The sequence below is a fragment of the Mesorhizobium sp. P2_C5_2 genome, from assembly GCF_056404535.1.
The window spans coordinates 114276-165462 of record NZ_JBFUDV010000008.1 but is presented as its reverse complement, the minus strand read 5'-3'; the positions used below and the strand labels follow the sequence as shown (position 1 = coordinate 165462).

The 51187-nt window shown below is 63.2% G+C and carries 69 protein-coding genes and 1 pseudogene (2 of these 70 only partly in view); 33 read left to right on the top strand and 37 right to left on the bottom strand.

Features of this window, described 5'->3' with window-relative positions:
* Positions 1-170, top strand: partial view of a LysR family transcriptional regulator gene (locus tag AC1D1B_RS27290; protein WP_477336055.1) — the end only. 739 nt of this gene lie to the left of the window's left edge; 170 of the gene's 909 nt are visible here — the last part of the coding sequence; its start codon lies off the left edge, out of view; its stop codon occupies positions 168-170.
* On the opposite strand, the gene AC1D1B_RS27285 is transcribed toward AC1D1B_RS27290, so the two are convergent.
* From AC1D1B_RS27285 to AC1D1B_RS27275, 3 genes are all read right to left on the bottom strand, one after another.
* Positions 134-1309 (bottom strand): MFS transporter, encoded by a 1176-nt coding sequence (locus AC1D1B_RS27285; RefSeq protein WP_477336053.1) that lies wholly within the window; start codon positions 1307-1309, stop codon positions 134-136. The two genes, AC1D1B_RS27290 and AC1D1B_RS27285, sit on opposite strands and share 37 nt — an antisense overlap.
* A 322-nt stretch (positions 1310-1631) precedes the next feature.
* Complete coding sequence (locus AC1D1B_RS27280; protein WP_477336051.1) at positions 1632-1940, bottom strand: DUF1244 domain-containing protein; 309 nt, start codon at positions 1938-1940, stop codon at positions 1632-1634.
* Positions 1941-1952: 12 nt separating this feature from the next.
* Positions 1953-2750, bottom strand: coding sequence for an N-formylglutamate amidohydrolase (locus AC1D1B_RS27275; protein ID WP_477336049.1), 798 nt, complete (start codon positions 2748-2750; stop codon positions 1953-1955).
* A gap of 245 nt (positions 2751-2995) precedes the next feature.
* On the opposite strand from AC1D1B_RS27275, the gene AC1D1B_RS27270 reads away from it, so the two are divergent.
* Together AC1D1B_RS27270 and pyk are read left to right on the top strand one after the other, a co-directional pair.
* On the top strand, positions 2996-3484 hold the full coding sequence (locus tag AC1D1B_RS27270) for a DUF1036 domain-containing protein (RefSeq protein WP_477264980.1): 489 nt from the start codon (positions 2996-2998) through the stop codon (positions 3482-3484).
* The gene (pyk, locus tag AC1D1B_RS27265) at positions 3481-4926 is read left to right on the top strand and encodes a pyruvate kinase (protein WP_477336047.1); all 1446 of its coding nucleotides are present in this window, start codon (positions 3481-3483) and stop codon (positions 4924-4926) included. Before AC1D1B_RS27270 ends, pyk begins: the two co-directional genes overlap by 4 nt.
* Positions 4927-4934: 8 nt before the next feature.
* Here the strand turns inward: pyk and AC1D1B_RS27260 are convergent, their stop codons facing one another.
* The 4 genes from AC1D1B_RS27260 to ykgO all read right to left on the bottom strand — a co-directional run bounded on the left by AC1D1B_RS27260 (position 4935) and on the right by ykgO (position 7399).
* The gene (locus AC1D1B_RS27260) at positions 4935-5399 is read right to left on the bottom strand and encodes a hypothetical protein (protein WP_477336045.1); all 465 of its coding nucleotides are present in this window, start codon (positions 5397-5399) and stop codon (positions 4935-4937) included.
* Positions 5400-5405: 6 nt separating this feature from the next.
* Positions 5406-6473, bottom strand: a complete 1068-nt coding sequence (locus AC1D1B_RS27255; RefSeq protein WP_477336043.1) for an alpha/beta fold hydrolase — start codon at positions 6471-6473, stop codon at positions 5406-5408.
* Between the two features lie 105 nt (positions 6474-6578).
* Complete coding sequence (locus AC1D1B_RS27250; protein WP_477336041.1) at positions 6579-7160, bottom strand: tetratricopeptide repeat protein; 582 nt, start codon at positions 7158-7160, stop codon at positions 6579-6581.
* A gap of 113 nt (positions 7161-7273) precedes the next feature.
* Entirely contained in the window at positions 7274-7399 is a 126-nt protein-coding gene (gene ykgO / locus AC1D1B_RS27245) for a type B 50S ribosomal protein L36 (protein WP_006327841.1), read from the bottom strand.
* A 242-nt stretch (positions 7400-7641) separates the two neighbouring features.
* Between ykgO and AC1D1B_RS27240 the strand changes: the two genes are divergently transcribed.
* Entirely contained in the window at positions 7642-8073 is a 432-nt protein-coding gene (locus AC1D1B_RS27240; protein WP_477336128.1) for a lysozyme inhibitor LprI family protein, read from the top strand.
* A gap of 6 nt (positions 8074-8079) precedes the next feature.
* On the opposite strand, the gene AC1D1B_RS27235 is transcribed toward AC1D1B_RS27240, so the two are convergent.
* The 13 genes and pseudogenes from AC1D1B_RS27235 to AC1D1B_RS27175 form a co-directional block, all read right to left on the bottom strand.
* Positions 8080-9156, bottom strand: a complete 1077-nt coding sequence (locus tag AC1D1B_RS27235; RefSeq protein WP_477336039.1) for a 5-(carboxyamino)imidazole ribonucleotide synthase — start codon at positions 9154-9156, stop codon at positions 8080-8082.
* On the bottom strand, positions 9153-9650 hold the full coding sequence (purE, locus tag AC1D1B_RS27230) for a 5-(carboxyamino)imidazole ribonucleotide mutase (RefSeq protein ID WP_477336037.1): 498 nt from the start codon (positions 9648-9650) through the stop codon (positions 9153-9155). Before purE ends, AC1D1B_RS27235 begins: the two co-directional genes overlap by 4 nt.
* A gap of 78 nt (positions 9651-9728) precedes the next feature.
* Positions 9729-10049, bottom strand: a complete 321-nt coding sequence (locus AC1D1B_RS27225) for a putative quinol monooxygenase (protein ID WP_477336035.1) — start codon at positions 10047-10049, stop codon at positions 9729-9731.
* Positions 10049-10284, bottom strand: a pseudogene (locus AC1D1B_RS27220) (IS1 family transposase); the annotation flags it as partial. The pseudogene AC1D1B_RS27220 and the gene AC1D1B_RS27225, both read right to left, overlap by 1 nt.
* A gap of 44 nt (positions 10285-10328) precedes the next feature.
* Complete coding sequence (locus AC1D1B_RS27215; protein ID WP_477336033.1) at positions 10329-11231, bottom strand: anti-sigma factor family protein; 903 nt, start codon at positions 11229-11231, stop codon at positions 10329-10331.
* Positions 11228-11863, bottom strand: a complete 636-nt coding sequence (locus tag AC1D1B_RS27210; protein WP_477336126.1) for a sigma-70 family RNA polymerase sigma factor — start codon at positions 11861-11863, stop codon at positions 11228-11230. Before AC1D1B_RS27210 ends, AC1D1B_RS27215 begins: the two co-directional genes overlap by 4 nt.
* Positions 11808-12008, bottom strand: coding sequence for a hypothetical protein (locus tag AC1D1B_RS27205; protein ID WP_477336142.1), 201 nt, complete (start codon positions 12006-12008; stop codon positions 11808-11810). The genes AC1D1B_RS27210 and AC1D1B_RS27205 overlap by 56 nt, the downstream gene beginning before the upstream one ends.
* 141 nt (positions 12009-12149) lie before the next feature.
* The gene (locus AC1D1B_RS27200) at positions 12150-13355 is read right to left on the bottom strand and encodes an aminotransferase class V-fold PLP-dependent enzyme (RefSeq protein ID WP_477336031.1); all 1206 of its coding nucleotides are present in this window, start codon (positions 13353-13355) and stop codon (positions 12150-12152) included.
* A 21-nt stretch (positions 13356-13376) separates the two neighbouring features.
* On the bottom strand, positions 13377-13838 hold the full coding sequence (locus tag AC1D1B_RS27195; protein WP_352556624.1) for a RidA family protein: 462 nt from the start codon (positions 13836-13838) through the stop codon (positions 13377-13379).
* Between the two features lie 37 nt (positions 13839-13875).
* Positions 13876-14670: an amino acid ABC transporter ATP-binding protein gene (locus AC1D1B_RS27190; RefSeq protein WP_477336029.1), complete on the bottom strand. Its 795-nt coding sequence runs from the start codon at positions 14668-14670 to the stop codon at positions 13876-13878.
* Positions 14671-14674: 4 nt separating this feature from the next.
* On the bottom strand, positions 14675-15325 hold the full coding sequence (locus AC1D1B_RS27185) for an amino acid ABC transporter permease (protein ID WP_477336027.1): 651 nt from the start codon (positions 15323-15325) through the stop codon (positions 14675-14677).
* 1 nt (position 15326) lies between these two features.
* On the bottom strand, positions 15327-15992 hold the full coding sequence (locus AC1D1B_RS27180; protein ID WP_477336025.1) for an amino acid ABC transporter permease: 666 nt from the start codon (positions 15990-15992) through the stop codon (positions 15327-15329).
* Positions 15993-16081: 89 nt separating this feature from the next.
* The gene (locus tag AC1D1B_RS27175) at positions 16082-16951 is read right to left on the bottom strand and encodes a transporter substrate-binding domain-containing protein (RefSeq protein ID WP_477336023.1); all 870 of its coding nucleotides are present in this window, start codon (positions 16949-16951) and stop codon (positions 16082-16084) included.
* 120 nt (positions 16952-17071) lie between these two features.
* Here AC1D1B_RS27175 and AC1D1B_RS27170 point away from each other — a divergent pair, with 120 nt between their 5' ends.
* Positions 17072-17875, top strand: a complete 804-nt coding sequence (locus AC1D1B_RS27170; RefSeq protein ID WP_477336021.1) for an IclR family transcriptional regulator — start codon at positions 17072-17074, stop codon at positions 17873-17875.
* Positions 17876-17898: 23 nt separating this feature from the next.
* Here AC1D1B_RS27170 and AC1D1B_RS27165 read toward each other — a convergent pair whose 3' ends face one another.
* Positions 17899-18102: a YdcH family protein gene (locus tag AC1D1B_RS27165; protein ID WP_023673103.1), complete on the bottom strand. Its 204-nt coding sequence runs from the start codon at positions 18100-18102 to the stop codon at positions 17899-17901.
* 238 nt (positions 18103-18340) lie between these two features.
* Here AC1D1B_RS27165 and AC1D1B_RS27160 point away from each other — a divergent pair, with 238 nt between their 5' ends.
* The 5 genes from AC1D1B_RS27160 (at position 18341) to AC1D1B_RS27140 (ending at position 22293) form a co-directional block, all read left to right on the top strand.
* Positions 18341-18520: a YdcH family protein gene (locus AC1D1B_RS27160; protein ID WP_095487303.1), complete on the top strand. Its 180-nt coding sequence runs from the start codon at positions 18341-18343 to the stop codon at positions 18518-18520.
* A gap of 255 nt (positions 18521-18775) precedes the next feature.
* Positions 18776-20029 (top strand): flavodoxin-dependent (E)-4-hydroxy-3-methylbut-2-enyl-diphosphate synthase, encoded by a 1254-nt coding sequence (ispG, locus tag AC1D1B_RS27155; protein ID WP_477336019.1) that lies wholly within the window; start codon positions 18776-18778, stop codon positions 20027-20029.
* A gap of 3 nt (positions 20030-20032) precedes the next feature.
* Complete coding sequence (locus AC1D1B_RS27150) at positions 20033-20893, top strand: transglycosylase SLT domain-containing protein (RefSeq protein WP_477336017.1); 861 nt, start codon at positions 20033-20035, stop codon at positions 20891-20893.
* A 40-nt stretch (positions 20894-20933) separates the two neighbouring features.
* Complete coding sequence (locus AC1D1B_RS27145; RefSeq protein WP_477336016.1) at positions 20934-21404, top strand: chloramphenicol phosphotransferase CPT family protein; 471 nt, start codon at positions 20934-20936, stop codon at positions 21402-21404.
* 136 nt (positions 21405-21540) lie between these two features.
* On the top strand, positions 21541-22293 hold the full coding sequence (locus AC1D1B_RS27140; RefSeq protein WP_477336014.1) for a Stf0 family sulfotransferase: 753 nt from the start codon (positions 21541-21543) through the stop codon (positions 22291-22293).
* Positions 22294-22376: 83 nt separating this feature from the next.
* Here the strand turns inward: AC1D1B_RS27140 and AC1D1B_RS27135 are convergent, their stop codons facing one another.
* A complete protein-coding gene (locus AC1D1B_RS27135; RefSeq protein ID WP_477336013.1) occupies positions 22377-24719 on the bottom strand; it encodes a response regulator in 2343 nt (780 codons plus the stop codon).
* A gap of 189 nt (positions 24720-24908) precedes the next feature.
* On the opposite strand from AC1D1B_RS27135, the gene AC1D1B_RS27130 reads away from it, so the two are divergent.
* Both AC1D1B_RS27130 and AC1D1B_RS27125 read left to right on the top strand, forming a co-directional pair.
* Positions 24909-25388 (top strand): carboxymuconolactone decarboxylase family protein, encoded by a 480-nt coding sequence (locus AC1D1B_RS27130; protein WP_477336011.1) that lies wholly within the window; start codon positions 24909-24911, stop codon positions 25386-25388.
* Positions 25388-26245 carry a sigma-70 family RNA polymerase sigma factor gene (locus AC1D1B_RS27125; RefSeq protein WP_477336009.1) on the top strand — a complete coding sequence of 286 codons (858 nt, stop codon included), beginning with the start codon at positions 25388-25390 and terminating at the stop codon, positions 26243-26245. The genes AC1D1B_RS27130 and AC1D1B_RS27125 overlap by 1 nt, the downstream gene beginning before the upstream one ends.
* Before the next feature lie 117 nt (positions 26246-26362).
* Here AC1D1B_RS27125 and AC1D1B_RS27120 read toward each other — a convergent pair whose 3' ends face one another.
* On the bottom strand, positions 26363-26947 hold the full coding sequence (locus AC1D1B_RS27120) for a TetR/AcrR family transcriptional regulator (protein WP_477336007.1): 585 nt from the start codon (positions 26945-26947) through the stop codon (positions 26363-26365).
* A 103-nt stretch (positions 26948-27050) separates the two neighbouring features.
* Here AC1D1B_RS27120 and AC1D1B_RS27115 point away from each other — a divergent pair, with 103 nt between their 5' ends.
* The 3 genes from AC1D1B_RS27115 (at position 27051) to AC1D1B_RS27105 (ending at position 29847) form a co-directional block, all read left to right on the top strand.
* A complete protein-coding gene (locus tag AC1D1B_RS27115) occupies positions 27051-27866 on the top strand; it encodes an oxidoreductase (protein WP_477336124.1) in 816 nt (271 codons plus the stop codon).
* A gap of 86 nt (positions 27867-27952) precedes the next feature.
* Complete coding sequence (locus tag AC1D1B_RS27110) at positions 27953-28813, top strand: alpha/beta fold hydrolase (protein ID WP_477336005.1); 861 nt, start codon at positions 27953-27955, stop codon at positions 28811-28813.
* A gap of 32 nt (positions 28814-28845) precedes the next feature.
* Complete coding sequence (locus tag AC1D1B_RS27105) at positions 28846-29847, top strand: NADP-dependent oxidoreductase (RefSeq protein ID WP_477336004.1); 1002 nt, start codon at positions 28846-28848, stop codon at positions 29845-29847.
* 99 nt (positions 29848-29946) lie between these two features.
* Here the strand turns inward: AC1D1B_RS27105 and AC1D1B_RS27100 are convergent, their stop codons facing one another.
* Positions 29947-30864: a polyprenyl synthetase family protein gene (locus AC1D1B_RS27100; RefSeq protein WP_477336002.1), complete on the bottom strand. Its 918-nt coding sequence runs from the start codon at positions 30862-30864 to the stop codon at positions 29947-29949.
* Between the two features lie 131 nt (positions 30865-30995).
* On the opposite strand from AC1D1B_RS27100, the gene AC1D1B_RS27095 reads away from it, so the two are divergent.
* The 4 genes from AC1D1B_RS27095 (at position 30996) to AC1D1B_RS27080 (ending at position 33793) form a co-directional block, all read left to right on the top strand.
* Positions 30996-31703: a biosynthetic peptidoglycan transglycosylase gene (locus AC1D1B_RS27095; protein WP_477265102.1), complete on the top strand. Its 708-nt coding sequence runs from the start codon at positions 30996-30998 to the stop codon at positions 31701-31703.
* Between the two features lie 153 nt (positions 31704-31856).
* On the top strand, positions 31857-32039 hold the full coding sequence (gene rpmF, locus AC1D1B_RS27090; protein WP_008834724.1) for a 50S ribosomal protein L32: 183 nt from the start codon (positions 31857-31859) through the stop codon (positions 32037-32039).
* A gap of 202 nt (positions 32040-32241) precedes the next feature.
* Positions 32242-33189 (top strand): agmatinase, encoded by a 948-nt coding sequence (locus tag AC1D1B_RS27085; protein WP_477336000.1) that lies wholly within the window; start codon positions 32242-32244, stop codon positions 33187-33189.
* Between the two features lie 202 nt (positions 33190-33391).
* On the top strand, positions 33392-33793 hold the full coding sequence (locus AC1D1B_RS27080; protein ID WP_477308690.1) for a hypothetical protein: 402 nt from the start codon (positions 33392-33394) through the stop codon (positions 33791-33793).
* 5 nt (positions 33794-33798) lie between these two features.
* On the opposite strand, the gene AC1D1B_RS27075 is transcribed toward AC1D1B_RS27080, so the two are convergent.
* The 3 genes from AC1D1B_RS27075 to AC1D1B_RS27065 all read right to left on the bottom strand — a co-directional run bounded on the left by AC1D1B_RS27075 (position 33799) and on the right by AC1D1B_RS27065 (position 35254).
* Positions 33799-34230, bottom strand: coding sequence for a GlcG/HbpS family heme-binding protein (locus AC1D1B_RS27075; protein WP_192259297.1), 432 nt, complete (start codon positions 34228-34230; stop codon positions 33799-33801).
* Between the two features lie 183 nt (positions 34231-34413).
* Entirely contained in the window at positions 34414-34647 is a 234-nt protein-coding gene (locus AC1D1B_RS27070) for a hypothetical protein (protein ID WP_023670152.1), read from the bottom strand.
* A 94-nt stretch (positions 34648-34741) separates the two neighbouring features.
* On the bottom strand, positions 34742-35254 hold the full coding sequence (locus AC1D1B_RS27065) for a winged helix-turn-helix transcriptional regulator (RefSeq protein ID WP_477335998.1): 513 nt from the start codon (positions 35252-35254) through the stop codon (positions 34742-34744).
* 100 nt (positions 35255-35354) lie between these two features.
* Here AC1D1B_RS27065 and AC1D1B_RS27060 point away from each other — a divergent pair, with 100 nt between their 5' ends.
* The 6 genes from AC1D1B_RS27060 (at position 35355) to AC1D1B_RS27035 (ending at position 38689) form a co-directional block, all read left to right on the top strand.
* Positions 35355-36188 (top strand): alpha/beta fold hydrolase, encoded by an 834-nt coding sequence (locus AC1D1B_RS27060; protein WP_477335996.1) that lies wholly within the window; start codon positions 35355-35357, stop codon positions 36186-36188.
* A 117-nt stretch (positions 36189-36305) separates the two neighbouring features.
* Positions 36306-36962 (top strand): glutathione S-transferase family protein, encoded by a 657-nt coding sequence (locus tag AC1D1B_RS27055; RefSeq protein ID WP_477335994.1) that lies wholly within the window; start codon positions 36306-36308, stop codon positions 36960-36962.
* A gap of 5 nt (positions 36963-36967) precedes the next feature.
* Complete coding sequence (locus tag AC1D1B_RS27050) at positions 36968-37294, top strand: ArsR/SmtB family transcription factor (protein WP_477335992.1); 327 nt, start codon at positions 36968-36970, stop codon at positions 37292-37294.
* A complete protein-coding gene (locus tag AC1D1B_RS27045; protein ID WP_477335990.1) occupies positions 37266-37796 on the top strand; it encodes an SRPBCC family protein in 531 nt (176 codons plus the stop codon). The genes AC1D1B_RS27050 and AC1D1B_RS27045 overlap by 29 nt, the downstream gene beginning before the upstream one ends.
* A 37-nt stretch (positions 37797-37833) precedes the next feature.
* On the top strand, positions 37834-38208 hold the full coding sequence (locus AC1D1B_RS27040; RefSeq protein ID WP_477335988.1) for a nuclear transport factor 2 family protein: 375 nt from the start codon (positions 37834-37836) through the stop codon (positions 38206-38208).
* 16 nt (positions 38209-38224) lie between these two features.
* Positions 38225-38689 (top strand): SRPBCC family protein, encoded by a 465-nt coding sequence (locus tag AC1D1B_RS27035; protein ID WP_477335986.1) that lies wholly within the window; start codon positions 38225-38227, stop codon positions 38687-38689.
* 31 nt (positions 38690-38720) lie between these two features.
* Here AC1D1B_RS27035 and AC1D1B_RS27030 read toward each other — a convergent pair whose 3' ends face one another.
* From AC1D1B_RS27030 to AC1D1B_RS27020, 3 genes are read right to left on the bottom strand one after another with little or no spacing between them, the layout of a single operon-like run.
* On the bottom strand, positions 38721-38984 hold the full coding sequence (locus tag AC1D1B_RS27030; protein WP_477335984.1) for an ArsR/SmtB family transcription factor: 264 nt from the start codon (positions 38982-38984) through the stop codon (positions 38721-38723).
* 32 nt (positions 38985-39016) lie between these two features.
* Entirely contained in the window at positions 39017-40384 is a 1368-nt protein-coding gene (locus tag AC1D1B_RS27025; protein WP_477336122.1) for an MFS transporter, read from the bottom strand.
* Positions 40351-40545, bottom strand: coding sequence for a DUF1192 domain-containing protein (locus AC1D1B_RS27020; protein WP_112559543.1), 195 nt, complete (start codon positions 40543-40545; stop codon positions 40351-40353). The genes AC1D1B_RS27025 and AC1D1B_RS27020 overlap by 34 nt, the downstream gene beginning before the upstream one ends.
* 144 nt (positions 40546-40689) lie before the next feature.
* On the opposite strand from AC1D1B_RS27020, the gene AC1D1B_RS27015 reads away from it, so the two are divergent.
* The 3 genes from AC1D1B_RS27015 to AC1D1B_RS27005 all read left to right on the top strand — a co-directional run bounded on the left by AC1D1B_RS27015 (position 40690) and on the right by AC1D1B_RS27005 (position 43218).
* Complete coding sequence (locus AC1D1B_RS27015) at positions 40690-41700, top strand: NAD(P)H-quinone oxidoreductase (RefSeq protein ID WP_477335982.1); 1011 nt, start codon at positions 40690-40692, stop codon at positions 41698-41700.
* Between the two features lie 358 nt (positions 41701-42058).
* Positions 42059-42199, top strand: a complete 141-nt coding sequence (locus AC1D1B_RS27010; protein WP_112393407.1) for a DUF1127 domain-containing protein — start codon at positions 42059-42061, stop codon at positions 42197-42199.
* A gap of 326 nt (positions 42200-42525) precedes the next feature.
* On the top strand, positions 42526-43218 hold the full coding sequence (locus AC1D1B_RS27005) for a DUF1013 domain-containing protein (RefSeq protein WP_044548374.1): 693 nt from the start codon (positions 42526-42528) through the stop codon (positions 43216-43218).
* A gap of 65 nt (positions 43219-43283) precedes the next feature.
* Here AC1D1B_RS27005 and AC1D1B_RS27000 read toward each other — a convergent pair whose 3' ends face one another.
* The 3 genes from AC1D1B_RS27000 to AC1D1B_RS26990 form a co-directional block, all read right to left on the bottom strand.
* Positions 43284-44003 (bottom strand): helix-turn-helix transcriptional regulator, encoded by a 720-nt coding sequence (locus AC1D1B_RS27000; RefSeq protein ID WP_477265051.1) that lies wholly within the window; start codon positions 44001-44003, stop codon positions 43284-43286.
* 72 nt (positions 44004-44075) lie between these two features.
* Complete coding sequence (locus AC1D1B_RS26995) at positions 44076-44486, bottom strand: hypothetical protein (RefSeq protein ID WP_477335980.1); 411 nt, start codon at positions 44484-44486, stop codon at positions 44076-44078.
* Between the two features lie 184 nt (positions 44487-44670).
* A complete protein-coding gene (locus AC1D1B_RS26990) occupies positions 44671-44841 on the bottom strand; it encodes a hypothetical protein (protein WP_477335979.1) in 171 nt (56 codons plus the stop codon).
* 209 nt (positions 44842-45050) lie between these two features.
* On the opposite strand from AC1D1B_RS26990, the gene AC1D1B_RS26985 reads away from it, so the two are divergent.
* The 5 genes from AC1D1B_RS26985 to AC1D1B_RS26965 all read left to right on the top strand — a co-directional run bounded on the left by AC1D1B_RS26985 (position 45051) and on the right by AC1D1B_RS26965 (position 47364).
* The gene (locus AC1D1B_RS26985; RefSeq protein WP_477335977.1) at positions 45051-45386 is read left to right on the top strand and encodes an ArsR/SmtB family transcription factor; all 336 of its coding nucleotides are present in this window, start codon (positions 45051-45053) and stop codon (positions 45384-45386) included.
* Positions 45383-45853, top strand: coding sequence for an SRPBCC domain-containing protein (locus AC1D1B_RS26980; RefSeq protein WP_477335975.1), 471 nt, complete (start codon positions 45383-45385; stop codon positions 45851-45853). The genes AC1D1B_RS26985 and AC1D1B_RS26980 overlap by 4 nt, the downstream gene beginning before the upstream one ends.
* The gene (locus AC1D1B_RS26975; protein WP_477335973.1) at positions 45846-46301 is read left to right on the top strand and encodes a DUF417 family protein; all 456 of its coding nucleotides are present in this window, start codon (positions 45846-45848) and stop codon (positions 46299-46301) included. The genes AC1D1B_RS26980 and AC1D1B_RS26975 overlap by 8 nt, the downstream gene beginning before the upstream one ends.
* Positions 46302-46331: 30 nt before the next feature.
* Positions 46332-47114, top strand: coding sequence for an SDR family NAD(P)-dependent oxidoreductase (locus tag AC1D1B_RS26970; protein ID WP_477335971.1), 783 nt, complete (start codon positions 46332-46334; stop codon positions 47112-47114).
* Positions 47115-47202: 88 nt separating this feature from the next.
* Entirely contained in the window at positions 47203-47364 is a 162-nt protein-coding gene (locus AC1D1B_RS26965) for a hypothetical protein (protein ID WP_181057993.1), read from the top strand.
* Positions 47365-47406: 42 nt separating this feature from the next.
* Here AC1D1B_RS26965 and AC1D1B_RS26960 read toward each other — a convergent pair whose 3' ends face one another.
* From AC1D1B_RS26960 to AC1D1B_RS26945, 4 genes are all read right to left on the bottom strand, one after another.
* Positions 47407-49041: a Dyp-type peroxidase gene (locus AC1D1B_RS26960; RefSeq protein WP_477335969.1), complete on the bottom strand. Its 1635-nt coding sequence runs from the start codon at positions 49039-49041 to the stop codon at positions 47407-47409.
* Positions 49038-50069 carry a hypothetical protein gene (locus tag AC1D1B_RS26955; protein ID WP_477335967.1) on the bottom strand — a complete coding sequence of 344 codons (1032 nt, stop codon included), beginning with the start codon at positions 50067-50069 and terminating at the stop codon, positions 49038-49040. The genes AC1D1B_RS26960 and AC1D1B_RS26955 overlap by 4 nt, the downstream gene beginning before the upstream one ends.
* Positions 50056-50730 carry a hypothetical protein gene (locus AC1D1B_RS26950; protein ID WP_477335965.1) on the bottom strand — a complete coding sequence of 225 codons (675 nt, stop codon included), beginning with the start codon at positions 50728-50730 and terminating at the stop codon, positions 50056-50058. The genes AC1D1B_RS26955 and AC1D1B_RS26950 overlap by 14 nt, the downstream gene beginning before the upstream one ends.
* A gap of 222 nt (positions 50731-50952) precedes the next feature.
* Positions 50953-51187, bottom strand: the 3' end of a protein-coding gene (locus tag AC1D1B_RS26945) for an SGNH/GDSL hydrolase family protein (RefSeq protein ID WP_477335963.1). It continues 479 nt past the right edge of the window; only the last 235 of its 714 coding nucleotides appear in the window; the start codon falls outside the window, past its right edge; the stop codon is at positions 50953-50955.

The following is a 51187-nucleotide window of genomic DNA, read 5'->3' as shown; positions in this document are numbered from 1 at the left end:
ATCCATTGCTGGAAAAATTGCTGCCCGGCTTGCCATTGCCCAGCCTGCCGGTATGGCTGGCGATGCATCGCGACGTGCGCACCAGCGTGCGCATCCGCCGCGTCGCGGATTTTCTCTATGAGGAACTGAAGCGTTATTCGGCGGGTGCAGGCGCGAATTCGGCGCGGTGAGCGAGCCCGGCCATCAAAAGCACGACGATCAACAGTCCCGACATGGCGACGAAGATCGGCCCGAAGCTCGAATGCTCGGCGACAAAGCCGATCGCCGACGGCGCCACCAATATGCCGGAATAGCCCATGGTGGTGACGACGCTCATGCCGGTGCCTGATGACATGCCTTCCTGGTTGCCGCCGGCCGAGAAGATGATCGGCACCATGTTTGCGATTCCGAAGCCGCAAAGAGCGAAGGCCGCGATGGCGATCCAGGGCGAGGGCGACAGGCCGGCAACCAGCATGCCGGCAGCGGCGACGATGGCCGAGCCGCGCAGGGTCGCCACCGCGCCGAAGCGGTTGCGCACGCCGTCGCCGAAGAAGCGCATGACCGCCATGACACCGGAGAAGGCGGCGTAGGCAAGACCGGCAATGGCGAGATCGGCGCCCAGTTCTTGCCGGAGATAAAGCGCTGCCCAGTCGAGCACGGCGCCTTCGGAAATCATCGTCAGTAGCGCCATCAGCCCGACCAGGTAGACCAGCGGGTTGGCCGGCAGCGTGAATTTGTGATGCCCGGCGGCCTGCGGCTTGTCCTCGGCGATGAGGTAGCCGACCGCTACGGCTATGACGGCAAAGGCGATGACCGTGACGACAGCCGCATGGGCGAGGTGGCCGTAAGTCTGGATGGCGTAACCGCCCAAGCCGCCACCGGCGAAACCGCCGAGGCTCCAAAAACCGTGCGACGACGACATGATGGCGCGGGAGAGCCGGCGCTCGACCACCACCGCATTGGCGTTCATGGCGACATCCATGCCGCCGATCGATCCGCCGAAGATGACCATGGCAATCGCCGCCAGCGGAACGTTGGGCGCCAGTGCCACGACCAGCAGGCCAAGGCTGCCGCACAGACCGAACCAGCGCAGCACGGTGCGCGAGCCATGCCTGGAGATCAAATGGCCGCACCAACTCATGGCCGCGACCGCGCCGACGCCGAACAAAAGGATCAGCAGGCCGAGTGTGAACTTCGAAATGTCGAGCCGGGTCAGGAACACCGGAATCTGCGGCGCCCAGCTGCCAGTCAGGAAGCCGTTGGCGAGGAAGATGGCGGCAACAGCCCATCGCCCGCGAATGACGCTCTGCATCGCGTTTTGCGCGCTCATGGTTCGAATCCGGTCAAAAATGGCTTTGCGCGGCAAATTAGATCGATTCAATTCTCAGTCAAGCGCCTGGCTGTGAAAGCTTGTGGGCCACATCGAAGGGCTACGATTCCGCAGAGATCCTTCGCGCCCCCCTCTGTCCTGCCGGACATCTCCCCCACAAGTGGGGAGATTGGCGGCTTCGGCGCCTCGCTTATTCTTGCACTTTTGGAGATTGGCTAGAGCCTGTGTGACGGCCGATCTCCCCCCAAGTGGGGGAGATGTCCGGCAGGACAGAGGGGGGCGCTGTCCCGCCGACGTCAATCCTGTGAACCGCGCCGCTAATTCAATGATCCCTCGGCCGTCGCGCCTCGAATTCCGCCTTCTTGGCGTCCGAAGCTTCGGACTGGTTGAGCGCCTGCCACTCGGCATAGGACATGCCGTAGACGATTTCGCGCGACTGATCCTTGCCGAGGTCGACGCCCTCAGCCTCAGCGGCTTCGCGGTACCAGTTCGACAGGCAGTTGCGGCAGAAGCCGGCGAGGTTCATCAGGTCGATGTTCTGGACATCGCTGCGTTCGCGCAGATGCTCTATCAGCCGGCGGAAGGCGGCGGCCTCGAAATCGCGTTTCTGTTCGTCGCTGAGTTCGGTCATTTTCTTGGGTCCCTACGTCGGCCCGGTGCGCGAGCCGAACATCTTCACCTGATGTATATCGGCACGACGATCGATGGCGTCAACGATCGGCGCCAGCCGTTCGGCCCAGGCCAGCGCGCCCTTGCTGTCCGCGATCAGGTCCTGGCGGATCTCGATCAGCGCATGGGCAAAACCGTTGACGATGGCGTGCTTGAACATGGTGTCGCCGCGCAGCGCGCCGTCATAGGGTTCGTTGTCGCCGACGACGAGGTCTTTATCTTCGGCCAGCATGTCGATCAGCGGCCGCGCCACCCGGTCGTCGAGGTCCCAAAGGATGCCGACATGCCACGGCCGCGCAACGCCTTGCATGACCGGGGTGAAGGAGTGCACGGAGAAGATGAAAGGCGCTTTGCCCGAGGACTGCGCCACCGAAGCAATCATGGCGCCAACAGCGTCGTGATAGGGGCGGTAGAAGCCGTCCAGCCGCCTTTCGCGCTCTTCCGCCGCCATCGGGTAGTTTCCCGGCACGACGGTGCCGTCATAGAGCTGGCGGATCAGCGTCGGGTCGTCCTCGCCGCGATTGGGGTCGATCAGCAGGCGCGAAAAATTGGCGATCACCGCCGGCGCGTCGAGCAATGCCGCCAATTCGCGCGTCACCGTTTCGACGCCGATGTCGTAGGCGATATGACGTTCGAGTTCCGCCGTCGGCAGGCCGAGGCTGCCATACTCCTCCGGCAGGTCGCGGCGGGCATGGTCGGCGATCAGCACGATGCCGCGCTTGCGGTCGCCTTCGACAAGATCGAAAGGCGCGAAAACTGTGGATCGGGTCATTGGCTGAAAAGGTCTGTTCGCTGGCTTCCGGGGAGGGTGGTATCGTCATTCCACGAAGAGGACGCTGGCGCAATGCCGTTGTTTGGCCACGGTTTCTGCGAAAATCCGGTCACGCGCGGCAGATTGCGTGTCGGGGGCCTTTCTAAATCGATTGGAATTGGACAGAACGGCGCGTTGACATGCGCCCGGACTTTTCCGAAAAGGGGCGTTGAGAGATGCAGATGACGTTGTTGAAGGGTTTCGGGATGGGTTCCGCCGGCAGGCCGCGTGCGCGCACCGCCTTTGCCGTGCCGCTCCTGACCCTGACGGTGGGGCTTACCGCGCTGGTCGCGGCCTCGCCCGCCCGCGCCGATTTCCGCGTCTGCAACGCCACGCAGAACCTGGTCGGCGTCGGCATTGGCTACCGGGCCAAGGCCGGCTGGATCACTGAGGGCTGGTGGCACATAGAAGGATCGAGCTGCAAGACGCTGATCGAAGGGCCGCTGTCATCAAGGTTTTACTATCTTTATGCAGAAGACGCCGAGCGTGGCGGGCGCTGGGATGGCCCGATCAACATGTGCGTGGCCGAAAAAGAGTTCAAGATCGCCGGCGTAACCGATTGCGTCGCCCGGGGCTTCCAGCGCGCCGGATTCCAGGAATATGACACGGGCGAGCAGGCAAGCTGGATGGTCCAGCTGACCGATGAGTCCACAACGGGAGGCGCTCCAGCCGCCCCGGGAACAAACAGTCAATGAGACGTAGCCGCAAGGTCAAGATCCTCGCCACCATCGGTCCAGCCTCTTCGTCCGAGGAGATGCTGCAGAAGCTGTTCGAAGCCGGCGCCGATGTCTTCCGCATCAATATGAGCCACACCGACCATGAGCTGATGCGCACGCTGGTCGCCCGCATCCGCGCCGTCGAGGAAAAGGTTGGCCGTCCGATCGGCATCCTGGCCGATTTGCAAGGACCGAAGTTGCGCGTCGGCAAGTTCGCCAACGGCAAGGAGGCTCTGACGGCTGGCCAGACCTTCACGCTCGACAACAATCCCGAGCCCGGCAATTCGACCAGGGTCTACCTGCCGCATCCCGAAATCCTGAGCTCGGTCGAGGCCGGCCACCGTCTGTTGATCGACGACGGCAAGCTGGAGCTCAAGGCGGTGAAAAGCGACGGCAAGTCGATTACCTGCACGGTCGTCGCCGGCACCATGATTTCCGACAAGAAGGGCGTCAGCCTGCCCGACACCGACCTGCCGGTCGGCGCGCTGACCGAAAAGGACCGCAAGGACCTCGATGCGGTGCTGGCGGCCAACGTCGACTGGGTGGCGCTGTCCTTCGTGCAGCGGCCGGAGGATCTGGCCGAAGCCCGCAAGATCGCGCGCGGCCGCGCGCTGATCATGGCCAAGATCGAAAAGCCGCAGGCCGTCGCCCGGCTGGCCGAGATCATCGAACTCTCCGATGCGCTGATGGTCGCCCGCGGCGATCTCGGTGTCGAAATGCCGCTGGAAGCCGTGCCCGGCATCCAGAAGCAGATCACGCGCGCGGCGCGCCGCGCCGGCAAGCCGGTGGTGGTCGCCACGCAGATGCTGGAATCGATGATCACCGCGCCGGTGCCGACCCGCGCCGAAGTCTCCGACGTGTCGATCGCCGTGTTCGAAGGCGCCGACGCCATCATGCTGTCGGCGGAATCCGCTGCCGGCGCCTATCCGGTCGAGGCGGTGGCGATGATGAACCGCATCGCCACCAAGGTCGAAACCGACCCGACCTATGCCGGCATCATCAACGCGCAGCGTTCCGAACCCGAAGCGACCGGCGCCGACGCCATTTCGCTGGCCGCCCGCGAGATCGCCGAGACGTTGAAACTGGCGGCCATCATCACCTATACGGCGTCGGGCACCACGGGCCTGCGCGCTGCGCGCGAGCGGCCGCAAGTGCCGATCATCGCGCTGTCGCCGATCCTCAACACGGCGCGTCGGCTGTCGCTGTTGTGGGGCACGCATTGCGTCGTCTCGCCCGATGCCAGCGATCTCGACGACATGGTCGACCGCGCCTGCCGTATCGCTTTCGAAGAGGGGTTTGGCCAGCCGGGCGACCGCGTCATCATCACGGCAGGCGTGCCGCTGCGGACGCCGGGTTCGACCAACATGCTGCGCATCGCCTATGTCGGATCGGACGTGCAGGCCAGCCGCAGCGTCGGTTGAGAGAGGCTTCAACCCGTCACAGTTCGCAGCGCTCTTGCCGCGGCTTCGGCGTGATCAATGCGCCGAAGGAACCGGCGAGCCCGAGGAACAGGGTCGTGTAGGTACTGGTCCGGACCCAGTATCTTTCGCCGGTTGAGCTCGACTGTGTCGAGCAGATCGAAATCGACCCTGGTGATCGCGCAGTGCCATCCGGCGCTGCGTGAAGCCCAGCTTCTGCCATGGTGTTCCAACAGCCGCTCGCGGGCGGAATAACCGTGGTAATCGAACGCGACCACGCCATTCGTCACGTAAATATGGTTCCCCGAAAAGCCCTCGCCTGGGATGATCCGTTCGCCGTAAAATCCTTCCAGCGGGGGATGCTCGAGAAAGGTGCCGGCGAGAATGGCGCAGGCGCCGTGACCGAAGAAGATGCGGTCCGGCAGCGCCCATCGTTTCTGCGGGTTTTTCTTGATGCCGTGCTTCAGGACATACATCGGCGATCAGGTCGGGGCGAGTTCCGCGTCGGGCACCGTGATGTCGGGGCATTGCCCCTCATTATAGGCATCGCCGGCGATCCGAGCTTCCACGGTTTTCGCTATTGCCTGCAGGTCGACGTCCTTGCCGGCAACCTTTTCGATGGCGCCGACGACGAGGTCTGGCGCGATCCAGTCCGGCTTGTGGCCAAGATTGTGGACCCAGATCAACTCGGCGCCAGGAATGTCCCTGACCAGCCCGACAGAATGGATCGAGGCATAGACCACCTTGTCGCGATCGCCTGAGATGACGATAGTCGGCGCCGTGATGTCGCGGTAATGCGGCGCGGCCTTGAGCGCATAGTCGTAGAGGCCGGCGACATCGATGGCGTTGGCGCGGAAGGCGCCGGGACGCAGCACCAGCGGGATCGAGGCGTTGCCGACATAGAAGTCCGGCACCTTGTTGGGAGAAAACACGCAGGCCGTGGCGCTGTTCATCTGCAGCGTGCCGGCAGGATAGGCCAATGTCTCCGAAAACAGCCAGCCAATGATTGGGGTGGCGGTCAGCTTGTAATACCAGGCGGTAGCGCCGCCCGGCCAGGGGTGGCTGACCGGCGACAGGAAGACCAGGCCGAGCGTCTTGTCGGGGTGCTCGCGGCCAAAGGCGGCGGTGATCACGCCACCGAAGGAATGGCCCACGATGACCGCCTTGTGAATGCCGAGGCGGTCCATCAGTTTGGCGATGGTGTTGGCCTGCGCCGACGGGCTCTCATTGTTGCCGGGGCCGCGCCCCGACCAGCCGAAGCCCGGCCGGTCGAGGAAGACCATCTCGGCGCGGCCTTCGAGCAAAGGCCTGATCGGCAGCATCTGATCTCTAAGGTTGGCGCTGGCGCCGTGGATGAAGACGATCGCTGGCAGCTCGGCATTTTGCGGCGCCGGCACGTGGACATAGTGGATGCGGGCACCGTCGATGTCAGCAAATTCGCCGGCCGGCGGGTTGCGCCACTCGATCAGCCACGCGCCGGCGCGGGTGACACCGGCAAGGGCAAAGACGAGCGCGAGGAGGAAGGCACAGGCGGCGTAAATGAGGTTCATGGGGAGAGGTACGGGGGTGGAGGGGGAATAGTTCTAGGCAGTAGGCAGTAGGCATGCCTTCAACCACTCACCCTACTGCCTAAGCCCTATTCCCTACTGCCCAGACTAAATTCCTTCGCCGGCAAGCTCTTCCGAAAGGGTCGCGACCTGGTCCTGAGCGCTGCGCATCATCGGATAGATGGCCAGCACCTTCTGCCAGGCTTCGAGCGCCGACTGCTTGTGGCCGGTGGCGGCCATGATCTGGGCCAGGCCGGAAAGCGCGCCGAAATGGCGCGGTTCCAGCTGCAGCGTTTGGTCGATGTCGGACATCGACTTCCCGAAATTCTTCATCATGTAGTGGACGGTGGCGCGCCGGTTCCAGCCTTCGGCATATTTTGGCTGCAGGATCACGACCTGGTCGAGGAAGTCGAGGGCGACGTCGAACTTCTGGTCATCCATCGCCTTTTGCGACCATTGCATCATCAGGTCGATCGAGGCGCTGCCGGACTGGAACCATTCGCCCCAGATGCGCCCGGCGATGCGCTCGGCCGCCTTTTCGTTGCGTTCGCGCTTCAGGTCGGCAAACAGCTGGTCGAGCCGGGCTTCCTTGGTCACGGCAACCGGCGGCTTTGCCGGCGGATCGTCCGCCCACGCCGGAGCGACGCCGAACAGGAAGAGAGTCGCGAAAAATGCAAAAAGAATCCGCATCGCCGGAATCTAACCCCGGACGGCGGATCGTCAAACTGAAATTAGCGTGACAGTGCCTGATCTCAGGCAATTAACATCATATGGACGGAGGCAGCGTGCCTCCGGCCGAAAACTCAGCCCTGGCGCGCCTTGTAGCGCGGAGCGGTCTTGTTGATGATGTAGACGCGGCCCTTGCGGCGAACCAGCTGGTTGTCGCGATGACGCGCCTTCAGCGCCTTGAGCGAATTCTTGATCTTCATGGTCTTGCCCGTCGGTCTGGGCCCTGTTCGGGCCGAATTATTAAGGCGCGCCTGGAAAGCGCGCCTTTGAACTTGCGGTGGCTCATAAACGAGGAGCCTTGCCCGTGTCAACCGCAAGCGTGCTGGATAGAGGCTGAGAACGGCTTTGGCCATCAAATATCCGCCATCTCCGCTCCCCGCCATTGCGCAGCCGAAGGCGGGCTGGAATGGTGCGGCGCCTGCAAGCTGATTTGGAGACGTCCATGCGCCTGTTGTTTCTGTCCGCGTGCCTCGCCGTTCTGGCCGCCGCCTCTACCGCGCAGGCGCAGGAGTGCGACCGCAACGACGACAGCCAGCAGATGATGAATATTTGCGCCGGCGAGGACTACCAGGCGGCCGACGCCAAGCTCAACCAGGCCTACAAGGATCTGGTCGGCCGCAACGACGACAAAGGCAGGAAGCTGTTGTTGCAGGTCGCGCAGCGCGCCTGGATCGTCTTCCGCGACGCCGAATGCGCCTATACGACGACAGGCAGCGAAGGCGGCTCCATCCATCCGATGGAGGTTTCGCAATGCCTGACCGGACTGACGGAACAGCGCATTAAACAGCTCACCTCGGGCGCCAACTGCCAGGAAGGCGATACGAGCTGCGCCAGCCCCGACGAGGACGGGGATCTGAACGACGAGCTGCAATAGAAGAGTTTAGCCGCGACGGCTGATGCGCGTGAAATGGCCCATCTTGCGGCCCGGACGGGCCTCGGCCTTGCCATAGAGATGCAGCATCAGGTCGGGCTCGGCGAGCAAGGCGGGCACGCGCAGGACGTCGTCGCCGATCAAATTTTCCATGACGCAGTTGGAATGCCGCCCCGGGTTGCCCAGCGGCAGGCCGGCAATGGCGCGGATATGCTGCTCGAACTGTGAAACGATGCAGGCGGCTTCCGTCCAGTGACCGGAATTGTGCACGCGCGGCGCCATCTCGTTGGCCAAGAGCGAGCCGTCGGCAAGCACGAAGAACTCCACGCCGATGACGCCGACGTAATCGAGGGCCGACAGGATTTTCGCTGCCGCCGCCTGTGCCGCTGCCGCCGTGTCCAGCCTGATCTGGGCCGGCAAAGTGGAGGTGTGCAGGATACCGTCGCGGTGGATATTCTCGGCCGGATCGTAGGCGGCGACCGCGCCGTCCAGCCCGCGTGCGGCGATCACCGAGATCTCGCGCTCGAAGGCGACGAAGGATTCCAGGATCAGCGGCACATTGCCCATGGCCTCGCAGGTGCCGGCAAAGCCGCCCGTCTCCATGTTGCGGAAGACGCGCTGTCCCTTGCCGTCATAGCCCATGCGGCGGGTTTTCAAGATGCCGCTGCCTGAGAACTCTCTCAGCGCCGCCGTTAGCTCGTCGTCATTGTCGACGGCGCGGAAATCCGCGGTCTTGATGCCGATGCCGTTGAGGAATTGCTTCTCCGCCACCCGGTCCTGGGCGACTTCCAACGCCCTGGGCGGCGGATAGACCGTCACCTTGGCAGCAAGCGCACTGGCGGCGGCCACCGGCACATTCTCGAATTCGTAGGTGACAACGGCGCTGACTGCTGCCAGTTCGGCAAGGGCGGCCGCATCGTCGTAGGCCGCCGTGATCTGGCGGTTGGCCACTTGGGCTGCCGGGCAGTCCGCCTGCGGCTCAAGGATCACGGTGCGGTAGCCGAGGCGCGCTGCCGCCATGGCTAGCATGCGGCCGAGCTGGCCGCCGCCGATGATGCCGATGGTCGATCCCGCGGGCAGGCTCACGGCGCGTCCGTTGGTTCGGCGGCGACCTTGGCTGTCTGGGCGGCACGCCAGGCATCCAGCCGGCCGGCGAGCCTGTCGTCGTTGAGCGCCAGCACAGCAGCGGCGAGAAGGGCTGCGTTGGCCGCGCCGGCCTTGCCGATGGCGAGCGTGCCGACAGGAATGCCGGCCGGCATCTGGACGATGGAGAGCAACGAATCCTGGCCCGACAGCGCCTTCGATTCGACCGGCACGCCGAACACCGGCAGCGGCGTCATCGCTGCCGTCATGCCGGGCAGGTGGGCTGCACCGCCGGCGCCGGCGATGATCACCTTGTAGCCGGCGGCCTTGGCGCCCTTGGCGAAGTCATAGAGCCGGTCGGGGGTGCGGTGGGCGGAGATGATCAGCCGCTTGTGCGGGATGCCCAACGCCTCCAGCGTTTCGGCGGCGTGGCGCATCGTCGCCCAGTCGGACTGGCTGCCCATGATGATGGCGACGTCGGCGCGGTGATCGGTCAAGCGCATGCTCCCGGCGGCAAAGGCGCGCCTTAGCGGAATTCGCGCAAAGCCGCAAGGATAGGCGACCGCCGGTAGTGGTCAGTTTGAAATCGGGCCACTCTTCGCTCTCAGCGCGATAGGATCAGTTTCGATGAGCCGAAGCGACCTGACCATATTCGCCGTTTGCGCCTTGTATTTGAGAAAATGCGGCGTGGTTAGATGGACTTCGTAGGCCGCCTGATTAGCGTAGCATTCGATCACGCGCACCTTTTCTGGCGCGCCTTTTTCCGACACGGCATGAAGGAAAAGCACGCCAGGCTCGATTCGCACAGAAGCCTCAATCTCTTCGGCAAGCAGGGCCTTATAGCTGTCGATCCGATTAGGATCGATTTCCAGTTCTGCCATCCTGACAATCAGCATCAATTGGTCTCTTGCTTTTTGTACGGGTCGCGAACCATCGGCTTACGGCTTCCTTCGCTTCGATCAGCGCCACGATATCGCCGATCTCCCAAAGCTTGCCAGTCACGCCAGCAGCCATCGCCGGGGTCATGTGCAGGGTCGCATGGATACGAACAAAATTGTAGTACATGAAGTGCAGCGCTACGGCGTTGGCGTGAGCCTCCACCTTTTTGGAGAAGCCGTTGGTCAGGCGCGTGACCCACTACCCGGCCGCCGGCAAGGGCAGCGGCGGCAAGCAATTCACACCGCTGCCTTGCGGAAGCGGGCGACGAAATCGTCGAGTTCGGGGCGCTCCATGTCGGAGATCGCCCAGTAGGAGAAGGCGCCGTCGCTCCAGTGCACCATGGAGAAGCCGCCCGAGGAAACGTCTTTCGGCTCGGTGACACGGCCACCTTCCTGCGGCTCGGCGACCAGCGTGATCAGATGCTCGCGGTGGCGATAGACCAGCGCCGGCACGGGACGGCCGGACACCACCTCGACCCGGCCGCCGATCAGTGCGAACCCATCCGCGGTAAGATCGGGCGCCGGCGGCGACACGCCGATGCGGGCATCGAGCCATGGTTTCACCGTGTGGCGGTCGGACGAGACGATGTCGATCGGGCTGGCGGCGAGCAGGCTGCGGCGATGGTCGCCTGCGATTTCGGCAGCGATGCTGTCGGAGGCGCTGTTGAACATCACCCATTGTGTCGCCCCGCTGGCCAACACCGCTGACATCACGATCGACGCCGCCATGGCGCGCCAGTCGAACGAGCCGAAGCGGCCCGCCCTTGGCGCTGGACGTCCCTGGGACGGCCGCGTATCGGCCGCTCGCCGCTGGGTTCCGCCTGTCCCGGCGATCAATCCCGGCAGCGCCGACGGTGCGCCCCGCTGCGGCTCCCCGTCCTGCTCCTTCTCTGCCGATGCGGTGCCAATCGCCGCTATACGGGCCCGAAAGTCATCGCTGACATCGGGGCGCGGCAAGCGGCCGACCGCGCCTTGCAGGGCAAGGATGCGGGCGTGTTCGGCGGCAAGCGCCGGATCGGCGGCGATGCGGCGTTCAACGGCAAGTGCGGCCGCCGCATCGAGTTCGCCATCAACCAGGGCGTGGATCATCAGCATAATGCCTTCGGGATCGTTGGGCAGTCCGTCATCATGGGCGGTCATCGCGCTCTCCCCAGTTCGGACGCAAGCAGGCCGCGAGCCCGCGCCAGCCGTGACATCACCGTGCCGATCGGCACGCTGAGCATGACCGATATGTCGCGGTAGCTGAGGCCGTTAATGTCGCGCAGCACCAGCGTCTCGCGAAAGGGCTGCGGCAGCGCTGCAATCGCGGCTTCCAGCGCCGCCGTATCGGATTTGGCGATCAGGCTCGCTTCCGGGCCGTCCTCATCGGGCAGGCTGGTGCCGTGTGCGGCCGCCATCTCATCGAGATCGCCGAGGTCGCCGACGGCCATCATGCCGCGCGGCCGGTTGCGTGACATCCAGGTGTAGGCGGTATTGCGCACAATGGTCAGCAGCCAGGCGCGCGAATTGCCGCCGGCGTAGCCTGCGATGCCGGCATGCGCCTTGATGCAGGCATCCTGCACGACATCCTCGGCGTCGGCGGCATTGCCGGTCAGCCAGCGGGCCAGCGCAAGCGCGTCGCCGAGATGCGGCAGGACCACTTCGTTGAAGCGTTCGGCCACCTCGCTCAAAGCAGCACCATGATCGGACACTCCAGGACGAACAGGCCGGGCGCTCTCAGCCAGCGCCGGTCTCGCCCTGCTTGTGCGGGCGAACCCCGCAGAAACAGGCAAAGCCGCCTGCAGTAGCGAAAGTGAATTCATCTGCGTCACCAGTGTCAAGCGCCAGGCAGGAGACACGGATGACGATCATACGGTCCAACTCATGACGACGGCTGATGCCGCGGCCCTGTTCGCTGTCCTCAAAATGATACGACATGCCGTTCTCCCCAACGCCTGCAAAGGCGTATGTGGAGGAGACCTGTTGCGGCCGTGGTTTATTCCCGCAGCGTGCGAATCCGGCTGTTCACAGTCGCGTGATCAGCCGGGGTGCATGAGCTTCATTCTTCCGCGTTGGCGCTCAATCCGGCCAGCGCAAGGCGCCGGACGAATCCTTTCGCGGCTGTTTCATCGCATCCGCCGGCCGGTCGGCCGCAGTCAGCACGGCGCGCAGGCGCTCGGCGACGATCTCGGCCTCGCCAGGGTGCAGGTTGCACGGGTCGAGGAAGAAATGGCCGCGCTCGACCTCGTGGTTGCGCACGATGATCGGCGGCGAACCGGCGGCAAGCGCCGAGGCAAGACCAGCGGCGGTGAAGCGGCTTTCGGGCGAGACGAAGATCTGCAGCCGATCGAGCGGGTTGGCGGTGGGGTCGGGAATGATGTGGGCGGCAATGCCCGGTATCCCTTGCAGCGTTCCCTTCCACAGCTTGAGCGCCGCTTCCTCGCGCCGGCGGATGCCCACATGGTCGCGCTTTTCCCAGGCTTCGAGTGCCGCCATGGTGCCAGCGATGCTTTCCTTGCCGACCTTCATGGCGCGGGCGACGCCGCGGTTCTGCAGATAGGCGGCCCGTACCAGATCCTTGCGTCCCGTCACAATACCGCTGGTCGGCCCCGAGAGGAATTTGTGGCCGCTGTAGACGACGATGTCGGCGCCGCGGGCCAGGAAGCTGCGCAAATCATATTCGGAAGCCGCGTCGACGATCACCGGCACGCCCTTGGCGTGGCAAATCTCGCAGAATTCCTCGAGGGAAAGCATGCCGTACTGCACGGTGTGGTGCGCGACGACATAGAGTGCTGCCGCCGTGCGCTCGTTGATCGCTTCGCGCACGTGATAATCCTGGGTGACGCTGACAGTGCCCGCCGGAATGACCTTGGCGCCGGCCACCCGGATCGACTGGTCGATCGGCGCGCCGTAATTGACGATATGGCCAAGCTGGATGACGACTTCGGACTTCAGCCCTTCGGTATTGTCGGGCAGCCGTTCGATCGCCAGCAAATTGGTGCCCGTCATTGCCCCGGCGATCGCCATGGTGATGCCCGAGGCGCAGCAGGCGGTGATGAAGCCGGCCTCGCCGCCGGTAAGGCGGGCGGTGATCACGCTTGCGGCGCGCTGAAGATCGTCCATCTCCACCCATTGCGAGGCGATCTCGGCCATGGCGCTGATCGCCTCTGGAACGATGATCGAGGCGCCGAGCGTCGTCATCGTGCCGGAGACGTTGATGATCGGCCTCAGTCCCAGCCGTTCGCGAATCGTGGTGTTGGAGCCGGTGTCGGAATAGGTTTTCATTTTGAGCAGATCCCTTGACTGTCAGGCGGCGATCTCGACGACCGCTTCGATTTCGACGGTGATGTTTCCAGGCAGCGAGCCGACGCCGATCGCCGAGCGGGCGTGGCCGCCGATCTTGTCAAAGACGTTGGCGAACAGATCCGAGCAGCCATTGACGACTTTCGGGTGGTCGCTGAAGGTCGGCGTCGCGTTGACGAAGCCGAGCAATTTGACGACACGCACGATGCGGCCGAGATCGCCGGCGGCGGCATGCATGACCGCCAGCAGATTGAGCCCGGTGAGCTGGGCATGCTCATAGGCCTGCTCGACGGTAACGTCCTCGCCGACCTTGCCGGTGCACAGCGTGCCGTCGGCGCGCAGCGGCCCCTGGCCCGAGAGAAAGATCAGCCGGCCGCTTTCGGCATGGGTGACGAAATTGGCGATCGGTGTCGGCGGCTCGGGCAGCGTCAGGCCGAGTTCGGCGAGCCGGATGTAGGGCGTCATGGAAGAATTCTCCTTGGGGCGGCTTCAGCCGCCCATGTCAGAAATGCGAGGCGCGGAATCGCGCCAGGAAAGAGCGCAGGCGCTCGTTGGTGGTCTCTTGGGCGAGGATCTCCTTCGGCGGACCGACAGCGCTGACACCGCCATCGGCCATGAAGACGATGCGGCTCGAAGCGTCGCGGGCAAAGGCCATCTCGTGCGTGACCATCACCATGGTCATGCCGTCTTCGGCCAGGCTGCGCACAACGGCCAGCACCTCGCCGACCAGTTCGGGATCGAGCGCCGAGGTGATCTCGTCGAGCAGCAGGATCTTCGGCTCCATGGCAACCGCGCGGGCAATGCCGACGCGCTGCTGCTGACCGCCTGAGAGTTCCGCCGGCAGGCTGTCGGCCTTGTGGGTCAGGCCAACGCGGCCCAGCCAATGCTCGGCGATCTGGCGCGCCTCGGCCTTGCTTTTGCCGCGCACCTTGATGAGGCCTAGCATGATGTTGCCGGCGGCGGTGAGGTGCGGAAACAGGTTGAAGCTCTGGAACACCATGCCGGTCTCGGCGCGCATGCTGGCCAGGTCGCGCTCGCTGCGCCGCTGGCGTGCGCCGGCTTCGCGAAACCCGACCTCCTTGCCGTCGATGCGGATCGAGCCTGAGTCGTAGCTTTCGAGGAAGTTGACGCAGCGCAAAAGGGTCGTCTTGCCGCTGCCCGAAGGGCCGATGACGGTGACCACCTCGCCCTTGTCCACCTTGAGGCTGACCGAGCGCAGCACCTCGACCGAACCGAAGGCTTTCGAGACCCCGGCAATGTCGAGAAGAGCTGTAGTGTCGTTCGAGCTTGTGGCCATCGTGCTAGTCCCGGATGAAGGCGAAGCGCCGTTCCAGCCGTCGGCTGGCGTAGGAAAGCGCATAGTTGACGGCGAAATAGATCAAGGCGCCGAGGAGATAGAGCGGCATCGCCTCATAGGTGCGGCCGATCACCTGGTTGATCGCCTGCATCAGGTCGGTGATGCCGAGCAGCGAGACCAGCGCGCTGCCCTTGACCGCGTCGGTGACGCCGTTGATCCAGGGCGGCAGGAAGCGGCGGACGGCCTGCGGAAAGATGACGGAGGTGAGCCGCTGGCCAAAGGTCAGGCCGATCGCCATCGCTGCCTCGGACTGGCCTTTGGGAATGGAGCCGACGGCGCCGCGCACATATTCGACGACCTGCGCCGTCTTGAACAAGGTCAACGCCAGCACCGCTGCCCAGAAGGACTGCAGGCGCAGCCCGGCGGCGGGCAGGCCGTAATAGACGAAGAACATCAGCACCAGGATCGGGATGCCGCGAATGGTGTCCGAGAAGATGCGCACCGCCCAGCGCAGCGGCGCCGGGCCATAGACCAGGCCGACGCCGAGCGCGACGCCGGCAATCAGCGACAGCACCACGACCAGCAGCGATACCCACAAGGTGATGGCGAAGCCCTGGGCGAGGAATGGCAAGGCGTAGAGGATCTGGCCCAGCATGTCAGCGCGCCGCCCTGAACCGGCGCTCGACCAGCCGCAGCCCGAATAAGAGTGTGTAGCCAGTGACGAGATACATTGCAGTCGTCACCAGATAGACCTCGACGATGCGGAACGTGTTGAAGTTGATCCACTGCGCGCCATAGGTCAGTTCGGGCACGGAGATGACCGAGGCGATGGACGTGTCCTTGAACAGCGAGATGAAGGTGTTGGAGAGCGCCGGCAAGGTGATGCGCAGCATCGTCGGCAGGCGCACGTGAACCAGCCGCTGCCAGGGCGTGAGCCCGATTGCCTTGCCGGCATCGAGTTGCCCGCGCGGCACGGCTTCAAGACCGGAGCGGAACACCTCGACCAGATAGGCGCCGCTATAGACCGACAGCGTCAGCACGAACGAGGTCGGAGCATCGTAGGCGAGATCGACCACCGTCGGCACGCCATAGAAGACGAGATAGACCAGCAGGATCAGCGGCACGTTGCGGATGAACTCGACATAAGCCGCAATGATAGCGCGCACCACGCGACCGGCCGAGACGTACCAGACCGCCAGCACCAGGCCGATCACGACGCCGATGGCAATCGAGATCACGGCAAGCTCGAGGCTGAGCAGCAGGCCGCCCCAGAGCTTGTCGAAATGCCGCCAGATCAGATTGAAATTGAGCGTATAGCCCATGCGTCTCCCGCAATGCCAAGGGCCGCAAACAAGAACGGAGTGGAAGGGCGCCGTGCGCCCTTCCACCGGATGAAGTCAGCTGGATATTATCATATGACCGGGAAACCGGGGTGACGGGCCGGCGGCTCCTGGCCGAAATAATCCTTGAAGGCGGCGTCGTAGAGCGCCGTCTCGTGGCCGAACATGGCGATGGAAAAAGTCTGGTTGACGAAGGTCAGCCAGTCGAGGTCGCCTTGCCTGACCGCCGCGCCGTAAAGCATCGAGTACCAGCTCTTGCCGGCATCGAAATATTTGTCGGGGTTGCGCGAGGCGAGCCAGCGCACGGTGGAAAGATCGACAGCGGCGGCATCGGCGCGTTTCGATTCCAGCGCCTGCAGCACGTTGGCCTGGGTGTCGATCTGCAACACCTGCGCCTCCGGCAGCGCGAAATGGACCGAGTTTTCGGCATCGACGTTCTGCAGGATCGAGATGCGGGTCGCCGAACCGCCGGCGAGCAGTTTGTCGAAGGTCTTGTTTTCCGCTGTCGGCAGCGTCAGCAGGGCGACACCTTCGACATAGTAGGGCCGCGAGAAGTGGATCAACTGCGAGCGCTGCGCGGTCATGGTCATGAACTGGATGGTGATGTCGACCTTGTTGGTGGTGACATTGGGAATGCGCTGCGCCGGGTCCTGCATGACGAACTCGACCTTGCTCGGATCGTCGAACAGGCCCTTGGCCAGGATGCGGCCCATGGTGATGTCCATGCCCACCAGTTCGCCGGCATCGTTCTCGAAATGCCAAGGCGCGTTGGTGCTGCCGGTGCCGACGATCAGCTTGCCGCGGTCGAGCGCGGTGCGCAGCACGCTGTCGGTTGCGGCCTGTGCTGCGGCCTTCTCTGCGCTGACAGCGGTCATCACACCGGCTGTTGCCAGTCCGGCCATGCCCAGTTTCAGAAAATCTCGCTTGGATGCGTCGTTCACTGCGACCTCCTGTTCGTTTTGAGTTCCCCTTACAGGCACATGTGTCGCTTATGCGAATTTGTCTCTTACAAAAGACACATGTATCCTATACAAGACAGATACTAACATTAGGAATCGACAATGCAAGACGGCAATGACGTCACCGATCAGCCAGTTCTTGGCCCAGCCACGGACAGGACATCGGGTTCGCGCGAAAAAGGTCTCAACCGGGTGCTGGAGATCCTGGAGTTCCTGCATGTCACGCAGCGCGCCATCGGCATTGGTGACCTCGCCAAGGGGGTGAATGCGCCGCGCTCCACCACGTACACGCTGGTGCGCTCGCTGGTCGATGCCGGTCTGCTGGAGATGGAAGGCGACGGTAACAGGGTCTATTTCGGCAAGAAGCTCTACCTCTACGGAATGGACTATGTCAGGGGCAACGACCTGCTTCGGCGGGGCCGGCAGGAGGTCGACAATCTGTCACGCGAGACCGGCGAGACCTCCGAATTGTGCATGCTGCAAAGCGGCCGCTACACCATCGTCCATTCGAGCCCCGGCACCAGGCCGTTCCGCATCAGCTCGGCCACCGGCCTGCAGATCCCGCTGCCATGGACGGCATCGGGGCGGCTGCTTCTAGCCGGGTTGGAAAGGGCCGCTATCCAGGACATGGTATCGGAAGATGACCTTTTGCTGCCGGACGGCCGCAGGCTAAAGCTCGACGACTTCATCGCCGATATCGCGACGGCCAGGACGACCGGCTATTGCATCACGTCGGGGCTGGTTGACGCCTATACCAAATGCCTGGCCGCTCCGGTCTTCGCCGCCGCCGGCAAGGTCGAGGCGACGATGTGCCTGGTGGTGCCGATCGACACCACGGCGGACAAGACAGACGAATTGCTGACGCTGTTGCGCCAGCGCGCGGCGCGGCTGTCGATAGCTGGATAACAGTTCAGGCACTGAGGCGTCGGCTAAGCGATAATATCTGGAATGATCTTGTCTTCCAGCGCCATCAAGCGGTCCTTAAGGAACAGTTTCTTCTTCTTCATGCGCTGGATCTGCAAGGGATCACAGCCCATGGCGATCATCGCATTGATGGCCGCATCGAAATCGGCATGTTCCTGCTTCAGGCGGGAAAATTCGAGGCGGACATCAGCCTTTTCCTGGTCGGACATTCTCTACCGTCTGCACGTCTGCGGCGCCCAGCAATGGGCATGATTGGGCGGGGGTGGCATCAATTGCCACCGGCGCGCAGCCAATATCACATTTCACATTGTCGTGGAATGCTACCACGCAGCATTCGACATCGAAGCTGGAAGGTGGCAAAGTGTCATTGTGCCGTCACAGAACGACCTGCGGTGGACGTGCCTTTGACGGCTGCAATCGAGGAAACCATGAAAGGGAGAACCAATCATGTCTCTTGCATCCCATCTTGATGAGTTGCAGCGGAAACACGGTGATATCGAACGCGAAATCGACGATGCGATGAACCATCCATCGGTCGATGACCTCGAAATCGTGAATCTCAAGCGACGCAAGCTGGCACTCAAGGACGAGATTGAAAAACTGAAGGCGAAACCGACGACACACTGACGCCCTTCCTGGATTAGACGCGCCGCCTGGCGCGCGACCATCGTTCCGGTGGCAGCCATGTTGGCGAGCTGATACCGTCTGTGACGGGTCGCCGCGTCTTGGCGATTTGCCGGGCCTGCCCGCCCCGTCGCCATTGACAAGCCATCTTTGCTCCTCCACCTCATGCCCGAACCTCAGCGCAATGCGCTGATAACTGTTTGAGCGTGTGCGTCGACATGGTGGCACGTCGCTCGGGTGATTAAGAGGCGGCCGGCCATGACCGGATATTTTTCCTCCCCCTTTCCGCGCCGCACCTCGGTCGGCGTCGATGTCGGCGGCGTGATCGTCGGCGGCGGCGCGCCGGTCGTCGTGCAGTCGATGACCAACACCGACACGGCCGATGTCGACCAGACCGTGGCGCAGGTTGCGGCACTGCACCGCGCCGGCTCCGAGATCGTGCGCATCACCGTCGACCGTGACGAAAGCGCCGCGGCCGTGCCGCGCATTCGCGAGCGTCTGGAACGCCTCGGCATCAATGTGCCGCTGGTCGGCGATTTCCACTATATCGGCCACAAGCTGCTCGCCGATCATCCGGCCTGCGCCGAGGCGCTGGCCAAATACCGCATCAATCCCGGCAATGTCGGCTTCAAGGACAAGAGGGACCGCCAGTTCGCGGCGATCGTCGAAATGGCGATCAAGCACGACAAGCCGGTGCGCATCGGCGTCAACTGGGGTTCGCTCGACCAGGAGCTTTTGACCCGGCTGATGGACGAAAACCAGGCGCAAGGTTTTCCGCTGACGGCGCAGGAGGTCACCCGCGAGGCGATCGTGCAGTCGGCGATCCTGTCGGCCGAAATGGCCGAAGAGATTGGCCTGGCCCGCGAAAAGATCATCCTGTCGGCCAAGGTCAGCGGCGTGCAGGATTTGATTGCCGTCTACACCGAACTTGCCACGCGCTCCAACCATGCGCTGCATCTCGGCCTGACCGAAGCCGGCATGGGCTCCAAGGGCATCGTCGCCTCGTCGGCCGCCATGGGCATCCTTTTGCAGCAAGGCATTGGCGACACCATCCGCATCTCGCTGACGCCGGAGCCGAATGGCGACCGCACGCGCGAGGTGCAGGTTTCGCAGGAGCTGCTGCAGACCATGGGGTTCCGCCAGTTCGTGCCGATCGTCGCCGCTTGCCCCGGCTGCGGCCGCACGACATCGACCGTGTTCCAGGAACTGGCGCAGAACATCCAGGCCGATCTCAGAAAGAACATGCCTGTGTGGCGCGAGAAATACCCCGGCGTCGAGAACCTCAAGGTCGCGGTGATGGGCTGCATCGTCAACGGACCCGGCGAATCCAAGCATGCCGATATCGGCATTTCGCTGCCCGGCACCGGCGAGACGCCGACGGCGCCGGTCTTCGTGGACGGCAAGAAGGCGGCGACGCTGCGCGGTCCGTCGATCGCCGCCGATTTCGAGAAGATGGTCGCCGACTATATCGAGCAGCGGTTTGGACAGCACGGCAAGGCCGCGGCCGAATAGGCCATGCGGGGGCTGCTCAAAGCCGGTGTGATCCTGCTCTGCGGGCTGGGTTTTACCGGACAGGCCCTCGCCGATCCGCCGCAATCGCGCTCGGCGGCAAAACGATTGATTGGCCGCGTCTGCGATCTGATCGAGGCGCATGCCGAACAAAACGGCCTGCCCAAGGATTACTTCGCCCGGCTGATCTGGAAGGAAAGCCGCTTCGATCCCAATGCGGTGAGCCCGGTCGGCGCTGAAGGCATCGCCCAATTCATGCCGGGCACCGCCAGGATGCGCGGGCTGGCCGACCCGTTCGACATCGACCAGGCGATCCCGGCCTCGGCAAAATATCTTGGCGAGATGAAACTCGCCTACGGCAATCTCGGCCTGGCGGCTGCGGCCTACAATGCCGGCGAGAACCGTGTGTCGCGCTGGCTTGATACCGGCGGCTTCCTGCCGATGGAAACCGAAGCTTACGTCTTCGACGTCATGGGCGAGCCGGTCGACAAATTCTCCGACAGTGCCTACGCCGGAACGGTCGAGCCACTCGATGCGAAGACGAGCTTTGCGGTCGCTTGCCGCAAGCTGCCGGTGATCATGTCGCGAACCGTGGCCATGGCCTCAATCAATGTGAAGCCATGGGGCGTCCAGGTGGCCGGCAATTTCCGCCGTGGCGCCGCGATCAATCAATGGCTGCGAGTGCGGAGCCGGTTTCCGGCGCTGCTGTCCGGGCATGATCCGGTTGTCAGCCGGGTGCGCACGCCGATCGGCCGGCGCGGTATCTATGCCGTCAGGATCGGCGTTGACGACCGCGCTGCGGCCAACGTCATCTGCCAGAAACTGCAAAGCGTCGGCGGCGCCTGTATCGTTGTGCGCAACCGGTAGGCATGCGCGCAACGTGGCTTCTCTTTGGAAGGTTCGCGAGATGACAGCCGGGATTGTCCTGCTCAATGGTGTCGGCAGCGCCGGCAAAAGTTCGATCGCCAGAGCCCTGCAGACAATCACTGCCGTGCCCTTCCTGCATGTCCAGATGGATGCCTTCATCGACATGCTGCCTGCGGCGCTTCAGGATCATGCCGACGGATTTTCCTTTGAGACGGTGCTGGAGAACGGCAAGCCGTCGGTGGTCATCAGAAGCGGGCCGGTCGGCATGCGAACGATGCGCGGCATGCGCCACGGCATCGCCGCCATGGCAGGGCAAGGCAACAATCTCATCGTCGACGACGTGCTCTGCAATGGCGAGATATCGGAGTATCTCCAACTGCTGTCGGGTTTCGATCTGCATCTGGTCGGCGTCATCGCGCCGCTCGAGGTTCTTGAGGCGCGGGAGGCAACGCGCGCCGACAGGCTTCCCGGCCTGGCGCGCTGGCAGTACGAACGTATGCACAAGGCATAGACTACGATCTCGAAGTCGAGACCAGCCGGCTAACGCCGCTCGAATGCGCCCGTCGCATCCAGCAGGAATTTCAGCTATAGGCCGACGCTGAAGTGGCCGGGCTTGCCCTGGCTCTGACGAGCGGCAAGGACAGTGCATGTTAGACGGCTACATAATCTGCGGCACGCCGAGAACTGGAAGCACCTTGCTGTGCGGCCTGCTGGCATCGACGAAGGCGGCCGGCGATCCGCATTCGTTTTACAGGCGGCAGGACATGGCGGAGTGGGCCGAAGAGTGGCATTTGCCGCATCCCGAGACGATGAACGCGCATGAGTTCGATGCCGCCTATCTCCAGGCAGCGATCAGCGCCGGTAAGGGCCAGACGGATGTCTTCGGCCTGCGTCTGATGCGGGAAAATCTGGATGAGCTTTCGGCGATCGTCGACGGAATTTTCCCCGCACTGCCATCGGACAAAGCGCGTTTTGAAAAGGCCTTCGGCCGTATCCTCTACATTCATCTTTCGCGCGAAAACAAGCTGGCGCAGGCGGTCTCGCTGATCAAAGCCGAGCAGACCGGGCTTTGGCATATCGCGCCTGACGGAACCGAGATCGAACGGGTCGCGCCGCCGCAGGAACCCCGCTACGATTTCGAGCGGATACAGCGTGAGCTCGCCGAGCTCGAAGCCTATGACGCGGCCTGGAACACATGGTTTGCGGAGCAGGGGATAATGCCGCTGCGGATTGGCTATGAGCGTCTCTCAAGCGATCCGGCCGCGACATTGGCGTTGATATGCGAGGCCTTGTGCGTGCCGCCACCCGAGGCCGAGGACGTGACGCCGGGCGTTGCGAAGCTCTCGGACGAAATAAGCCTGGACTGGATGCGCCGCTATCGTCTGGACACGGCCGTCTGAGGGCTTTGGCTGACGCAATTCGCAAGGGAAAGCGCTACGCGCTTTTCCCGGGAAAGCCGCGTCACACGTTTCCTGAAATTGCTCTATGCCGTCTTCGCTGCCACCGTCTCGCTGAGCCAGGTGCCGATCTTGCTGCCGAGGCGGTCGGGTGAGACAGGCTTGGGCAGATAGTCGTCCATGCCGGCCTCGATGCATTTGTCGCGGTCGCCCTTCAGCGCGTGCGCGGTGACGCCGATGATCGGTGTGTGGTCGCCTGTCGCGGCCTCCGCCGCCCTGATAGCGCGGGTCGCCTCGTAGCCGTTCATCTCCGGCATGGAGACGTCCATCAGGATCAGCTTCGGCCGCAGCGCCCGGTACATCTCGACGGCGGTGCGGCCATTGCCGGCGATGCGGTAGCTGAGGCCGAGGCCATTGAGGATCTGGCCGAAGACCAGCTGGTTCACGTCATTGTCCTCGGCAATGAGGATATCGATCGGGCCGTTCGGCGTGGTCGTCGATTCGGGCACTGTGGCCGCAGGCATCACCGGGCCGCGAATTACGGTGAAGGCCGGCGGCGCCACGGGCGCTGCCTGCGCAACAACCGGCTCGCGAATGAATTGGGCCTTGCCGATCTGGGCGCGAGCCTTCTGGATGACCGAGATGACGGTGCCGAGCAGGATGGCCGAGCGCGCCGGCTTGGTCAGATGCGCGGCGATGCCGAAATCGATGACCATCTTGCCGAAATCGACCTGGTCGACCGAGGTCAGCAGCACCACCGGAATGGCTGACAGTCGGCTGTCGCCGGCAATCGCCTTGGCGACGTCGGCGCCGTTCATGCCGGGCATTTGGTAGTCGAGAATGATGCAGTCGACCGCGGCACCGAGCTGACTGGCCCGGTCGAGGAAGGCAAGGCCGACCGCCCCGCTTTCGGCGGCCGCGCAGTCGAAGCTCCAGCTTCTGAGCTGTTCCAGCAGGATCTCGCGGTTGACCGGGTTGTCGTCGATGACCAGCACGCGGGCGCCGGTGACGTCGACCGGCACGATCTCGTCGCGCGAGTCTTGTTTGTGTGCCGGCATCGGCACGGCGAACCAGAACACCGAGCCGCGGCCGATTTCGCTTTCGACGCCGATCTTGCCGCCCATCAGGTCGACGAGGCGGGCGGCAATCGCAAGGCCGAGGCCCGTGCCTTCATGGCGGCGCGTCGACGAGCCGTCGACCTGGGCGAATTTCTCGAACACGTTCTCCAGCTTCTCGGCCGGAATGCCGATGCCGGTGTCTTCGACGCGGACCTTGAGCTGGACCAGGCCGTCGACCACCTCACCGCCAACGTCGATCAGCACATGGCCCTTTTCGGTGAACTTCACCGCATTGCCGAGCAGATTGGTGACGATCTGGCGGAAGCGTCCGGCATCGCCGACGACATGGGCCGGCAGGCGCGGGTCGACACGCACGATCAGTTCGAGGTTCTTTTCGGCAACGCGCGCCGACACCAGCGTGGCGACGTCCTCGACCGCTTCGGCAAGCCGGAAGGGCGCGGGGTCGAGCGTCAGCTGGCCGGCATTGATCTTGGAGAAATCGAGGATGTCGTTGATGATGGTGAGCAGCGCGTTGCCGGATTTGACGATGACGTCGGTGAAGGTTTTCTGGCGCGCAGTGAGATCGGTCTTGGCAAGCAGTTCGGCCATGCCCAGCACGCCATTCATCGGCGTGCGGATCTCGTGGCTCATATTGGCCAGGAATTCCGATTTGGCGCGGTCGGCGGCCTCGGCCTTGAACAAGGATGCGGCGGATTCGGCGAAGGCGCGGCGGATCGCCTTTTCCATCGGCCGGAAGATCCACAAGGCGACAATGGCAAGAACCGCAAACAAAAGGCCGCTTGCCCACAGAAGCAGCCTGTCGCTGGAGGCGTCGGCCAGATGGCGTTCGCCGTCCATGGCGGTGCGCACCCGCACCAGCATCGGTTGAACGAACAAATCGTTCTGGTTGCGGATTTCGCGCGAGCTCCATTCGTCGGTCTTTTGCGCCGCAGACATCAGGTTGAAGTTGCGCACCATGTCACGCGACGACCAGAACAGGTCACCGTTGACGGCAGCCGAGGAGAGTTCGCCCAGCGTTTTGGTCGACAGGCTCGGCTTGATCGCGGCAAGCTGGGCAGAGAGCGTTTCGATCTCGCCGGTCAGGCGTTGCGAATGGCCGCGCGCGGCAGCCGCAAGGCCGTCACGGGTTTCGGTGCGCCAGGCGGTGCTGGCGGTTTCGGCAAAACTGGAGGCGTTGCGCAGGTCGCGGGTGAAGACGACGAGATTGCTGCTCAGCGCGTCGACGTCGTGACGAAAGGAATTGACGCGATTGAGCGCAAACATCACTGCGGCTGAGGCCAGCGCGAAGATCAGCAATCCCGAGATATAGCGGATCCGGATCGAACGGATCAAGGAAGAATATTCCGGCATGCGCAACCCCAACACATACGCATCATTTTAACGGTCGGGATTACGCTTGATTTACATTAAAATTTCGTTCGTGCCGGTCGGCTCACATCTCCCGCAGGATGGCGGCGTGCATAAAAAACCTCGCGTGCATGTCACACCAGCCGATCCTGTCTCGTCATGATGTCGTAACCCAACAGAAGGACTGCAATCATGACCGCCAAAATTGACCTCTTCGCCGTTGCCCCAGCGCTGATCAAGCAATGGCAGCGCGCATCGACGGAGCTCTCTATCGCCGCCGGGCTCGAGCACAGCCTCAACGAGCTGGTGAAGCTTCGGGCGTCGCAGATCAATGGCTGCGCCAACTGCATCAATCTGCATGCGACCGAAGCACGCGAAAATGGCGAGACCGAGCAGCGCATCTATCTGCTGCCAGCGTGGCGCGAGGCGCCTTGCTTCAGCGATCGCGAACGCGCCGCGCTCGGCTGGACCGATGCCTTGACGCGGCTTAGCGAAGGACAGGACCGCGAACGCGCCTATGCCGATCTGAAGGCGCATTTCACCGACGAGGAGCAGGTCAAGCTCACCTTGTTGATCAACATCATCAACGGCTGGAACCGCATCGCCGTCGGCTTCGGGCTTTACACCGATGCAGCAGCGATCCGATCCAGCGCCAAGGCGGCAGCGGCCTGATGACGGAGGCTGAAACCGGGGATGCGGCAGCGGGCTTCGGCCCGCTGCGTCCGACGCTGATGCGGGTCGCCTACCGTATGCTGGGCTCGGTGAGCGACGCCGAGGATGTCGTGCAGGAGGCTTTCATCCGCTGGATGGGGACCGACCGATCGCAGGTGCGCGAGCCCGAAGCGTTCCTGCGCCGCACGGTGACGCGGCTTTGCCTCGACCAGCTCAAATCCGCGCGACACAAGCGCGAAACCTATATCGGCCCCTGGCTGCCCGAGCCGATCGTCGAAGAGGACGATTTGGAAGACGTCACCTTGCCGCTAATGCTGGTGCTGGAGCGGCTTTCGCCGCTCGAGCGGGCGGCCTTTCTGCTGCACGATGTGTTCGGGCTGGAATTCGAGGAGGTGGCGACCGCCATCGAGCGTGACTCAGCCGCCTGCCGGCAACTGGCTGCGCGCGCACGTGGCCATGTCCGCCAGGCGCGGCCCCGCTTCAAGGTGGAGAAGCAACGCGGCCTCGACATCGCCGAAGCCTTCTTCGCGGCGTCGCGCAGCGGCGACATGCAGGCCCTTGGCGCGCTGTTGACGGCCGATGTCAGTTCGCATGCCGATGGCGGCGGCAAGCGTCCCGCAGCTTTGGCGCCGGTGCTGGGCTTCGACGCCGTCATGAAGCAGTACGAGCAGGTGGCGGCCTGGCTGCGCGACAATCGCTCGACGCTGTTGCGCGTCGGTTTTATCAACGGATTGCCGGGGTTCGTTACGCGCGAAGCCGATGGCGAATTGCAGACGACCGCCCTTGACATCGAGGACGGCAAGATCGCGGCCGTCTATGTCATGCGCAATCCCGACAAGCTCAGGCATCTGCATTAGAGCGCGGTTGAATCGCGGAGCTAAATAGCGGTTCGACCCGCCTCCAAAGCAGGCCCTTCCTGTGTGCGACCCGCCATGACGATGTCAGGGGTCCTTTGCCGTTCTCGCCACCGACCTCTAGGATGCCTTCTCACCCTCAGGTGTCTGGATCAGCCTCCGCGCCGCATCTGCTCCTGCCGCAAGGATGCGATCCGACAATTCGGTCCCTGCCACCGCTCGGGCCAATTGAAGCGTGCCGATGAGGGTCGCAAAGACACCCAGCGCATCGCCTTCCGGATCCTTGGCCCGCGGAAATGCGGCAGACAACTGGCGCGCCAAAATCAGCAAGCGGTCGGTATAGACTTCGCGCGTTTCGGGTGGCTGACGCGCGAGTTCCGGCAACAGCGCGGCCGACGCGCAGCCCGTTCCCGGATTGTCCCGGTGCTCGGCTGACAGATACGCCGCTATGCCCATCTCCGGACCACCGGCGGCCAATGCTTCCTGCAGTTGCTGCGACTGGGTCTCCATAGCCGCTGCCAGGCTTTCACGTACAAGCTCCGCCTTGGATTGGAAATGCGGATAGAAGGCTCCGTTCGTCAGCCCGGCGTCGCCCATGATGGTTGCCAGTCCGGACGCGGCTATGCCGTCACCGCGAAAACGCTGGGCTGCGACCTCCACGATCCGATCGCGTGATGCATCCTTTCGGCCCTTTTCGTAGCGCATGGCGGCCATTCCTTTCTGCTATTGCATTATGAGCGTAATATGATATTACGACTGTAATTCAACCGATGGCAAAAAGCTAGCCCTCATGTCTCTGGAGTATCAAATGAGTACCCTTTCGGGAAGAACCGCGATCGTGACGGGAGCCTCCTCGGGCATCGGCCACGCCACGGCCGAGGCCTTGGCACGGGCGGGATATACCGTCTTCGGGACAAGTCGCGGCAAGGCCCGCAACGGCCCGACGCAGGTGTCCATGCTGACGTGCGACGTGACCGACGGGGAGTCCGTCAGCGCCCTCGTTTCAACCGTGCTGGCCCAGACCGGCCGCATCGACCTGCTGGTCAACAATGCCGGTGTCGGGCTGCTTGGCGGCGCAGAGGAATCCTCGGTCGCACAGGTGCAGGCGCTGTTCGACGTCAATCTGTTCGGCGTCATGCGCATGACCAATGCGGTGCTGCCGTCAATGCGACGGCGCGGCCAAGGGCGCATCATCAACATCGGCTCGATTCTGGGATTAGTACCCGCGCCATATTCAGCTCACTACTCGGCAGTCAAGCACGCGCTCGAGGGCTATTCGGAATCGCTCGATCATGAGGTTCGTGCCTTCAACATTCGCGTCTCGGTCATCGAGCCGGCATTCGTACGTACCGTCTTCGACCAGAACGGAATCGAGCCGGATTCCCTGTTGGAGGAATATGATCGGGCGCGAGCCGGGTTAAAGGCGCTGCTTGCCGATGTGATGCCCAAAGCCGATCGACCGGAAGTGGTGGCCGATGTGGTCGTCAAGGCGGCGACCGATGCCCGCCCGCGACGGCGCTACACCGCCGGCAAGGCAGCGCGCCAGGTCAGCCTGCTGCGCCGCTTCGCCCCCGCGGAGATGTTCGACAAGAGCTTGCGCAAGCAGTTCCGCCTGCCGGCCTGAATATCAGCGAGAAGAAGGATTTCACGCACATGCGACACGCAACCACAACGCAATTGGCCAGGCCGCACAGGACGGAGGTGCCAAGCATGACACATACATTCGATCAGAGTTCACGGGCACTGTTCCAGGACGCGCCCACTCGCGCTGTCAATGTCGGCGGCACGGCATTTGTTTACCGGGAACTCGGGCCCAGGACGGGCGTGCCGGTGATCCTGCTCAACCATCTGGGCGCTCAGCTGGACAACTTTGATCCACGCATCGTCGATGGCCTCGCCGCGACCCGGCGGGTGATTGCCTTCGACAATCGGGGCGTCGGCGCCTCGGGTGGCAAAACGCCATCGACCATTTCCGAGATGGCGCGGGATGCGGTCGCCTTTATCCGGGCGTTGGGGTTCGGAGAAGTCGATCTCTTCGGCTTTTCGCTCGGCGGCTTCGTGGCGCAGGAGGTCGTGCTGACCGAGCCCGGGCTTGTGCGCAAACTCATCCTGGCCGGCACGGGGCCGGCCGGGGGCCAAGGCATCGACAAGGTTACGCCGCTGACGATCGTGGACATGATCAAGGGCGCGCTGACGTTTCGGGATCCGAAATACTATCTCTTCTTCACAACGACGCCGAATGGGCGCCGCGCCGCGAGAGCATTTCTGGAACGGCTGAAGGAGCGCCGGACCAACCGGGACAAGCCGATATCGCTGCGCGCGTTCGGCGCGCAACTCAAGGCGATCAAGGCCTATGGACTGCAGGCCCCGCAAGACCTGAGCGCCGTCCACATTCCCACCTTGGTTGCGAATGGCGACCAGGACAGGATGGTGCCAAGCAGCAATACCTTCGATCTCGCCCGGCGGATACCGGGGGCACAGTTGGTTATCTACCCGGATGCCGGGCATGGCGGGGTATTTCAGAACTATGCCGATTTCGTCCCGAAAGCCCAGTCCTTCCTCGCGGCCTAGCGTCCAAGAAACAATTTCAGAAAGTCACAGCCATGAAGGCATTCGTCGTCGATAAATATAACAAGAAGGGCACTCTGCGACTGGCCGAGATGCCGGAGCCGGAGCCGAGGGACAATGATGTCCTGGTCGAGGTCCATGCTGCAGGGGTGAATCTGCTGGATTCGAAGATCAGAACCGGCGAATTCAAGCTCATCCTGCCCTATCGCCGGCCCTTCATCCTGGGTCACGACGTGGCTGGGACGGTTGTCAGGGTGGGATCAAAAGTCCGCAAATTCAAACCCGGCGACGATGTCTATGCGCGGCCGCGCGATGGCCGGATCGGGACATTCGCCGAATTCATCGCAATCGATGAAGCCGACGTGGCCCCGAAGCCCGAAAACCTCAGCATGGAAGAAGCTGCCTCAATCCCGCTGGTCGGCCTGACCGCCTGGCAGGCGCTCATTGAAAGGGCAGGCTTGAAGAAGGGACAGAAGGTCTTCATCCAGGCTGGCTCCGGCGGCGTGGGGACATTCGCCATCCAATTGGCAAAGCACCTCGGCGCGACCGTTGCGACAACGGTAAGCGCGGCGAGTGCCGATCTGGTCAGGGGCCTCGGCGTCGATGTCGTCATCGACTACAGGAAGGATGACTTCGAGAAAGTTCTGTCGGGCTACGACGTCGTCCTGAACAGCCAGGACGCCAAGACGCTCGAAAAATCCCTGAATGTGCTGAAGCCGGGCGGCAAGCTCATCTCCATCTCTGGTCCGCCTGATCCCGAATTTGCAAGGGAGAAGGGACTGAATTTGATGCTGAGGCTGGTGCTGCGCTTGCTGAGCCGCGCTATTCGGACCAAAGCCAAGCGCCGTGGCGTGAAGTTTTCGTTCCTCTTCATGGGGGCGCAAGGTGAGCAGCTGAGCAAAATCACGTCCCTCATCGAAGATGGGGCGATCCGCCCGGTTGTCGACAGGGTCTTTCCATTCGAAGCGACCAATGAGGCCTTGGCTTACGTCGAAACAGGACGTGCCAAGGGCAAGGTCGTCGTCAAGGTCAGATAGCGCGCCCACTTGCTTCGGGGCATTTGAGAGACTCCAAGCAAGGCAGCGCAAAGCGGACAAATTCTGAAAACGGTTTAGGGCATCCGATTGCCCAAAACCTCAATTGTTGCGGATTGCCACGAAACTGGCCGCCGCTTTCAGCAGGGCTGCCTCTTCGCCGTAAGGCTCGAGCAATTCATGCGCCTGCTTGACCAGCCCATGAAGCTGGCTGCGCGCCCAATTCGCACCGTGCAGCCCCACCAGCGTCGCCTTGCCGGCAGCGGCGTCCTTGCCGGTCGCCTTGCCCATCTGGCTGACATCGGCGGTCAGGTCGAGCAGGTCGTCGGCAAGCTGGAAGGCAAGCCCGACCGCTGAGCCGAATTCGGCCAGCCGGTCACGGTCCTGCGGGGCGGCGCCGGCAATGATCGCACCGGCTTCGCAGGCGAAGCGGATCAGCGCGCCGGTCTTCATCGCTTGCAGCCGAATGATGCCGGCCTCGTCGGGCCTGTTGCGCTCGGCTTCGAGGTCGAGCGTCTGGCCGCCGACCATGCCGCCGGCGCCGGCCGCGCGCGCCAGCGCCAGCACCAGTGCCGCCCTGCGCTCTGCCGGCAGCGCCGTCGCCTCGTCGGCGATGATATCGAAGGCAAGCGTCAAAAGCGCGTCGCCGGCAAGGATCGCGGTGGCTTCGTCGAAAGCCTTGTGCACGGTCGGCTGGCCGCGGCGCAGATCGTCGTCATCCATGGACGGCAGATCGTCATGGATCAGCGAATAGCAATGCACGCATTCGAGTGCCGCCGCCACGCGCGATGCCGCCTCGCCATCGGCGCCAAAAAGGGCGGCACTTTCCATAACCAGGAAGGGGCGCAACCGCTTGCCGCCGTTCAGCACGCCATGGCGCATGGCCGCCATCAGGCGCTCCGGCCGGGCGATTTCGCCGACAAGCGGGCGGCCGTCGAGCAACAGCCTGAGTTCGGTCTCGATCGCCGCCGCCCGCACCAGAAGTGCGGTTTCAAAGACCATTTGTTCGTCTTTCGTCATGGCCGGGAGCGGTAGCCGACACTCAGACGTTGCGCAAGAAGCCTCGCGCCATTATGCCGGATGCGGGAGAGTGGCGCGGGTGGGGCGGCTTGACGGAACCGATCGTCGATCATGAAACCGAAGGGCTGGACATGGCGCGACCGAGGCGCGTGAACCGCGCCGGTCTGAAGCGCCTGGCTCGGCGCTGCCTGGTCGTAGCCGCCGTACTGGCGGCGATACCTATTGTGCTGACCTTCCTCTATTTGCCGTCTTTCGTGCATCCGATATCGACCTTGATGGTGAAGGACCTCGCGACATTTTCCGGCTACGACCGGCGCTGGGTATCGATCGACGATGTGTCGCCGGTGCTGGCCAATTCCGTGATCATGTCGGAGGACGGGCAGTTCTGCTTCCATCGCGGCGTCGACCTCGGCGAATTGCGCGGCGTCGTAGACGATGCGCTGGCCGGTGAGGCGACACGCGGCGCCTCGACCATCACCATGCAGACGGTGAAGAACCTTTTCCTGTGGTCACGGCCGCTGGGCTCGGTGCGCAAGGTGGTCGAACTGCCGCTCGCCGTCTATTTCGACGCGGTGATGTCGAAACGGCGGATCATGGAGATCTATCTCAACATCGCCGAATGGGGGCCGGGCATTTACGGCATCGAGGCCGCCGCCCAGCATCATTTCGGCGTTTCGGCCAAACGGTTGTCGCGGCGGCAGGCGGCGCTGCTCGCCGTCTCGCTGCCCAACCCGATCGCCCGCAATCCGGCCAAGCCGGGTCCCGGCTTGAGGCGGCTGGCGTCGCTGATCGAGCGCCGCGCCGGTCGGTCGGGCGCTTATGTCGGCTGTCTTGATTAGGTCGAACCGCTGCCGGCTCAAAAAAATTCGCCGCAGTGCTGGCCAAAACGGCGCAGGGCGTGTATAGGCACCCGACTTTCTCAGATTATGGCCCTGACGCGGCCCTTTCACGAGGGCTATCGGGGCATTTTGACCATGTAGTGGAGCATATCCATGGCCGTTCCGAAACGAAAAACCTCTCCGTCCAAGCGCGGCATGCGCCGCTCGGCCGACGCTCTCAAGGCCCCGACCTATGTCGAGGACAAGAATTCCGGCGAAATGCGCCGCCCGCACCACATCGACCTGAAGACCGGCATGTATCGCGGCCGCCAGGTTTTGACGCCCAAGGAAAGCTGAGACCAGCTTTTTCGAAGGGTTTGAATACCAAAAAGACCGGCCATTGGCCGGTCTTTTTGCGTTTGGCGGTCGCCGCGCCGCCAGCTATGCCAAAGACCGGGGCGTCCGTGGCGATACAAGCTGCGACGGCAGTGCTGTATTGGTCCGCATGCCTTGTCGCAGCGCTTCCCTGGCGGCGACCGGCCGGCTTCAGAGGACAAGCATGACCAAGCTCACCACAGCACCGCGCGATGTCTTCCAGACCTTCATGAATTTCCCGCTGGTCGAGGATCTCGATGGGCTGAAGGCCGATGTCGCCATCATCGGCATGCCTTACGGCAGTCCCTACACGATCGATGAGCTGATCAACGACCAGACCAACGCGCCGACCGCTGTGCGGCGCGCTTCGCAGCGCATCAGCCTGGGGCTCGACCGCTATGATTTCGACATTGGCGGAACCCTGTTCGACGGACAGGATGTCAAGGTGGTCGATGTCGGCGATGTCCCCGGCGATGCCGGCGGCGGCCACTACAGCAGAGCCGAAGCGGCGATCCGCAAGATCCGCGCCGCCGGCGCCTTGCCGATCACCATTGGCGGTGATCATGGCATTCCGATTCCGATCTTTCGGGCGTTTGACGGCGAAGGGCCGATCACCCTGGTGCAGATCGATGCCCATCTCGACTGGCGCGACAACGTCAACGGCGTAAGGGAAGGCTACTCCAGCCCCATCCGCCGCGCTTCGGAGATGGCGCATATCGATAGCATTTTCCAGCTCGGCATCCGTGGCCAGGGCAGCGCCCGGCTCGAGGAGGTCGAGGCGGCCCGCGCCTACGGCTCCAACATCGTCACCGCCAATGAATGGCAGGACATCGGCACGGCGGCGCTGCTCAAGCGCATCCCGGATGGCGGCCGCTATTACCTGACCATCGACGCCGACGGCCTCGATCCCGCTGTGATGCCCGCGGTCGAAGGGCCGGCGCCTGGCGGCATCAGCTATCGGCAGACGATCGAGTTGATCAAAGGACTGTTTGCCAAGGGGCGCGTCGTCGGCATGGACATCGTCGAGATCGCGCCGGCGCGCGATGTCAACGAGATCACCTCGATGACCGCCGGCCTTTTCATTCTCAATGCCATCGGCGCCGCCGTAAGGACAGGCCAGTTCAAGCGCTGAATCCCTGCGTGTCGGCGGTCAGCCGGGGCAATTGCGGCTGACAGGGTTGTTTCGCGCGGTCTTTTTCCGTGTTTGCGGGCGCATGCGAAAATTCTTGACGGCGTGCCTGCGGGGCATTCTACAGAAGATGCCCCCATTGTTTACGCAATTCCTGTGGGAAGATCGCTCAGACTTTTCCTGGAATTGCTAGAGGAGACGCCTGATGTTCGGTGCCATCCCGCTGCTGATCGTGCCCTTCGTGGCCTACAATCTCGGACTCCTCGGAATATTCGGCAGCGGCGACGATCCGTGGGCGACCGAGATCTTCTCGTTCCACATGATGTCCGGTGGGGTGTTTTCGATGACGCTCGGCGACCTGATGGTGGTGATCGGGCTGATCTTCCTGTTCCTCGAAATGGTGAAGTCGGTGCGCACCACGAACGCCTCGATTATGGACCATCTGTTGTCGACGCTGGTCTTCGTGGCGTTCCTGGTCGAGTTCCTGCTGGTGAAGGGCGCGGCGCACTCCGTCTTCTTCACGCTGATGGTGATCGCCCTGTTCGACGTGCTGGCCGGCTTCTCGGTCTCGATGCGGTCGGCAAGCCGGGATATCAACCTCAACTAGAGCTCTCAGCCCGGATCGGCGGTGAAGCCCGCCGCTTCGATGCCGGCGATGGCTGCGGCCTCGTCATTGTCCGACGTGTCGCCCGAAATGCCGACCGCGCCGATGACGGCGCCTGACTTGTCTCGGATCAGCACGCCGCCGACCACCGGCAGGACGCGTCCGCCCGAGACGTCGGAAATGCCGGCGACGAGATGCGGCCGTTCCTTGGCAAAAGCCTCGACGCGGCGCGAACCCATGCCGATGGCGAGCGCGCCATAGGCCTTGCCGGCCGACATTTGCGGGCGCAGGAACGAGGCGCCGTCCTGACGCTGGAAGGCGACGAGATGCGCGCCGGCATCAAGCACGGAGACGCCAAGCGGCTTGAGCTTCAGTTCGGCGCCCTTGGCAAAGGCGGCGTCGATGATGTGCTTGGCTTTTTCGAGGGTCAGTGCGGTCATGGCTGTCTCCTGATCAAAACGCGTCAATCATCGGCCTGACACGGGAGATGCGAAATCCCGGTTGCGGTTGAAATTGCTTCGCGTGGGAAAGCGGAATGGCGGCGGCTCGGAGTGTGCCGTTGACCGACACAGGATAGCGCTGCCGGCTTCCAGATCGGGCGTCGATGAAGAGACCGCCGAGCGCTATTTCTTCTTGGCTCGCGCCGCTTTCTTGACCGGAGCGGCAGGCGCATTGGCGAGATCTTCGGCTTCCTTGGCAAGGCGCAATGCCCGGAGCTTGTTGGTCTTGGCCTGGCGGGCGTCGGCCTCGGCGACATACTCCGCCATCGCCTTTTGCCGCACCGTGGCTGCCTCTTCCTGCTTCTTGAAACGCATATCCGCCCGGGCGCGGGCAGTATCCTTAGAGTTCTCAACCAAGAGCGTTATCCAATCCCATAAATTATGTTTTTCGCCCCTTTGATAGCAGAGCCGGCCTGCAAATGGGGAAATAAGTTGGTTACCAGCCCGCAGCCTATGCGGCGCTCGACGCCTTTCGAGCCACCACCGCCTCATATCCGGCCTGCAATGTGGCGCGAACGGAAGGTCGCCCCGGGGCTGCGACCGGCGTCCCCAGATGGTCGTGGCGCAACTCGTCCATGAACTGCTCCCACATCGCCGGCCCGCCCTTTTCCAGCAGCTCGGCGCGGATCGAAAGCTCCTCGCTGACCGGCAGCCAGACGCGGCCCCAGGCACCGAGATGCGCCATGATCGGCACCAGCGTGATTGCCATTTCGGTCAGGCTGTAGATCGCCTTCTGCTTGTGCGAGGGGTCGTCGGCCTTGATCAGCATGCCGAGTTCCATCAGCCGCTTCAGCCGGTCGGCCAGGATGTTGGAAGCGATGCCCTCGATCGAGCCGTTGAGCAGCTCGCGAAAGTGGCGTTTGCCGCCAAAAATCATGTCGCGCAGGATGATCAGGCTCCAGCGGTCGCCGAACACTTCCAGCGACAGATTGATCGGGCATCCCGAGCGGTGTTCGGTTTTCATCCGACTCTCCCCAAAAACCAGTTGCATTATCGTATCAGTTTTATTATCGTGCAACCGATTGCAAAACGCAATCAGTTTGAATGCAGGCGAGGAGATTCCCATGACAAAGACCGCAGCACCCGAAATCGTCTCCCAGACGTTTGGCGATCCCGGCGATCCTGCCATGCTGCTGATCATGGGCGCCATGTCCTCGATGCTGTGGTGGCCGAAGGCGCTTTGCAAAAAACTCGCCGGCGAGGGCCGTTTCGTGATCCGCTACGACAACCGCGATACCGGCCTGTCGACCAAATATGCGCCGGGCGAGCCGCCGTATACGTTCGACGACATGGCGGACGATGCCGTCGGCGTGCTCGACAGCTACGGCATAGCGAAGGCGCATGTGGTCGGGATGTCGATGGGCGGCATGATCGCGCAACGACTGGCGGTGAAACATCCCTCGCGCGTCATCTCGCTGACGGTGATCAGCAGTTCTCCGGTGGGGATCGATACATCGCACCTGCCGGGGACGACCGAAGCCTATATGGAGCACTCGGCCGCCGGCGCCAAGGTCGACTGGTCGAACCGCGACCAGGTGATCGGCTTCGTCGTCAAGGACGCTCATGCCATCGCAAGCACCGCGCATCCGTTCGACGAGAAGGCGATGCGGGCGTTCATTGAACAGGACTATGACCGATCCGGCGGCTTTTTGAGCGCGACCAACCATTTCATGCTGAAAGGTGGCGAGGATCTGAAAGGGCGCCTGCACGAGATCAAGGTTCCGCTGCTCGTCATCCACGGGACATCGGATCCGATCTTTCCGGTCGAGCATGGCGCAGCCCTTGCCGATGCTGTCGCCGGCGGACGGCTTGTCCGCATCGAAGGCGGTGGCCACGAACTGCATCCGGGCGACTGGGGCACGATTGCCGCCGCCCTCGTCGCACATACCAAACCCTGACAGGCGGGCCGAACCTTGACACATTCGCCTCACGCCAATAGTTAAGTAAATGCTTCAGTGTTGGTGCCGACTGGCATCGCTCCGGCACCGACGAACCGCAAACAAGACGAGCAAAAAATGTCCCTGACGTTCCATTTCCATCCGCTGGCATCGTTCTGCTGGAAACCGCTGATTGCGTTTTATGAGAACGAGACGCCGTTCACGCCGGTGATCGTCGATCTCGGCGACGAGCAATCGCGGGCAGCATTCCTGAAGGTGTCGCCGACCGGCAAGATGCCGGCGTTGCGCGACGATGCGCGCAACCGCACGGTGCTGGAATCGACCATCGTCATCGAATATCTGGCTGCCCACTATCGGGGTCCGGTCGAGCTCATCCCGGCCGAGGCTGACCTCGCTCTCCAGGTCCGCCAGGCCGACCGTTTCTACGATTTCTATGTGCAGGCGCCGATGCAGAAGATCGTCGGCGACAGGTTGCGGCCGCAGGACAAGACCGATCCGTTCGGGGTCGAGGAGGCGCGCGCGCAACTGCGCAACGCCTATGCGATCGTCGAGGAGGAGATGCGCTCGAAAATTTGGGCGGCCGGCCATACCTTCACCATGGCCGATTGTGCGGCCTCGCCGGCGCTCTTCTACGCCAACAAGGTCGAGCCGTTCGGCGACAGCTATCCGGCGGTGAAACGCTACCACGACCGCCTGCTCAAGCGGCCGTCCTTCGCCAGGGTGATCGAGGAGGCGCAGCCCTACTTCAAGTTCTTCCCCTATAACAACGGCTGATCACGATGCTGCACGATCCCGCCCAGCTCGATCTGATGTTCCAGGCGCTCGCCGATCCGGCCCGGCGCAGCATGGTCGAACGGCTGTCGCGTGGGCCGGCCTCGGTCAGCCAGCTGGCCGAACCACTGGCGATGTCGCTGTCGGCCGTTGTCCAGCATCTCAACGTGCTCGAAGCGAGCGGGCTGGTGCGCTCGGAAAAGCTGGGCCGTGTGCGCACCTGCCAGATCGAGCCGCAGGCGCTGCGTGGCGCAGAACACTGGATCAACGAACGGCGGCTGACATGGGAACGCCGGCTCGACCGGCTTGGCGATTTTCTCGCTGAGACCGAATGACCTGAACCAAATGACCAAAGACGAGGAGGCCATGATGAGCGCTGTTATCCATTCGACGATCGTGCTCGAACGCAGCTACGACGCTCCACCCGAGCGGGTATTCCAGGCCTTTGCCGATCCGCAGGCGCGCATGCGCTGGGGCACGCCGTCGCCTGGGGTGGACCTTGTTTACGACAAGGCCGATTTTCGCGTCGGCGGTCTGGATGTCAGCCGTTGCGGGCCGCGCGGCAAACTCATCTATCGCGTTGAAACACGCTATCTCGATATCGAGCCGGATGAGCGGATCATCACCGCCGAAGTGGTCTCGGAAGGTTGGGACAAACTTTCCGTCTCGCTGATCACGGTTGAGTTCCAAGCGGCCGGGCAATCCACCCGGTTGACGCTGACGGACCAGATCACCGCCTTCGGCGGCAAGGACATGATCGCCGGCAGCCGCGAAGGGTTTAGTGCGGCCCTCGACAATCTGGCTGCTGAGCTCAAACGCCAGCTGATCGAGGCGTGACGGCGCAACGCCAGTCTGAAGCAGAGGAGGAAAGACCATGCCTGCCAAAAGCAGAGCCGAGTTGATCCGCGGCTATTTTGCCGCCTACCAGGCGAATGACAAGGCTGCTGTAGCCGCGGTGCTCACCGACGATTTCACCTTCACCAGCCCGTATGACGACGCCATCCACCGCGCGACCTATTTCGAGCGTTGCTGGCCGGACAACCCGGCCTTCAGGTCGATCACGATCGAGCGGATATGCGAGGACGAGGACGCCGCCTTTGTCCTCTATCGCTGCGAGACGGCGGACGGCAAGACCTTCCGCAACACCGAACTGCATCTGTTCCATGGCGACAGGTTGCACGCCGTCCAGGTCTATTTCGGCGCGTCCTATCGCGACGGCGTCTTCGTCGCACAGAAACCATCAAGCTGACCAAGAGGACCTGACCATGACCGAACGATCCGTAGTCCACTCCACCTTCGTGCTTGAGCGCGTCTATCCGGCCGCGCCGGCGAAAGTCTATTTCGCGCTGAGCGATGCGGCCGCCAAGCGGCGCTGGTTCGCCGATCCGGACAGCCCACGACCCAGCCGCTACGAGATGGACTTCCGTATCGGCGGCAAGGAGATCAATGTCGGCGGGCCCAAAGATGGGCCGCTCTATACTTTCGCCGCCACCTATCTGGACATCGTGCCCAATGAGCGCATCGTCTACAGCTACGACATGCTGGCCGGCGACGTCAGAATCTCGGTGTCGCTGGCGACAATGGAGCTTCGCCCGGAAGGCACGGGCACGCGCCTGGTGCTGACGGAGCAGGGCGCGTTTCTCGATGGGCACGACACATCGTCATCGCGCGAGCATGGAACCGGGTTCCTGCTCGATGCGCTGGGCAAGGCACTGGCGGCGGGCATCTAAACCCCGGGAAACGCGAATTGGCGTTTTTAGCCTATGCTTCCCAGAACTGATCAAGCCAAATATTAAGCTGGAGGAAGCCGGCACTGCTGACCGTATAGACCCGCCTGGTGCCTTCGGCCTTGGCCTGAACCAGGCCGGCGTCCAGCAACACTTTCAAGTGCTGGGACACGGCCGGGCGGGAGACTGGCAGGCCCGAAGCCAGTTCGTTGACAGTTTTCGGGCCGCGCCGGAGCTCTTCCAGGAGATAGCGCCGGTTGGGATCGGCAATCGCCATAAAGGCGTCAGAAAAGATCATGCCTATACTTGTGGGGCAAAGCTTTTCAAATCTCAACCGTCGGCTTCCGCTTTTCTGAGCCGCAATGCTTCAGGGGTGACCGAGCGGTCGGCCGGTTGGGTCTTGAAGGCATCGCGGTCTTCGATCGGCACCGGCGCGCGGCGGCTGATGCGCAGCAGCGTGTAGGCGGCGAGGCACAGATGCGCCAGCGCGGTGGCCAGGAACAGGCCTTCGGGGCGGAACCAGCCCATCAGGGCGGCAGCCAGCAAGGGCCCGATCATGGTGCCGAACCCGTACAGAAGCAGCAGACCGCCCGAGACCTTGACGAAGTCCTCCGACCGGGCGTGGTCGTTGGCATGCGCCACGGCGATCGAATAGAGCGTGTAGGCGAAGGCGCCATAGGCGGCGGTGAAGACGATGACGAAAATGGAGGAGCGCGGTTCGAACAGGAAGATCAGGATGGCGACAAGTGCGGCGCCGAAAGCCGCACCCGCCAGCACGAAACGGCGGTCGGTCTTGTCGGAGAGGCGTCCGGCCGGAAGCTGCATGGCGGCACCGGCAACGACGACAAGGCTCATCATCAGTGCGATCTCGGCCGTGGAAATGCCAATGCGGGCGCCATAGACCGCACCCAGCGTGCCCCAGGCGCCGTTGGCGATGCCGATCAACAGGCACGCGATCGCCGATACCGGTGAGTTTGCGTAAAGCCCTTTGACGTCGAGCTTGACGTCCTGCAACGGCTTGGGAGACGAGGCCGACGAGACGGCGGTCGGGATCAGCGACAGGCAGAACAATATACCGGTGATCATGAACAGGGAGGCCGATCTGACGTCGCCGCCGGCAACGATCATCTGGCCGCCCATGATCGAGGCGTAGGTGACCATCATGTAGAGGCCGAAGACGGTGCCGCGGTTCTCATTGGTGGCCTTCTCGTTCAGCCAGCTTTCGATGACCATGAAGGCACCGGCCATGGTGAAGCCGGTGAAGGCGCGCAGCAGGATCCAGACATATTCGTCGATGATCAGGCCGGTGAGCAGGGCGACGATGGCGCCCGACGCGGCAAAGGCGCCGAAGGCCCTGACATGGCCGGCGCGGCGCACCAGGCGCGGTGCGAAGAAGCAGCCGGTGACGAAGCCACCGGCCCAGGCGGTGCCCATCAGGCCGAGCGATGCGGTGGAAAACCCTTCGAGCTGGCCGCGCAACGGCAGCAGCAGCCCGTGCAGTCCCGAAGCCGCGAGCAGGAAAGCAGTGCCGCGAAGCAGCGAGAGAATCGGTCTGTAGCTTGCAAACATTGTTTGATCCGGCTGGAGGGGCTTGTCAGTTCTGAAGACAGGCGCATTCGGGCTTTTCGGCGGCGGATGCTCCGACGCCGAAACTAGCGCGAAAACTAGCCGCGGCGAAACAAGGCCTCTGCCGCCGATTTGGTGCTGCCCTTGGTCTGCAGTTCGGCTTCCAGCCGGGCAATCTCGTCGCGCAATATGCCGATCCGCTCGGTCAGGTCACCGACCGAAAGCAGCGACAGATCCTGTCCGATTTCATGCGGCCTGGATTTCTTTTTGGGTTCGTCGTCGAAGATCGCCATCGTCGCTCCTCCCCGATCAGTATTGGCCTGATCAGTATTGGCCTGATTTGAGCATTTGCCTGATCCGGCAATCAGCATACATAGGGCAGGGGTGCTGATGCAAACAGCCGGCGACAGACCGGCAGGATCGGGACGGAAAATTTGATGGCGAGCGGACTTAAAATTCCGGCCAGAATGACGGCCATTGCAATTTCGCAACCGGGCGGGCCGCGGGTGCTGAAACCGGAGACGCGCGACGTGCCGGTGCCCGGCCCCGGCGAAATCCTGATCCGGGTGCGCGCCGCAGGCGTCAACCGGCCCGACGTGCAGCAGCGCAAGGGCGCCTATCCGCCGCCGCCAGGCGCCTCCGACCTGCCGGGCCTCGAGGCATCGGGCGAAGTGGCCGCCCTTGGCGACGAGATATCGCGCTGGCGCATTGGCGACCGGGTCTGCGCGCTGACGCCCGGCGGCGGTTATGCCGAATACGTCAAGGTTCATGCAGGCAGCGTGCTGCCGCTGCCAGCCGGATTTACGCATACGGAAGCGGCCGCCGTGCCGGAGAACTATTTCACCGTCTGGCACAATGTGTTCGAGCGCGGCGGCCTGAAGAAGGGCGAGACGCTGCTCGTCCATGGCGGCTCGTCGGGCATCGGCACCACGGCGATCCAGTTGGCGTCGGCCTTCGGCGCCTACGTCGTCACCACCGCCGGCAGCAAGGAGAAGTGCGACGCTTGTCTGAAGCTCGGTGCCGACCGGGCGATCAACTACCGAGAGGAGGATTTCGTCGCCGCGGTCAAGGACGCCACCGGCGGCAAGGGCGCCGACGTCATCCTCGACATGGTTGGCGGCGACTACGTCGCGCGCAACTACGAGGCCGCGGCGGTCGAGGGCCGCATCGTCCAGATCGCTGTCCAGGCTGGTGCGGTGGCGAGCGCCGATTTTTCCAGGATCATGGTCAAGCGGCTGACCCATACGGGCTCGACGCTGCGGCCGCGCACGGTCGAGTTCAAGGCGGCCATCGCCGCGGCGCTGGAAGCGCAGGTGTGGCCGCTGCTCGGCACCCGCAAGGTGTCACCGGTCATGGACATGATCTTCCCGCTGGCCGATGCCTGGCGGGCGCATGAGCGCATGGAAGAGGGCGAGCATATTGGCAAGATCGTGCTCGATGTCGGTTAGGGCATATCGATGTTCAGGTGAGGCCGGTCTGCAAATGATGGCGTCCTGCGCGTCCGGCCTTCGCCGGCCGAAGCCTGCCTGAGTGGTTGCGGCAGCTAAGGCTACGGCCGGCGTAGGCCGGTGCTCACGTACTTTAGTACGCTCCGCTCCGGTTCTCCGTATCAGCCATTCTCGACTCGGCCTGACCTGAATCTCGGCACATCCTCCACGCTCGGCCGGTTGGCAAGATGAACAGAACCTTAATTGTGCAATGCAGCATTTGCATTGCGGCTATGCAAAGACGTCTGTTCAATTCGTGGGCAGCGCTGCCTATCTAAGCGTCATCGAAACGAATTGATCCAACAACTGGAGGACTACCATGAACCCGATCCGCGCTTTCCGTAACTGGCGTATGTACAACGAAACCGTGCGCGAGCTGAACAAGCTCAACGCCCGTCAGCTCAACGACCTCGGCATCAGCCGCGGCGACATCGAGCGGATTGCCCGCAAGGCCATCTAACTCGAAGCATGGCCGGCCATAAGGCCTGGCCATGTGCTAGAAGCAAGAGCCGCAGCAGACGTTTCCCGTCGCCGGTTCCGAGCCCGCTGGACCCTGTCCGGCGGGTTTTGTCGTTTTGGGCCCCCCTTTAACGCCTCGGCATCAACGATTGCCGAGACCTAGGCCTTTTCTGACCTCGACGCAGCTTGTCGTCAGGCGGCTGCGCCCTGCGCCAAAAACATTGCGAAACGGCGACGGAGCGGTTATACAGGCCGCGAATTTCCCATTTTGGTGGCTCTAAACCACCGCCCGCGCGGGAACGCGGGCGAACGAGAAGGATTTTTGAAATGGCCAATACGCTGCTGATGCCCAAGGCGACCGCCGTCTGGCTGGTCGACAACACCGCGCTCTCCTTCGAGCAGATCGCGCAGTTCTGCGGGCTGCATCCGCTCGAGGTCAAGGCAATCGCCGATGGCGAATCGGCGCAAGGCATCAAGGGCATGGACCCGATCATGACGGGACAGCTGACCCGTGACGAGATCGCGCGGGCCGAGAAGGATCCGAACCAGCGCCTGAAACTGTCCGACCCCAAGGTGCGGGTGCCGGAATCCAAGCGCAAGGGCCCGCGCTACACGCCGCTGTCCAAGCGCCAGGACCGGCCCAACGCCATTCTCTGGCTGGTGCGCAACCACCCGGAATTGAAGGACGCGCAGATTTCGCGCCTTGTCGGCACGACCAAGTCGACGATCGAGCAGATCCGCGAGCGCAAGCACTGGAACTCGGCCAATCTGCAGCCGATGGATCCGGTGACGCTGGGTCTCGCCTCGCAGATCGACCTCGACATGGAAGTCAACCGTGCCTCGCGCGGCCGCGAACAGGCGCAGCCTGTCGGTGACACGCTGCTGCCGGCGGCCCTGACCGAGCGCCTGGTGCCGGCGCCGGAGAAGCCGAAGGACGAGGATGCCGAGCTCGACGCCAACGCCGTGTTCGCCAAGCTCTCGGCGCTCAAGTCCAAGAACGAAGACGCCGACGACGAATAAGGTCTGCGACAGACCAATAAAAAAGCCCGCTTCGAGCGGGCTTTTTTATTGGCGCGTTTGCAGTGTCAGCTACGCGCTGCCCGGTCCGGCGTCATGCCGTAATCCTCCGAGCGCTCGACCGCGCGGTAGAAATCGGCGAGCTGCTTGCCGCGCTCCGGCTTGAAGATGCGGCCGGCAATGACCACCGAGGCGATGCGGTCGATGCGGAAGGCGCGGAAATCGTCACGCATCTCGCACCAGGCGACCAGCGTCCACACCTTGCCCCAGAACCACAGGCCGAGCGGCCGGATGTCACGCGCCGTGCCGCGGCCGGCTTCGTCGCAATAGTCGATGGTCAGCACCTGGCGCTTCTCGACGGCGCGCTCGATCAAGTCGATTGCTTCGCGCGCGGCGTCGCTCACCACCCACATCGGCGTGTGGATCTCGGTGCGGGCGATGCGGTCCTTCTCGGCGTCGGGCAGCACGGCGCCGATCTTGACCAGCGCCTCGTCGGCGGCTCGCGCCATGGCAGCACCGCCAAAAGCGCGCACCATGCGGGCGCCGGCGACCAGCGCCACGATCTCGTCACGCGTGAACATCAGCGGCGGAAGGTCGAAACCCTCCCTCATCATGTAGCCAACGCCCGCCTCGCCGTCGATCGGCACCCCGGTCGACTGCAGGTCGGCGATGTCGCGGTAGATGGTTCGTTCGGAAACCTCGAGCCAGGTGCCGAGCTTCTGGGCGGTGACCAATCTGCCACCACGCAGATGCTGCACGATCTGGAAGAGCCTGTCGGCACGGCGCATCGTTTGGTCCCTCTGCGTGTTTCTTATGCATGTCGTCGCCCAAAACCGGTTTCGACTTTCGGGCGACACGCATTATGGCTTCAGTCCTTCGCGCTTGCGCTGCGCGGCGACGAATTCCGCGCCGAAGGACAGTTTCTTCGTCGTCGGCGTGTTGGTGTCGAGTACACGCCAGAAGGGTGCTATATCGCTCAGCGTCATGCCGCGCTCGAGATCCTCATTGGCGGCTTCGGCGACGGTGCGCAGATGATAGCCGATGGTGACCGGACATGTCACTTGCGCCCCGTGCTCGATGGCGAGCGCGGTGCGCAAGGCACGGACGTCCATCTCGACACCGTTGGGGATCGTGCGGATGAAATCATCGACCTGGCGGGCAGTCGGCACCAACATCGGCTGGCCCTCGACGACATCGCCCATCGTGCGCGGCGTCGGCTTCACGCCATTTATACCCGGCGTGTTCAGCCTGTCGTTCCAGCTTTTCACCATCCATGTCTCCTGACATATTTATGGCATGGTGCTCCTGACAGCATTCTGTCAGGAGCCTTCAGCATTGTCCGTGGCGAGCGCCGAATAGTTCTGCACCTGCCCACAGGCATCGCCGCCTGCGCGTCATGTCTTTGATCTGGGTGTGGCGATGGCTGTATCCAAGCATTGCCATGAAAAAATCGCCTCAGACCTCGCGGATACGGCTGCGACCCTGATACATATCGGGCCAGCCAATGTCCTTGCGGATGTCTGCCGGCAACGAGTTCATGAAGCGCTGGGTACGGACTTCATTGCGCATCGTGCGGATCTTGCCGACATAGTGCTGTACGCTGTTCAAAATACCAAAGCTGTTCATGACCATCTCCTCTTCTCTGATGGAGACACTATCGCACACCCCTCCTGACAGCAGTCTGTCAGGAGCCTGTCGGCATCCCGTGACTTTCTTCACCCTGGAATCGTCGGCCAGCGTCTGCGTCAAAAAAGAAGATCGCTTCCTGGTTTGTTGACAGCATGGACATCCATCTGTATCTAACAGAAGTGTTAAATAACAAGATGGTTAAATAGGTGCAAGCCGACCCGCTTACCGCGACGTTCGCGGCCCTTGCCGATCCGACCCGCCGCGCCATCCTGGCAAGGCTGGCGACAGGCGAGGCGACCGTGACCGAGCTGGCCGAACCGTTCGATATCAGCGGCCCGGCCATATCGAGACATCTGAAGGTGTTGGCGCATGCCGGCCTGATAAGCCGTGGCCGCGATGCGCAGTGGCGGCCCTGCCGGCTCGAAGTCGACCGGCTGCAAGGCGTGGACCAATGGCTCCAGCATTACCGGCGGCTCTGGGATGGCCGCTTCGACCAGATGGATGACTATTTGCGAGCGCTGCAGAAGGGGGAGGACAAATGACGGACCCGGCAACTGACAGGCACGATGCACGCCAGCGGGCGCTGACGATCACCCGAGTCTTCGAGGCGCCACGGGCGCTTGTCTACAAGATGTGGACCGAGCCGCACCATATGAAACGCTGGTGGGGTCCGCGCGGCTACACCACCTTGTCGGCGCAGGTGGATATGCGGTTGGGAGGCTTCTGGCGGGTCCATTCACGTAAATACGATGGCACCGAGGTGGCCGAACAGGGCGTGTTTCGCCAGATCGTCGAAGCCGAGCGGCTGGTCTTCACCCACGCCTGGGAAGAGGGCGATGGCAATCTTGGCCACGAAACGCTGGTGACGCTGACGTTCACCGGCGATGGCGACAAGACGGTCATGACCTTCCACCAGGCAGACTTCCTGACAGTTGAGACCCGCGACGGCCACCTGCAGGGCTGGGGTGAGAGTTTCGACATGCTGAAGGAGTATCTCCGCAATGCGTGATGCCAGCACAAACATCCTGAAAATCGGCCGCTTCATCGCCTTAGCCGGCGTCGTGCTGCCGCTGCTGTTGATCGGCGGTCTCAAATTCACCCAGACGGAGGTCGAAGCACTCAAGCCGCTGATCGGTGGAACACCGTGGCTCGCATGGCTCTATCCGCTGTTCGGTGAGGCCGGTGCGTCGTATCTTCTTGGCATCGTCGAGATTGCGACGGCCTTGCTGCTGGTGGTCTCGCCGTGGACGGCACGAGCAGGTGTGGTCGCAGGGGCGCTGGCGACTTTCACCTTTCTCACCACGTGTTCGATCATGTTGGCATTGCCGATCTGGGACCCTGCGCTGGGCTTCCCGGCGCTTGGACCGCTCGGATCGTTTCTGATCAAGGATGTTGCCTTGCTCGGCATCGCGGTCGTGGTGCTTGGCGAAAGTCTTGGCCGTCTCCGCTCCGCGTGAGCCGGCCGCAAAAACGAGAGGCGTAAAAACATGCTGCTCTCCGGCAAGGTTGCCGTCATCTATGGCGGCGGTGGATCAATTGGTGGTGCGGTTGCCAGGACCTTTGCCAGGGAAGGCGCACGGGTCTTTCTTGGCGGCAGGACGCGAGAGAAGGTCGAGGCGGTGGCGCAGGCCATCCGCCAGACGGACGGGCACGCCGAAGCCGATCAGGTCGATGCGCTCGACGAGGCGGCAGTCGGGCGGCATGTCGAGGCCGTTGCCGAGCGGGCCGGCCGGATCGACATTCTCTTCAACGCGATCGGTACCGAGGACATCCAGGGCACGCCGCTGATCGATATGCAGCTCGCCGATTTCATGCAGCCGATCCGCAAGGCGGCGGCCAGCCAATTCATCACCGCGCGGGCGGTGGCGCTGCACATGATGAAACACGGCAGCGGCGTCATCCTGACGATCACGGCCGGTCCGCCCGAGGCGGTGCGCGAGATCGGCGGTTTCGGCCCGGCCTGCCACCTGATCGAAGGGCTATGGCGCGGCCTGGCGGCAGAACTTGCGCCGCATGGCATCCGTGCGATCTGCCTGCGTTCGGCAGGGTCGCCCGATTCTCCGGATTTCCAGGAGATGGTGCGCCAGCATGTCGCCGTGTCGGGCGCCAGTCGCGAAGCCTATCTGGCCGAACTGGGCGCTGGGACTCTGCAGAAGCGGCTGCCGCTGCTGGCTGAAGTGGCTGAAGTTGCGGCGATGATGGCATCCGACCGTGCCAGCGCCATGACCGGCACGTTCGTGCATGTCACCTGCGGATCGCCGGCGGGATAGAGGCGACTGCCTAAGCCGCCAGGTTGGAGTTTCGGAGCGAACGCAGACAGCGCTTTGACAGCCGCCCGCAATGCTGGTCAAAGGCGGCATGTCGAAGCTTCTCGCCCTTGTCTTCATCGGCATTATGCTCATCCAGATCATCAAGCCGCTCGGTTGGCCGGGTCTGCGGCGGCGTGGCGATTTCTGGAAGCTGGCGCTGCTGGCCATGGCCGCCATCTCGCTGGCAGGCGTGCTCGGGCACTGGACATAGCACGGCGCCTGTCGCGCTCTTGCCGGAGCAGGCAGGCTTGTGTCAGGTCGGATCGACCGTTCCCATGGCGATCATCCGGATTGCAGTCATGCTCGGTACGAAGAAGTAGTCGCCGCCGCGCGTCGTCACGAATTCAGGCAGGTTCGCCGCGATGAAGGGCGTGGCATTGGCCGGCCCGGCCGGAATGACGTGCTTGCTGGATTCGGCCCGGTTGCCGGTCAGCGGGCAAGTGTCGTTGCCGGCGTCGAAATCCAGGCCGTAGCTCATCCATTGTTGCTGGATGAATTCGAACTGCCGGAAAATACTCGAACAGATCGCCATCATGATCACGCCCTGTTCGCCGTCGGGATCGGCATAGGGCAGCCCGCGCCGCAGGATGCGGCGGCGGTTGGTGAGCGTGCTTGCCCCATGCGTGTCGCTCAGCAGCGGGTCGAGCATGTCGCGCGGATTGGCGCGGCGAATATGGGCGCCGAACGGGCATTTGGCGCCGTCGGGATCATCGCCATAGCGAAAGCCGGTGAGCAACCGGGCAAAGGCGGCCAGCCGTTCCTGGTGCTTGACGTCGTCGCGCGGCTTGCGCAGCGCGGGGTCGATGCAATCCGCCCATTCGGCCATCAAACGCTGGTGATCGGCCCAGCTCGGCGCGGCCAGCAGCGGAATGCCGGACCGCCAGCGGCCGACCAGCTTGGCCGAAACGGTCTCATAGGCCTCGTCGTCATCGCCAATGCCGGTAACCTGCTTCCATAGGGCCGCCTGCCGCCGCATCTCGGCCTCGAACCCCGGTACGTCCTGTCGCAGCTTGCGCCAGACCATGAAGGTGCCGTTGCGGGCAAAGCCGGACGGCTCGGTGGCGACCGGAAATTCCTGGCCCTCGTCAACCTGACCGAGGATGAACTCGCCGGTCTCAAGCGCTTTCCAGCTGGTTTTGGGATCGTAGGGGCCTTCGGCGATCTTGCCAGCGCCGATGACGGCGCGCGCCTCTGCGTCGGCCTGGAACTGGCCGCGAAAGACCGGATCGCTGATGCCGTCCGTGAAGCCGAAGGGCTCCTTCGGCTGCGGGACCATCGTGCCGTCAGGACCGGGATCCATCAGCGCCGCGGAATCCTGCCAAAGGCCTTGTCCGTCAGCTCCGTGCCCTGCGAGGAGAGCCACGCCGCCGTTGGACTTTGCCGCAAGCTCCTGCAGCCATGCGGTCCATAGCCCGAGTTCAGGCAGCGGCGTGCCGTCGGGGTTGGCGCCGACATTGAGCGACACCCAGACATGAACCGGACGAACGCTGTCGTCGAGATGCGCGTGCCACACGGGGTCCCAATGCCTTGGCGCGCTGCCTTCGACGTCGCCGAGGATGTCGGCGCGGCAGCCCATGCCGTCAATGAACTCGTCGGGCAACAGTCGCAGCGTGCGGGTCGGCAGATCGAGTGCGCGCAGGCCTAGATAGGTGAAGCCGATGTTGAGCGTGATCGGCGGCTTGCGCAGCAGCGTGGGGCCGGCGCCGCCAGCCTCCGACTTTCCCCATGGCTCGGCGGTGGTGATCCGCGGCCGAATGCCTTGCACGAACAGCCGGCCAGCAGCAGCATCGGCGATGGTGAAAAACAGATGCCGGCTGTGCGGAAAGCCAAAACGGCCATAGGGACGATGGATATTGCCCTGGAGGTCGGGAAGGTCGAGTTCGATCATCGCGCCCACTCCGCCGCCGGCGCCCGGATTTCACCGGCCTGCTGTGTAGGTTCCGCCGGATCGTCCGGCTTTATGGCGCTGACAAAGGCACCGAAGCGGGCGTGAAGCGCTGTGTCGTCAAGGCCCTGCGCCTCGATGGCGAAACGGGTGAAATGCTGCTGCACGAACAGCGATTTCAGCACCGAGGGCAGGTCGGCGCCGGGTGCGGTTGGAAAGGGGGTCATGCCCTGGTGGAAGACCTTGCGATACAGGCTCCAAGCCATAAGCAACGTCAGGATGACCAGCAGCGAAACCACGGCGACGCCCCATGTAGCTGCCGTCGCCACCCATTGCGCAAAAGCATTGTGAACGCCGAAGACCGCGAAGACACCGTGCAGAAGCAGGACCGCAAGCCAGATTACGATCGCGCCGCCGGTGGCGATGCCAACCGGCTTGAGCGCGCCGATCTCAAGGTTCTTGTCTTTGACGTCGAGCCCGTCTGGCCAGTAGTCGTTGAACGGCATCGTCGTCTCGATCTGGCAGCGTTTGATGTAAGCGTGAAACCCGTCCGCGGAATCGATGCCGTCGAAGCCGACGCAATGGCCGAAGATGATCACCAGATCGCGTTTCATCGTCGCCCACAATTGATCGGTGTAGGCGCGTAGAGCATCGCCTTCGGCCTGAGCGTCGATATCGGCGGCGAACAACAGAAAAGGCGTACCCAGCTGATCGACGGGCTGCGGTGCCAGCGGATTGACGGCGCGCACGGCTCCAACCAGCGCATCGCTCGACGCGCGCCCGTTGAAGGCCGGTCCATGGATGATGACGAACCGGGCGAGGTGGTTCAAAGTGTTGAGCGAGAAGGGCGAGGGCCGTGCATCCGGCGGTGATTCCGCCGTCTGCTTGCCGGTGGCCAGCAACGCCAGCTTCTGCGCCAGCAGTTGCCGGTGCGAGCGCGAACGGCCGATCTCGTCGGGGTCGATCATAATGTCGACCCGGATCGGGGCGAGGACCGTCAGGAAATAGTGGCCGCCGTCAAGGTTTGGCATCGGCCGCCCCACGCTTCTTTTCGAGCATGTCGATGAATTCGTTCCGCGCCTTGTCGGCCTTGCGCGTCGCCACCGAGGCGATCGGGGCAAAGCCCGGCGATGCCAGCGAGTTGGCCACCTTCACAAGCGCCTCCTTGTAGGCCAGTGCGAAGGCCTTCGGGTCGCTGCTGGCGTGGATCCTGGCGAGCTTCAGCACCTCGTTTCGGACACGCAGCGCCCCCTTGATGTCGCGCTGCGCGGCACCTGGCGTGGCGTTGTAGTAGTAGTTGGTATGGATCTGGTTGGCGCCGATATAGTCCTTGAAGCTCGAGATCGGGATCGAGTGGGGATATTTGGTGCTGGCATACCAGAACATGTCCAGGCCGCTCGGAATGCCGTCGGCGAAGGCGTCGATATACTGGTCCCAGGTGCCGTTGAAATTGGACAGGAACAGCATGTAGTCGTTCTGGATGGCCTGCTTGCCCTGGCCGAGATCAGGCCATTGGTCGCGCCGGATGATCACCCAGCGCGCGAAATGAATGAGCTTCAGCCCAAGTAAACCCGACAGCTGCGCAGGCCCGGCGCGCGCCACCATGAAAATCAGGGTTTGGATTCTTGTCCGCCAAGGCCGCATCGGCGTCAGCACGTTCATTGCATATGCTTTGCCGGCAATGTTCGACATGCCACCCTAAACCCCTTGCCCAATGGCAGAATGACCCAGCAGCCCTGAATCCGCAAGGCGGTGTTGCAGAAGTAACGCGGGTATGGCGCGTCTGCGTTGTTTTGACTTGAAATATTCTGCCGTCAATCCATTGGGAGGCGGCCGCAATCGATAGTATTTTTAAAATAATCTAGTCGTGCTGGTTCTCCGGCCTGGCGGGGTTTGAGCCGACGCCCACGCTGATCAATCGGCGAGGACCTGCCCGACCAGATGTTCGGCCCAGGCGTGGTAGCCGGCTTCCGAGGCGTGAAAGCCGTCGGAGGCAAAACCCTCTTGCGGGTTGGTGATCGGCAGCCGCGGCGCCGGCACTGCGCCGCGCTCGAAACACAAGCGCTCGCCCATGCGGTTCATGGCGGTGGCGCGGATCTCCAGAATCTTGCCGAGCAGCGGCGGCATGGCCGGCGCACGGGTGAACTCC

What these genes read in the sequence shown, in the direction of transcription:
- AC1D1B_RS27285 (WP_477336053.1), bottom strand. Translation starts at nt 1,309, where the DNA reads ATGAGCGCGCAAAACGCGATGCAGAGCGTCATTCGCGGGCGATGGGCT.
- AC1D1B_RS27280 (WP_477336051.1), bottom strand. Translation starts at nt 1,940, where the DNA reads ATGACCGAACTCAGCGACGAACAGAAACGCGATTTCGAGGCCGCCGCC.
- AC1D1B_RS27275 (WP_477336049.1), bottom strand. Translation starts at nt 2,750, where the DNA reads ATGACCCGATCCACAGTTTTCGCGCCTTTCGATCTTGTCGAAGGCGAC.
- AC1D1B_RS27270 (WP_477264980.1), top strand. Translation starts at nt 2,996, where the DNA reads ATGGGTTCCGCCGGCAGGCCGCGTGCGCGCACCGCCTTTGCCGTGCCG.
- pyk (WP_477336047.1), top strand. Translation starts at nt 3,481, where the DNA reads ATGAGACGTAGCCGCAAGGTCAAGATCCTCGCCACCATCGGTCCAGCC.
- AC1D1B_RS27260 (WP_477336045.1), bottom strand. Translation starts at nt 5,399, where the DNA reads ATGTATGTCCTGAAGCACGGCATCAAGAAAAACCCGCAGAAACGATGG.
- AC1D1B_RS27255 (WP_477336043.1), bottom strand. Translation starts at nt 6,473, where the DNA reads ATGAACCTCATTTACGCCGCCTGTGCCTTCCTCCTCGCGCTCGTCTTT.
- AC1D1B_RS27250 (WP_477336041.1), bottom strand. Translation starts at nt 7,160, where the DNA reads ATGCGGATTCTTTTTGCATTTTTCGCGACTCTCTTCCTGTTCGGCGTC.
- ykgO (WP_006327841.1), bottom strand. Translation starts at nt 7,399, where the DNA reads ATGAAGATCAAGAATTCGCTCAAGGCGCTGAAGGCGCGTCATCGCGAC.
- AC1D1B_RS27240 (WP_477336128.1), top strand. Translation starts at nt 7,642, where the DNA reads ATGCGCCTGTTGTTTCTGTCCGCGTGCCTCGCCGTTCTGGCCGCCGCC.
- AC1D1B_RS27225 (WP_477336035.1), bottom strand. Translation starts at nt 10,049, where the DNA reads ATGCTGATTGTCAGGATGGCAGAACTGGAAATCGATCCTAATCGGATC.
- AC1D1B_RS27215 (WP_477336033.1), bottom strand. Translation starts at nt 11,231, where the DNA reads ATGACCGCCCATGATGACGGACTGCCCAACGATCCCGAAGGCATTATG.
- AC1D1B_RS27205 (WP_477336142.1), bottom strand. Translation starts at nt 12,008, where the DNA reads ATGTCGTATCATTTTGAGGACAGCGAACAGGGCCGCGGCATCAGCCGT.
- AC1D1B_RS27200 (WP_477336031.1), bottom strand. Translation starts at nt 13,355, where the DNA reads ATGAAAACCTATTCCGACACCGGCTCCAACACCACGATTCGCGAACGG.
- AC1D1B_RS27195 (WP_352556624.1), bottom strand. Translation starts at nt 13,838, where the DNA reads ATGACGCCCTACATCCGGCTCGCCGAACTCGGCCTGACGCTGCCCGAG.
- AC1D1B_RS27190 (WP_477336029.1), bottom strand. Translation starts at nt 14,670, where the DNA reads ATGGCCACAAGCTCGAACGACACTACAGCTCTTCTCGACATTGCCGGG.
- AC1D1B_RS27185 (WP_477336027.1), bottom strand. Translation starts at nt 15,325, where the DNA reads ATGCTGGGCCAGATCCTCTACGCCTTGCCATTCCTCGCCCAGGGCTTC.
- AC1D1B_RS27180 (WP_477336025.1), bottom strand. Translation starts at nt 15,992, where the DNA reads ATGGGCTATACGCTCAATTTCAATCTGATCTGGCGGCATTTCGACAAG.
- AC1D1B_RS27170 (WP_477336021.1), top strand. Translation starts at nt 17,072, where the DNA reads ATGCAAGACGGCAATGACGTCACCGATCAGCCAGTTCTTGGCCCAGCC.
- AC1D1B_RS27165 (WP_023673103.1), bottom strand. Translation starts at nt 18,102, where the DNA reads ATGTCCGACCAGGAAAAGGCTGATGTCCGCCTCGAATTTTCCCGCCTG.
- AC1D1B_RS27160 (WP_095487303.1), top strand. Translation starts at nt 18,341, where the DNA reads ATGTCTCTTGCATCCCATCTTGATGAGTTGCAGCGGAAACACGGTGAT.
- ispG (WP_477336019.1), top strand. Translation starts at nt 18,776, where the DNA reads ATGACCGGATATTTTTCCTCCCCCTTTCCGCGCCGCACCTCGGTCGGC.
- AC1D1B_RS27150 (WP_477336017.1), top strand. Translation starts at nt 20,033, where the DNA reads ATGCGGGGGCTGCTCAAAGCCGGTGTGATCCTGCTCTGCGGGCTGGGT.
- AC1D1B_RS27145 (WP_477336016.1), top strand. Translation starts at nt 20,934, where the DNA reads ATGACAGCCGGGATTGTCCTGCTCAATGGTGTCGGCAGCGCCGGCAAA.
- AC1D1B_RS27140 (WP_477336014.1), top strand. Translation starts at nt 21,541, where the DNA reads ATGTTAGACGGCTACATAATCTGCGGCACGCCGAGAACTGGAAGCACC.
- AC1D1B_RS27135 (WP_477336013.1), bottom strand. Translation starts at nt 24,719, where the DNA reads ATGCCGGAATATTCTTCCTTGATCCGTTCGATCCGGATCCGCTATATC.
- AC1D1B_RS27130 (WP_477336011.1), top strand. Translation starts at nt 24,909, where the DNA reads ATGACCGCCAAAATTGACCTCTTCGCCGTTGCCCCAGCGCTGATCAAG.
- AC1D1B_RS27125 (WP_477336009.1), top strand. Translation starts at nt 25,388, where the DNA reads ATGACGGAGGCTGAAACCGGGGATGCGGCAGCGGGCTTCGGCCCGCTG.
- AC1D1B_RS27120 (WP_477336007.1), bottom strand. Translation starts at nt 26,947, where the DNA reads ATGCGCTACGAAAAGGGCCGAAAGGATGCATCACGCGATCGGATCGTG.
- AC1D1B_RS27115 (WP_477336124.1), top strand. Translation starts at nt 27,051, where the DNA reads ATGAGTACCCTTTCGGGAAGAACCGCGATCGTGACGGGAGCCTCCTCG.
- AC1D1B_RS27110 (WP_477336005.1), top strand. Translation starts at nt 27,953, where the DNA reads ATGACACATACATTCGATCAGAGTTCACGGGCACTGTTCCAGGACGCG.
- AC1D1B_RS27105 (WP_477336004.1), top strand. Translation starts at nt 28,846, where the DNA reads ATGAAGGCATTCGTCGTCGATAAATATAACAAGAAGGGCACTCTGCGA.
- AC1D1B_RS27100 (WP_477336002.1), bottom strand. Translation starts at nt 30,864, where the DNA reads ATGACGAAAGACGAACAAATGGTCTTTGAAACCGCACTTCTGGTGCGG.
- AC1D1B_RS27095 (WP_477265102.1), top strand. Translation starts at nt 30,996, where the DNA reads ATGGCGCGACCGAGGCGCGTGAACCGCGCCGGTCTGAAGCGCCTGGCT.
- rpmF (WP_008834724.1), top strand. Translation starts at nt 31,857, where the DNA reads ATGGCCGTTCCGAAACGAAAAACCTCTCCGTCCAAGCGCGGCATGCGC.
- AC1D1B_RS27085 (WP_477336000.1), top strand. Translation starts at nt 32,242, where the DNA reads ATGACCAAGCTCACCACAGCACCGCGCGATGTCTTCCAGACCTTCATG.
- AC1D1B_RS27080 (WP_477308690.1), top strand. Translation starts at nt 33,392, where the DNA reads ATGTTCGGTGCCATCCCGCTGCTGATCGTGCCCTTCGTGGCCTACAAT.
- AC1D1B_RS27075 (WP_192259297.1), bottom strand. Translation starts at nt 34,230, where the DNA reads ATGACCGCACTGACCCTCGAAAAAGCCAAGCACATCATCGACGCCGCC.
- AC1D1B_RS27065 (WP_477335998.1), bottom strand. Translation starts at nt 35,254, where the DNA reads ATGAAAACCGAACACCGCTCGGGATGCCCGATCAATCTGTCGCTGGAA.
- AC1D1B_RS27060 (WP_477335996.1), top strand. Translation starts at nt 35,355, where the DNA reads ATGACAAAGACCGCAGCACCCGAAATCGTCTCCCAGACGTTTGGCGAT.
- AC1D1B_RS27055 (WP_477335994.1), top strand. Translation starts at nt 36,306, where the DNA reads ATGTCCCTGACGTTCCATTTCCATCCGCTGGCATCGTTCTGCTGGAAA.
- AC1D1B_RS27050 (WP_477335992.1), top strand. Translation starts at nt 36,968, where the DNA reads ATGCTGCACGATCCCGCCCAGCTCGATCTGATGTTCCAGGCGCTCGCC.
- AC1D1B_RS27040 (WP_477335988.1), top strand. Translation starts at nt 37,834, where the DNA reads ATGCCTGCCAAAAGCAGAGCCGAGTTGATCCGCGGCTATTTTGCCGCC.
- AC1D1B_RS27035 (WP_477335986.1), top strand. Translation starts at nt 38,225, where the DNA reads ATGACCGAACGATCCGTAGTCCACTCCACCTTCGTGCTTGAGCGCGTC.
- AC1D1B_RS27030 (WP_477335984.1), bottom strand. Translation starts at nt 38,984, where the DNA reads ATGATCTTTTCTGACGCCTTTATGGCGATTGCCGATCCCAACCGGCGC.
- AC1D1B_RS27020 (WP_112559543.1), bottom strand. Translation starts at nt 40,545, where the DNA reads ATGGCGATCTTCGACGACGAACCCAAAAAGAAATCCAGGCCGCATGAA.
- AC1D1B_RS27015 (WP_477335982.1), top strand. Translation starts at nt 40,690, where the DNA reads ATGGCGAGCGGACTTAAAATTCCGGCCAGAATGACGGCCATTGCAATT.
- AC1D1B_RS27010 (WP_112393407.1), top strand. Translation starts at nt 42,059, where the DNA reads ATGAACCCGATCCGCGCTTTCCGTAACTGGCGTATGTACAACGAAACC.
- AC1D1B_RS27005 (WP_044548374.1), top strand. Translation starts at nt 42,526, where the DNA reads ATGGCCAATACGCTGCTGATGCCCAAGGCGACCGCCGTCTGGCTGGTC.
- AC1D1B_RS27000 (WP_477265051.1), bottom strand. Translation starts at nt 44,003, where the DNA reads ATGCGCCGTGCCGACAGGCTCTTCCAGATCGTGCAGCATCTGCGTGGT.
- AC1D1B_RS26995 (WP_477335980.1), bottom strand. Translation starts at nt 44,486, where the DNA reads ATGGTGAAAAGCTGGAACGACAGGCTGAACACGCCGGGTATAAATGGC.
- AC1D1B_RS26990 (WP_477335979.1), bottom strand. Translation starts at nt 44,841, where the DNA reads ATGAACAGCTTTGGTATTTTGAACAGCGTACAGCACTATGTCGGCAAG.
- AC1D1B_RS26980 (WP_477335975.1), top strand. Translation starts at nt 45,383, where the DNA reads ATGACGGACCCGGCAACTGACAGGCACGATGCACGCCAGCGGGCGCTG.
- AC1D1B_RS26975 (WP_477335973.1), top strand. Translation starts at nt 45,846, where the DNA reads ATGCGTGATGCCAGCACAAACATCCTGAAAATCGGCCGCTTCATCGCC.
- AC1D1B_RS26970 (WP_477335971.1), top strand. Translation starts at nt 46,332, where the DNA reads ATGCTGCTCTCCGGCAAGGTTGCCGTCATCTATGGCGGCGGTGGATCA.
- AC1D1B_RS26965 (WP_181057993.1), top strand. Translation starts at nt 47,203, where the DNA reads ATGTCGAAGCTTCTCGCCCTTGTCTTCATCGGCATTATGCTCATCCAG.
- AC1D1B_RS26960 (WP_477335969.1), bottom strand. Translation starts at nt 49,041, where the DNA reads ATGATCGAACTCGACCTTCCCGACCTCCAGGGCAATATCCATCGTCCC.
- AC1D1B_RS26955 (WP_477335967.1), bottom strand. Translation starts at nt 50,069, where the DNA reads ATGCCAAACCTTGACGGCGGCCACTATTTCCTGACGGTCCTCGCCCCG.
- AC1D1B_RS26950 (WP_477335965.1), bottom strand. Translation starts at nt 50,730, where the DNA reads ATGTCGAACATTGCCGGCAAAGCATATGCAATGAACGTGCTGACGCCG.